Below are 55342 nucleotides of genomic sequence, written 5' to 3'. Positions count from 1 at the left end.
GACTCATGGCACGGTACGCCGGCCAACCGGTTATTGGAGCCCTGCCGTCCATGCATTATTGAGACATTTGCACAAGCAGGAGTTTAATGGTGCACCGCGGTTTCTCGGCATTGATGAATCCGGGCGTGAAATCTTGTCGTTCGTGGAAGGAGACGTTCCCGGAAACCGTTATCCCGAAATGGAGCCTTACATGTGGTCGGATGAATCGCTGACCGGCGTTGCCCGGCTGTTAAGACAGTATCACAATGCAGCCCAAGGATTCGTACCCGGTGCCGGACTCCGGTGGCAAATGAGCCTCTTCGATGCAAGCGATCATGAAGTCATCTGCCATAACGATGCCGCTTTGTATAATGTTGTCTTTCAAAACGGATCGCCGGCCGCCTGGATCGATTTCGACATGGCCGGTCCCGGCCCTCGTATCTGGGATCTGGCTTATTCCGCTTACACCTGCGTTCCTCTGGCCGGCTTTGCCCCGGACTATGCCCTGGGAAGCACGGATGCCTATCAGCCGGATAAACATGCGGCCGACCGCCGGCGGCGATTGCAGCTTTTCTTTCATGCCTATGGACTCCCCGTACCGCATGATCTAAAAGGGTGGATCCTCCGGCGGCTGACGGTCTTATGCGAAACGCTCCGGAACGGCGCCGCCGAAGGCAATTACGCTTATCAGAAAATGATCAACGAGGGCCACCTGGCGCATTATGAAGATGAAATCCAATTTATTCGCGATCATTTTGATGAGTGGGTATAAGCTGAGTGACACAAAAAACAAGACCATCCAATAACGGATGGCCTTTTTTTGTTTATACCGCCTTGATGGATTTGCTGTACCGGCATTTCGGGAAACTGCCGCAGCCGTAAAATTGGCCCATCGGTCCGGTACGGAGCACCAGCCCGCTGCCGCATTTCGGGCAGACAAACGCGTCTACCTGCACTTCCGGCTCCGCCTCTTGAACAGCCCCGGGATTCATCGCCAGAATCATCCGGATCAGCGTTTCGCGGTTGATTAACCGGACCCGGTTCGACTCCGCAAGCTCATAGGCAGCGACGGTATAATCGCTGTTGGTCACCACCCAGGCCTCGTTGGCCGCATAATGGGCAATCGAAGCTTGCGCTTCCTGCACGGCTTTGATCCCGACATTTTGGCTGTAGCGTTTGGCTTGCACCGCAATCTTTATGCCGTCCTTCCGCAAAAGAAGATCGGCACCGTAGTCGCCGGCGACTTTTGTAGCTTCCACCACATAACCTTGGGAACGGAACAAATGCCCCAGGTATTTTTCAAACTGGATGCCCTCCATCTTGTCGATCTCGGCGATGCCGGAACGCTTCAAGCGTTCGGTCCGTTGCTGGCACAAGACGATCATCAGCGCAAAAACGACTCCAAAGCCAAGGACGACCCCGACGATGGCACCTTCAAAGGAACGGGTAGCCCCATAACCGCCCAGCCCCAAGCCCAGCATCACCAATCCGCTTACCGCTTGAAAAAACGCTTCCTCCTGCCTGGCTCTGCTTTTTCTCCGCGCCATATCGAACCCTCCGGCTATGTATTGGTTAGAAACAAGATTCGGCACGGAGGCATATTTTTCCTCTCGTCCGGATTGCACTCATCCGTAAGTTTTTTGCGTCTACAGCCATTGGGAAGCATGAAATTATTCTTTTTCAAAAAAAATGTAGTGGGAATGAAAAATTTGCAGCCCCTCGATTGTATTTAAAGTGAAAGGGGGACCTGAGGTGTACAATTCATCTGAGCTCAATGAATCTGTGCGGCGGGCCTTGGATCTATATTCGCAAAGTCTGATCAAAGTCGCTTTCGCCTATCTGAAAAATATCGCCGACGCCGAAGAGGTGGCGCAGGACGTCTTCCTGACCTATTTGCAGAAGCGCCCGGTGTTCGAAAGCAGCGAGCATGAAAAAGCCTGGCTGATTCGGACGACGATCAACAAAAGCAAAAACATGCTGAAAGCCGGGTGGTTCAAGAGCCGCAACCCCGTGCCCGAAGATTTAAGCTATCTTCCCAGTGAAGAAAGCGAGGTATTGCAAGCCGTACTCTCTCTGGACAAAAAATACCGGATCCCGATCCATTTACATTATTACGAGGGGTATTCGATTCAGGAAATAGCCGAATTGCTAAACGCCAAACCCGCAACCGTGGGGACATGGCTCGCCCGGGGACGCCTGCTCTTAAAAGAGACGATTGGAGGCCTGGAGAATGAAGAAATCAGTATATAAATCCGCAATGTCCCATGTGAAGACCAGCGAGAACTTTGAACAAGCGACGATGGAGAAGCTGTTGCAGCACATGGAACAAGAAATACCCGAACCTACAAAATCAGCGAAGGAGCGATTTGAGATGAAAACAGCAATGACGAAAAAGAGCAAAGTAACGGCTTGGGCCGTAGGAGCCGCGGCATGCGCGGTATTGGCGGCTGGCATTCTGAGTCTAAATCCAAACAACGGAACCACGGAGCCGGTCGCTCAGCCGACGGCCTCCACTTCGCAGAAACCGCCGATCATGGGAAAAATGGCCGTCAATATCGATGGCATCATTTCCGAAGTCAGCGCCGACGGCAAAAGCTTTAAAGTGGGCGATCTCTGGGTGACCGTCACCGACCAAACGACCATGGGCAGCACAGAACCAGGCTCCACCCCGCCTTCCGAGGAATTTTTGCAAAAGGAATTTAAGGTCGGCAACGCGGTATCCGGATTTACCACGCAGGATGTCAGCACCGGCAAAGTAACGGCGGACGCCATCTACAACAATTTTGCGCCGCAAAGCGCGGAATCCACGGAACCGTCTCCGGCCATTAAAGGCAAAGCCATGGTCAACATCGACGGCGAAATTACGGAAGTCAGCGCGGACGGCAAAAGCTTCAAGGTCGGCGACCTGTGGGTAACGATCACCCCGGATACGCAAATGGGCATCGACGGTCCTACGGCCGCAGAACCTTCCGACGAACTGCTGCAGAAAGACTTCAAGGTCGGCAATATCGTCTCCGGGTATACAAGCGATGACGTAAGCACCGGCAAAGTAAACGCGACCCGCATCTACAACAACATGGCACCGCAGAAGTAATCGCCGCATGATGTCCTCACAAAAGCAAAGGCCGTCCCGCTCGCCAAGTAATGGCTTGCCGGGGCGGCCTTTTCGATTTGGAACGACGGATGAAAGCTAGCACGAATCCGGTTACAGGTTTAACAGCCGTGTTAATTCGGCAAGACTTTCCTCCACCGTGCGCCAAGCAGTGTCGATTACGATACGCTCCAGATCCCAGTCCTCGTAATGCCGGTTCACCACCTCGTCCCACGTGGGCTGAACATGGCCTGCAATGTCGGAGACGCGCGTTTCGACCCGCTGCCGGTGCTCGGCTTTATCGGAGCAGATCACTTCGATATCGACAAACGGGATATGAAGGGAATCCGCCACTTGATGCCAGGCTTGCCGTGTAACCGGGATGGGATTGACCGTATCGGCAATGACGTCCAGGCCCAGGCGGAGATGCTGCGCCGCCAGCGCGTAACAGACGATATAACCTTCGGGTCCGTCGACCCGGACCCCGGCGTCCCGCAGCGCCTGCTCCACGACGTCGACGCGAAGGTACGCGGCGCGCAGCTTTTGGGCCAAAGCGGATGACAAGGTTGTTTTTCCGCTGCCCGGCAAACCGCTGAAGATATAGAGCATGGATAATGCCTCCTCCATTTCGGATACCTATTGAATTCGCTGGCAGGCAAAAATCCCCTGCCGGCATCAAGCTGACAGGGGATTTCACACTCCGCTATTCGCTGCGGCCGCGGAACACGCTGATGAACGCTACGAGCAGAGACAAACCCGCGACAATTAATGCGATATAGCTGACCGCCGACGATGAGGACTTGCCGTTGCTGCTGCCGGACATGTCATGATCGCTCAGATCCGTACCCATATCCATGCTTGTGCCCATATCCATGGAGCCGTGCCCGTGATCGCCGCCGGACGCCGTCTCCATGATTTCGGTCACGGAATGCGGCGTTTCGCTGCCTTCGTCGCCGGACCATTGCACGAGCGTTCCGTCGGCGTAGTGCTGGTAAGCATCCCAGGCAAGCGTTGCCGCCGACGCCGGATTCTGCACCGTGAAATAGAAGCGCTGGAACTGGCCGGCCAGGATGCCTTCCCCGGTCGCCTTCCAGCTTACCTTATTCCCCTCCACCGTAACCTCCCAGCCCGGCGTCGCCTCGTATTGCTTAAAGGATGCGCCTTCCGGAATGCGCAGATCCACCTGCACCGTAGGCGAATCCTTCTCCGAAGGTACCTTTAATGTATAAGTCTCCCATGCGCCGGTGCCGGACATCGCCGGAGATACCGTCACATGCGCGCTCGCGACTGCCGCGAACAACAGTAAGCCGGCTGCCGCCGGTACCGCGAGCGCCATCATTTTACGAATGAATGTAATCACGCCGTTCCCCTTCTCTCTTCTCATCATTATGTACGCAAATCCTGATACTCAAAATTGAACAGTTCAAACATAAACTATTATACGCGAAATTTGTAGCCCAACGCCAGTTATCCACTCTGAATAGCAAATGCTTGACTTGGAGCATACTCCAGGCATTATTGTTAGTCATGCAAGATAACAACAGGATTAAGTGTTGGGAGGAAGAAGATGCGCGATTCCAGTACATCCGAAGTCAGGTACACGATCTCAGAAGCAGCCGAGCAGACCGGTTTGACGCCGGACACGCTGCGTTATTATGAAAAAATCGGCTTGATCCTTTCGCCGGGCCGTGACGTCCACGGGCAGCGTGCTTACAGCGAGGAAGATCTCGGGAAGATCCGTTTTCTGAACCAGCTGAAACGGACGAATATGCCGCTGCGCAAAATTCGCGAATACGTGCAGCGGTATGCCGAGCAGGATGAATCCGGCTGCTACGAATTGCTGGACGAGCACGGCCGGGGGATTGAAGCACAGCTTGCCGAACTAACGGAAACCCTCGAGTTGATCCATTATAAGCTGAAGCATTTTCAACAAATCAAAGACGGGAAATTCAAGGAGGAGAATGCGGAATGAGTACAGAACAAATGATGTTTTTAACCCCGCAGCGGCCGTTGCCCAGCGGATTTGGACCACGCACCACTGCCGAAGAAGTGATCGCCGGTATGGATCTTACTGGAAAAACCGCCATCGTCACCGGCGGCTATTCCGGTCTCGGACTGGAGGTTTCACGGACGCTCGCCGAAGCCGGCGCCCATGTCGTGATCCCTGCGCGGACGATGGAAAAAGCGCAAGCCGCCATCGCTTCGATTCCGGACGCAGAACTGGCGGAGCTGGATTTGGCCGATCCGGCCTCCATTGACCGGTTTGCCCGCAGCTTTCTGGACAGCGGCCGCCCGCTGCATCTGCTGATCCTAAACGCAGGAATCATGGCGATTCCGGAGCAGCGCGATGCCAGGGGCTATGAACTTCAGTTCGTCACGAACCACCTTGGGCATTTTCAGCTTACGGCGCGGCTGTGGCCCGCTTTGGCACTGGCTCGGGGCGCCCGCGTCATAGCTGTTTCGTCCGGCGGCCACAAGCTCGGGGATATCCAGTGGGACGATCCGAACTTTATCCGCCAGCCTTATGAGAAGTGGAAGGCATACGGTCAATCGAAAACAGCCGGCGCGCTGTTTGCCGTAGAACTGGACCGGCGGGGTCAAGCGCAGCAGGTGCGCGCCTTTTCGGTCCATCCCGGCTCGATTGTGACCAACCTGTCGCGTTTTCTCAGCGATGACGAAATGGATGCGATGGGAGCCTTGGATCACGAAGGCAAACGCGGATACACGGAACTAAATGACGAACGCAAAACGATCCCGGAAGGCGCGGCGACGATTGTCTGGTGCGCCGTCAGCCCGCAGCTTGACGGCAAAGGCGGCGTCTACTGCCAGAACGCGGACATTGCTTCGCCCATTTCGCCGGAACAGCTGCCGCTTCCCGGCGCGGCCGGCGTCTGTCCGTGGGCCATGGACCCGGAAGCAGCCCGCCGGCTCTGGCGCTTAAGCGAAGAACTGACCGGCGTCTCCTTCGACGTATAAACAGCAGCAGCGCGCTCCTTGATGGAAGCGCGCTGCGTTCAATTCATATAACAAGGCTCCTGCTATGGTTAAAAGATTCCCATGCTGAGGTAACGTTCACCCGTGTCGGGCGCGATGCACAGCACGCGCCCACCGCTGCCGATCCGGCGCGCTTCCTGCAGCGCCGTCCACACGGCCGCGCCGCCGGACGGTCCGATCAGCAAACCTTCGGTCTTCGCCAGCATCCGGACCGTGTCCAGCGCGGCCTCGTCCGCGACCTGAACAATGGCATCGTAGATGCCCGTGTTCAGGATATCCGGCACAAAGCCGGGGCTTGTGCCGACCAGCTTATGCGGTCCGGGGCTGCCGCCGGACAGCACCGGAGACCCCTGCGGCTCGACCACCACGATCCGCAGGTCCGGCAGGTGCTCCCGCAGCTCCTCCCCGGTGCCGGTGATCGTGCCGCCCGTGCCGGAAGTGGCAACGAACACGTCCAGCTTGCCCTCCATCTGCCCGAGAATTTCCGGCGCGGTGGTGATCCGGTGAATATCCGGATTGGCCCGGTTCTCGAACTGCTGCGGAATAAAGCTGCCAGGGATGGCTGCGCCCAGCTCCACCGCCTTGGCGATGGCGCCTGGCATCCGCTCCGCCGCCGGCGTCAGCACGACCTCGGCGCCGTATGCCTTCAGAATATTGATCCGCTCCTTGGTCATGTTGTCCGGCATGACCAATATGGCGCGATAGCCTTTAGCTGCGGCATTCATCGCCAGCCCGATGCCGGTATTGCCGCTTGTCGGCTCGATGATCGTCCCGCCGGGCCGCAGGTTCCCGGACAACTCGGCCTGCAAAATCAGGTTATATGCGGCGCGGTCCTTGACGCTGCCGCTCGGATTGAACATCTCCAGCTTCACGTATACTTCCGCATCCAGCGGCCCGGTCATCCGGTTCAGCCGCAGGACGGGAGTTTGTCCAATCAGTTCGGTAATATTGCTTGCTACGAATGTCATTTCGCATCCGCCTCCTCTGCCCGCGTGTTTATTCGTATAAGTTGCCGTTTGCCAACTGCGCGAGCTTCGCCTCGTCCAATACGGCCAGCCGCCCTTTTTTCCGTTCAATGATTCCGTCGTCGATCAGCCGCCGGACGACCCGGTTCAAATGGCGGTAACTCGTGCCCAGCAGATCCGCCGTCTCTGTCAGGCTTTCGGTCCAGATCTCTTCTTTGCGCTTATCGCCGCCGCTGTCGCGGATGAGCGACATCAGATAGCTGGCAAACCGGTTCTCCACCGGATAAAGCAGGTTTAATGCCGATGCTTGTCCCAGCGTATACAGCTTGTAGCTCAGCTCTCCAACGAGAAACCGCAGCAGCTCCGTGTTATGCTCCAGCTCCCCCAGCAGCATTTTCCGGCCGGCGATGAGCAGCAGGCTGTCGCCGACGGACTGTACCTCATTTTTCACCGGTTCCTGGCGCAGCAGCTCCACATCCCCGATGACGGACATCGGCCGGGCGAAGCGGACCAGCATCGATTTGCCGTTCGGGAGCAGCGTATGAATTTTCAGCTTGCCATGCACAAGAATGAACATGCTCTCCAGCTTGTCTCCGACCGAGCAGACCGCTTCGCCGTCTTCGTACCGCCGCAGCTCCATTTTGGCGATATGCTCGCCGCTGAACATCCGAGTCAGACCATTCGTCTCGGCAAGACGTATTAGCCCCTCTGCATCTACAATCGTCTGCATCTGTAGTTCTCCCCTGGCTAATGCGAGCTTAAATGCTTGCGGAAGCCTTGCACCTTCTCATCTTTATAGCCCATTTGCTCGTAAAAAATATGCGCTTCCTTCCGCTTCTCCCCCGACACCAGCATAATATAAAAGCAATCCAGCCCGCGGGCGATATCCTCCAGCGCATGGATCAGCTGCCGGCCAAGGCCTAGACGGCGGGCGCGGGAAGAAACGACCACATTTTCCACCACCATAAACGGACGGCAGTCCATCACGAGATCCATGCAGATAATCCCCATCATCGAGCCCAGCAGTTCGCCGTCGACGTAAGCACCGAGCAAGTGATAGTCGGGGTTATGCAAAATCGCCCGGAATACCTTCTCCGTTTTCCCGGGATCGGTCGGCCCGGCGCCGCTCAGTTCAGCATAGAGTTCATTAAGCGCTGTAAACGAAGATTCCTCGATCGGTTTAATGGTAATCATGTTTTTTCTCCTCCAGTGTTAGTCAGCTTTTGCCAAGGATAAATTTTATTGCGGCTTCGACCTCTTCCTCGACGGTCAGATCTCCTTCCAGCCGTAAAACCGGGCAGGTAAGCCCGGCGATCCATGCTTCATGCAGCGCCCGGCTGCGGATTTCCGGACCTGCGGTATCGTACGCGGCCGCCCAGTCCAAAAAGGTCTGCAAAGCGGCATACCGTTCATCATCCGGAGCAACGTCTCCGCCGTAACGGATGGATTCCCGGGCTTTCAGGCGTTCCATCCGGACGGACGGCGGCAACCTCAGAAAGATCACCAGGTCAAACTTCGGAATAAGCGCATCGCCCCAGCCGCACAAGGAACCCGACAGCACCCAGCCCGAATGCCGGTCCAACTCGGAGGTCAACCGCTCAAGCCGGGGTTCGACTGCCGTCGGACGCGTATATTTTTCGGCCCAGTAAAAATCGTCCGTATCCAGATGGGAATATTGAAGCCTGCAGGATAAAGCTTCGCCCAGCGTCGAAGTTCCGGCGCCGGAGGCGCCCAAAATATGTATCCTCCAGTACATAGGACCTCCCAAAATTTTCTTATTACAAAATTGCAACCTTTCGGCGCTTTACGGCGTCAAATCATCAGAAGCCAATCAATCTTCCGGAGTGGAAGAAAGGAGCCGTATCGATGATCGCCTTACGCCATAAACCCAAACCGTTATTTCTCCAGATGTTCCTGCTGCTGGCATTGCTGTTGACCAGCTTCACACACGGCGGGACGGCGGCTGATGATGCCGCAGACCTTTGTCCAGGCATTCCGGTATCGACGATTTTCTTCGACGGCAAGGCCTACATCGGACATCAAAGCTACGGCGACCTGCCGCCCGCCCAAATTGTCAGCACGCACCGCTTCACGGGACCAGGAGATTACATTCAGGACGGGCTGGAGATCTTCCAACGTGCCAACGACCCTTGCGCCCTTTTCGTCAAATTTGCCGGCGTGGAGCCCGGCACCTACGAATGGTTTGAATACCGTGAGCAGAATACGCTGTAAGCTTCCCGGCTTCATGGACGATATTGTTCATTCATGGCTGCAACCTGCTCCCCAAGGCTCCAGACGTGAAACAGCCGGTCAACCGCGTCATCGGCTGCGGCGATGAAGGACTGCGTATCCGCAAGCTTCGATTTCACATCGTCGAGTACATAAATTTGGGCATCCTGCGCCAGTGTCAGCGTTACGGGCGTTTCGTCCGCATTACGGATATAGTAGCCGTTAGGGGTTGCATCTTCGCCGTTCAAACCGTCTTCTTGAGCCGCCTGCTTCGCTTCATCCCCGGAAAACCATTCCACCATATCCAGCTTTATTACCGTTTCCCCGTTCGTATTGTTTATACTTTTTACAAAAGCGAGCTGCTCCCTGGCTTCCGGTAGGCTTAAAGCCGCTTCCTTTAAACGGGTTACGGCAGCGGTGCTAACTTCATCCCCGTTATTGCTGTCCACCACGATGGCTTGCGCCGCACGCAGCAGCATTTGCGAAGCCGCATCCGGTGTAGCACCCGCCGTCTCCGTATCGCTCGCCGGCTGCTGTAGCCGGTACAACAAAATGCCGTTCAAAACCACCGATGCCGCCAATAGCACCGTAAGGATCGTTGTCGTTCGTTTGGTCAACACGAATCATCCTCTCCCCTTAACTTCCCACCTCCATAAGTTAACAGATTTTACCGGACGTTGCCATGCAATTAGCCTTCGTTTATTTCGATTGGGGAACTACCCAGTTCTGCCCCAGCTGTAACAGTTCGTCTTCTGCCGTTTGTTCGTCGCCGGTAACCCTTGCTTCCAGGTAATAGGTATTCATCCCTTCTTCCGGATCTATGGCCGGGCGCTGCATACACAGCCAATACACGGTTGTATCCGGCGCCGGCAGCGCCGCGCTGCCGCCCTGCCGCATCTTGATCAGTTTGGCCGGGCCTGCCGGCAGCCGGACATCCTTGCGCCACAATTCCTCGGAATGATTCAATGTGCTGATATAACCCGGCGGATCGATCTGCCAGCCGAGATACAGCTCCATATGATCAAAGGTTTCGCTGTCTCCCGAATGAAGTTCACGATCATCGGCTAACCGCAGCCGTACTGCATCCTCCTCAGATGCTGCCGTTTTGGAGGTGTGATCGACAAAGATCAGTCCAGCCAGGATCAAACCGACGGCCAGAATCAAGGGGATCGTAAGTTTTAAGCTTCGCCGCATTTGTTTAATCGCCTCTCGCCGTTGATTTGCTTAACACGTTCAAAACCGCGGAATAACAGGATTCCTTATAAAAAGCATGCAGCTCGTCGTTATCGCTCATCAGCCATTGCAGCAGGCAACCGTCGATGACTGCACGGATGACCGGGGCGGCAGCTTCAGAAGTTAATTCCGGCTTGAAAAGGCCTTCCCGCTGTCCGAGCATCAGCACCTCTGCGCTGATCCCCGCGCAGCCGTCATAAAACCGCTGATTGATCTCCCGGTACACTGGATTGCGGCTAGCCCGGGCCAAAAAATCGAGATATACCCGGTAAAACGCCCGGTTCTGTTCCGGCCCGGGGAACGCTGAATCAATGTATGCCCGCAGCTTGCCCTCCGCCGTAGATTGCGCCCGGACCGCGGCTTCCTCTTTGGCCGAGATTCGGCCCGTCAACCATTCCAGCAGTGCGGACAACACCGCTTCCTTATTGTCAAAATAATAGTGGACGACGCCCTTGCTGACGCCGGCATGATCGGCGATCGTCTGCAGCGTAACCGCATCGTAGCCTTCGGCGGATAATGCCCGAAAGGCTGCAGACAATAGCTGGGCGCGTTTTTCTTCGGATTTCTTGTAGCGTGCCATAGCTCCTTCACTCCATCGAAATGAGATAATGAGATTGTGTCCATTATAGCACAGCTCCTATAAAAAGTTGACCGGTCAGTATAAATATTATATAACTGACTTACAGCTTTTACCGATCCAACCAAAGGAGCGAAATTAACATGCCCGAAACATTTCAAGCGCTGGTCGTGGACCGGCAGGATACGCCGGAATCCCAGACCGTCTCGGTTCGGCAGCTGCCGTGGGAGCAGCTGCCCGACGGCGAGGTTCTGATCAAGGTCGCCTATTCCAGCGTAAACTATAAGGACGGATTGGCCAGCATTCCCACCGGCAACATCGTGCGCAGCTATCCGATGATTCCGGGCATTGATCTGTCCGGCACAGTGGTCTCTTCGGCCGACCCCCGTTTCCGGGAAGGCCAGGAAGTCATCGCCACCAGCTATGCCATCGGCGTCTCCCACTTCGGCGGTTACAGCGAATACGCACGCGTCTCAGCCGACTGGGTCGTGCCGCTGCCCGAAGGGCTCACCCTGCGGGAGGCCATGATCTATGGCACAGCCGGTCTGACGGCGGCTTTGTCGATCGAGGCGCTGGAGCGGCACGGTGCCGCCCCGGATAAAGGCAGCGTGCTCGTCACCGGCGCAACCGGCGGCGTCGGCGGCGCGGCCATCGCAATGCTGGCCGCCAAGGGTTACCGCGTCGTCGCCGGAACCGGCCGGCCGGAAGAGTCCGGCTACCTGACCGGGCTCGGCGCGGCCGAGATCATCTCCCGTGAGGAGGTCGGTACCGGCGAGGGTAAACCGCTCGACAAGCAGCTTTGGCAGGCTGCGGTCGATTCGGTCGGCGGTGGCCCGCTTGCCGCCGTCCTGAGCAAAATCGCGTACGGCGGTGCGGTAGCCGCCAGCGGCCTGACCGCCGGAACGGCCGTGCCGACGACGGTCATGCCGTTCATCCTGCGCGGCGTGAGCCTGCTCGGCATTGACTCCGTCAATTGCCCGATGGAACTCCGCGAGCGCGTCTGGAAGCGGATGGCCGGCGATTTGAAGCCGGCCCGGCTGGATTTGCTCGTCGACCGAGAGATTACGCTGAACGATCTGCCTGCCGCGCTGCAGGATATTCTGAAATCCAATACGCGCGGCCGGGTGCTCGTCCGCCTGGGATAAGCGGTATACAAAAAGAAGCTGTTCCGCCAGCCAGAAAGGGTTGGAGGGAACAGCTTTTTTGATCCATGCACGTTCTAGTTCCGGCGGAACTCCCGTCCCGCGCCTATTTTCGGCCCGGGTGTTCTCCGCACGGGCGTTCTCGCTCGGATAATCTCGAGACCGCTATTTGCTGTAAATCGATGTTGTCAGCTGAATTTGTGGGGAATTTCCCACTAACCGTAAGCGCATGTATTTTTGTTGCGTAACAGCGGATAATCACTTCTCCGTCCCGGCTATTGACCTGTTACCGTTTCGGACGCGGCGATTCCCGGATAAACCTGCGTCCCTGCGTACGGGCCCTGCGGAATCGAATAGGGTTGAGCACTGCCGGTGTTCACGTAATAAGGAGAATAACCGAAAGACTGCATCGGAGCCATGTAGCTGTGCGGACTGACGGCACCCTGCGCGGTGTTGGGCATTACATGGCCAGGCATCATAGTATTCGGCATTAAACTAGAAGGCATCACATTATTGGGCATAACGTTCGGCATTACGTTATTCGGCATCATGTTATTCGGCATCCCATTAGGCGTCATTTGAGCCGGCATTAGGCTAGTAGGCATTGCGTTGTAGGGCATCGCCTGGGGAGCCATTGTATTCTCCATCTTCCCCATGGACGGCTCGCAGCAGTCGGCAGGCGGACCGATGAAGGTCTGCGGCTTGACAGGAGCGAGCGCTTCCTTGACCAGCGCTTCATTCAAGCAATAGGTATGAGCCAGGACATTGGCTGGCGTTTTGCTGAGAATATCCGAACCGAGAATCACTTCCGGAATCGGCGCATCGAATATGGCCAGCAGATGAGTGCAGTCCACGGTCGCCACTTCATAGTGCCACCAGCCTTGGGGCACATTGGCGACCTGGCCCGGCATAATCGGAAAATGCAACAGTTCGTTCGTAAACGGATTAATCAGCGAGACTACGGCGGCGCCGGCGATACAGTAGACCAGTTCGGCAGCATTTTGATGGTAATGCGGTTCAACGACATTCGATTTGCTCAGAAAAATATCAAGCAGCGACGTATTCTCCAGCGTGTTCAGCTGTTTAATCGACAGCACGTTGATGTAGTTGCGGTCGTCTTTTTTAAATAAAAGGCTCTTGTTTACGTCAGCAGTAAATTCGGTATTCGGCGAAGTATAATCCATATAGGAAGTCATCCGTCCGTTCATCCTCTCTTGTCTCAGATCTGCGCGCGTCAGCGCTTCCCGATCAGGATATGCGTTCGCCCAGGCCCAGGTGACAGGCGGAAGTGAATTAATGCCATGTTCAGCGATCAGCCGTTAAAAAAAGGTGCCCCAAGCAGCCGTTCCGTGGCTCCTGGGACACCTCACTCCATACATTAGATTCCTCTGTAAATCTGGCCCATTCCGATATTTTCTAAGCTCAGCTCAAGTTTCCGGCGACAACCGTTTTATTGCGCCCGCTGCGTTTTGCAATGTATAGCGCTTCGTCCGCCTGGCCAAGCAGTTCCTCCCAGGTTTCGCCCTGGGTCGGATAATGGGCAATGCCAAGCGAGGAAGTAACCCGCATTGCCAGCGGTGCATCGTTACTCTCAAGCGCCAGCCGGATCCGCTCCGCCACCGTAAAGGCATCCTCCAGCTTGGTGCGCGGCAGCAGGATAACAAATTCCTCCCCTCCTAAGCGGCAGCATACATCGCCAGGCCGGACATTGGCGGTAAGAATCTGCGCAACCCGCCGCAGCACTTCATCGCCGGCCAGATGGCCGTAAGTATCGTTGACAAACTTAAAGCGGTCGACGTCCATGACAACCAGGGAAAAGGGTTGGCCGGCCGCGATCCACTGGGCCGACGTGATCTCCAGAAACCTCCGGTTGGATAAGCCGGTCAGCCGGTCCGTGCTGGCCTCGCGTGTCAGCTCGTCGGCATGCTTCTGCACATTGGTCCAGGCAATCGCCACTGCCCGAGTCAACAGGTCCGCTTCGCGGTTCCAGTGCGGCCGCAGCTCCGGCAGCTCCATGGTGTCCTTTCCCGCCCGGCTCATCAGATTAGCCAGCGTCACGAAGGGCTTGGCCAGCTGCTGCGCCAGCAGGATTACGCATAAGAGCAGGACGACGAACGGAGTGACGGTATAAGCAATGATTTTTCGGAAATTATCGCTCAGCTGAGATTGCACCGCGCTTTTCGGAGACGCGACGACGACACCCCACCCGCTAGACTGTGCAGTGGAATAACCGGCCAGCATCGTGGGCTGGCTGTCATACGTTTCCTGCATATGGCCGGTCTCGCCGTTCATCAGCCGCTGCACGACCGGCTCGCCGCTGACATCCTCGTTGATCCGGTATGGATCGGGATGAAACAGCATATGTCCGCCGGAGCTTACGATGTAATAGAAGGATCCTGAGGAATCATGCGAATTATTTTCAAAAATCGTATTCAGCATGTTGTACTCCTGCAAGTAGACCGTACCGCCGAGCTGGCCCAAATATTTGCCCTCTTCGGTGTACAGCGGTTCGCTCATAAAAATAATCAGTTTTCCGCTGGTATAGGAAATATAAGGTTCGGACACATAGGTATCCCGCAATTCCAACGCGGTACGCGCATGCGGCGAGGTGAGCAGTTTGCCTTCCATGCCCAGCGTTTTAGGCGAATTGCCGATGACCTTGCCGTCCGCGCCGACCAGCAGGATGGAGTTAAAGAAATGGCTGCTGTTGCGCAGCAGCTCCAGAAATTCGTTCACTTGAGCCTGCTTGGTGCGGTCCATTTTGGAAAGCCTGTCCGCGCTGTAGCGCAGGCTTCCCCGCATGGTCAGAAACAGCGAATCCACCGTTTTGCTCATCCGCTCGGCGTTGGAGAGATTCAGGTTGAGCGTCGTGTCGATCAGCGATTTTTTCTGGGATTCGTAAGAAGCGACGAGCAGAATCGTCGAGGTCAACAAAGAGACGAGCGTCACGAGGACGATCAAAAGCGAGGTAAGACTGAGCTTTCTTCTGAGCTTGTTTCCCGCGCTTCTCCCCATTGTCATTGCCTAACCCCCTATGTAACAAATAACGCTTTTGCCCCCATTATAACGATTCTTTTGCAGAATATAAAACACAGTTTCTGCGCCATGCCCCGAGTGCCAAATATTCCCTGAGAGGACGCCCCACACTATGGAATTAATGTATTTGTTTACCTGCGGAGCTAGGCGGAGGGCCGCGGCAAAACAATCGGCTCCGGAGGTGATCCGGAGCCGATTGCTTTGACATTACTGCGTGTCAGCGTTAAGGCCGCTGCGGTGAAGGTAGGCGGCGATGTGGGCAGTATGATGGCGGTTATGCCAGAGATACCGCTGCAGCGCCGTGTCCAGCGACATCGGGCCAAGCCCGGCGCTGTTAAACATTCGATTGAACTCGCCGTCTTCCAGCGATTCCAGCAGCCTGGCAAAGCGGCCGTTCAGGCTTTCCAGCAGGAGCAGCGAGGATTCGATGCCTTCCTCGGTGTAATCGCTCTGTTCCGCCCAAAGGTCCTCCCGGTAGGTAGGAATATCGGGATTCTCCTCGGTCAATCCTCGTTTGAAACGCAAATACGCATACATGCCGGTATCCGCAAGATGATGCACGACCTGCCGGAGGCTCCACCCGCCCGGGCGGTAAGGCTGATCCAAATGGCGCTCCTCAAGCGGAAGCATCATGTCCCGGAGCGGCTTGGCCAGCCCGCGCAGCTCGCCGATGGCCTCAGCGCGCCACTCCGGCGTGCTGTGCGCGGCAGGCGCGAAGCGCCCGACCGGGTAACGCAACCGTTCCAGGTCCCCGGCTTCCGGCCGATCCGCCTGCTTGGATTCCAGCCGCTTGATTTCCTCAGCTTCCAGCTGCTCTATTTGCTCCAGAATCGGGTATAGCTCCTCCAGGTGGCGCACGGTATAGTCAGGTTGAATTTCATGCCGCCATGGCTCCTGGTCCCGGTTGATCCAGCACGTCCGCAGCCCGGCGCGGGCCGCGCCGAGCACATCGGCGGCGCTGTCGCCGATGTGGATGATTTGCTCCGGCCTTACGCCGTATTCGCCGGCCAGTCCGGCGAACATGCGGTTGCGGCTGTCGTTTTTGTAGGACTCGAATCGTTCCGAGGTAAACAGCCGCAACGGATAGCCGGCATGGAAATCCGGCAGCATGTCGGCATCGGAATCGCTGACGATACATACTTCATAATCCGCAGCCACCCGCCGCAAAAAGCGGTCCGTCTCTTCATACAACGCGGACCGGCGATGCTCGCCGAACAGGATGTTCACCGCTTCTGCGGGCTCGAATGATATCCCTTCCTCCGGCAGGAGCTTCGCAAAGCCGCGCGTAAACAGTTCCCTGGATGAGCGGAAGATTCCGGCATCGCAGGCGATGCCGGCTTGGGCATGATATTGGGCAAGCAGCCGCGGGCCTAATTCTAGCGTCCTCGCTTCGCTGTAATCCGCGCCCAGAATCGGTTGCCAGACCTCAAACGTCCGGCTCTGTACGTCGACAAGCGTCTGGAACATGTCCAAGCTGATGACTTTAATGGCTGCCATCTATCGGTTAAACCTTGCCGTGACGAACACGGCCGGCGAATTCCAGTAAATCGTAACCTCATTCGTCGAATAGCTGAGGTCATGATCGGCGAAGCATAACGCCGCCGCTTTGTTCTGCAGGTGTTCGGCGACATAATCGTCATGCAGGCCGCGGTCAGGCCCGCCGGATACCATGCCGGGAACCGGTTCTTCCACCGCATCCCCGACGGAAGGACGGTGATGCGGATGGCGGACCGGACGGTCGCCGAACCCGGTCACATAGCTGATATCCAGCGCATTTCGGCCCAGCAAATAATGCAGGTGGTCCAGCGCGCAGTCGGCAAACGCCGGATCGCCGCCCAGCGCCTCTGCCGCAAGCAGCAGCATCGCGTTGTTCAGCACCAGCATATTGGAACCCCAAATATAATCTTCCTCGCGCAAAGATAGCGGATAACCGTTCGCCTCGGTTCGCGCAAGCAGCAATCGCGCCTCCGCGAACAATCCTTCGCGAAGCTCCGCATAGAGTTTGGCGTCGCTCCGCGCTTCTCCGCCCAGCAGATAGGACAGCGTACCGTAGCCGCCCATGTCAGCCCAGCCCAGGCCGTATTTCGGGAAATCCTGACCGGCCAGCCGCTGGAATGCGGCATGATACGCTGCCGCACCCGTAGTACGGTACAGCTCCGCCGCGGCCCAGAACCGTTCATCGGCGTCGGTATCATCCCCGTATTCGCCGGTCGTAATCTCCGGCGGATTCTTGAAGCCCGGTGTTTCCGGATGGGCTTCCAGCCAGCCCCAGGCCGCTTCGGCAGCTCTCAGGCAGCGCTCCGCATATTCGGCATCCAGTGGAGCGTAAATCCGCGAGGCCAACGCCATCACGGCGGCGAAATCGCCGGTCGCCGTAGCTGATACCGGCGAGAAGAACAGGTCCGCCGCATCCTCTTCCGGCATGACGTCCAGTCCCGGGAAGTTCAGCGTTGTCAGCTTGTGGTAGACGCCGCCGCTCTCCACATCCTGCATCTTGAACAGCCAGTCCAGCTCGACTTTGCATTCGAGAAGCACATCCGGCGTCTTGCCGTCGCTCTCCGGCAGCGGAACCGGTGCCGCGAATGCCGACGGATACAGCTCGTAAGCGAGCAGCAGGTCGGCTACCGCTTTTGCGCCGGGCCCGGCGTATTTGCCGTAGTCTCCCGCATCGTGCCAGCCGCCGCAGCTGTCCAGCTTTTTGTCCGGCTGGCCGTACACCGTGCCTTCGGCCAGATGGCAGGCCCGATGCTCCCATGGGCCGGCGAATTCCGCGGTCAGATCCTGGCCGCAGCGGAAGAAATAAAAGGCTTTCAACAATCCCTGCTGCAGTGCGCCGTATGGCTTGTCCGCGATGATGAAATCTGCGGATTGCGCTCCTTTTCCATCCATGATCCGATATGTACCTGTCTTCACCCCGGAGAAATCGCCGCTGCGGACCGCGCTCCCGCTTGGCCGGTCTTCCATAACTCCTCCTGTCCTGCCTGTAAACACCGTCTGCCCCGTCCGGGCGTCCACCACAGAAAATTCCGTGATCTCGGCGGCAAAAACCGCTGTATTCCGGCTGTCCGCCGGATATCCCGCCTGGTTCACCGCGATGCCGCGAGGTTGCTGCTCTTCCATCCCTGCTCTCCCCTTCAGCTGATGATATAGGTTACGGCCTCCCCGATCCGCCAAGCGTTATTCGCTGAGCAGGCGGATAAAGTTGGCCGGCAACTCAAACTCCTTATTGCTGATGATGATCCGGCTCAGCGCCGTTTCCGGTTCGTCCGACTGCGTTTCCTTGATCTCGTTGATTTCATTGCGCAGCCGTTCCATTTGCAAATCCAGCTCATAGGCTTTGTCGGCTGCATTTTTCAGCTCCCGCGTCAGATGGGCGGGAATCGATTTGTCGTATTTATAAAAAATCTTATGCTCCAGGCTGACCCAAAAATCCATGGCGATCGTGCGGATCTGTACCTCGACGCAGACATGTTCCGTGCAGTCCGACAGGAACACGGGTACCTCCAGCAGAAGATGCAGGCTCTGGTAGCCATTCGGCTTCGGATTCCGGATGTAATCTTTTACGCCGAGAATCTTCAGGTCATCCTGCTTCTGCAGCATCTCGCTGACTTTGTAGATATCGGATAAAAACGAGCAGGTAATGCGCAGGCCGGCGATATCCTTGATCGTGGACCGGATGGAATGCAGCGACGGCTCGCAGTTTTTACGCATGATTTTATTCATCAGGCTCTCCGGCGATTTGATGCGCGACTTGGTATGTTCGATCGGGCTGTAATCATGCAGCGTTTGAAATTCCTGCTTCAGGATTTCGATCTTCGTCTCCATTTCCTCAAGTGCGAATTTATAGATCATCATAAAGCGGGTAAGCTCATATTTCAGCGTCTTGAATTTCTCGAGTTGTTCAGCGGGATTCATGGGCAAGCTCCTTTTTCATACTTATGCCGGCAAAATTCTAGCATCTACCATTCATCATAGCCAATCTATTTCCCGAATTCAAATGCCAGAGCCGCGCCAAAAAGGCCGGTCCGTCCACGGGAATTCCGCGTTCGTCCAGCCTTCCGAGATAAAAGGCCTAAACGGCCTAATGCATACCCTAAATATATACTTCCTCTACCGTCAAGCTGCGCTCCCGCGACAAATCCAGGAACAGATCGTTCACCTGAACGAGAGGCTTAAAGGGATCCAGTGCGTTGTTCATGACGATCACCCCATGCTCCCCGCTGCTCAGCTGTACTTTTCTCCCTACGAAGCCCGGCAGCAGGCGGCTGGTCAAAGCCTGCACCACATTGCCGCTCAGCTTGCCGAATCCCATTTCATGCACCATGCGCAGCACGGTATGCAGGCCCTGCTTGGGGCGTGTCAGACGAGAGGTGATCAACCCCATATAAATGTTGGCCACGGTGACAATTTCGGTGTACGGATGCAGCTCGGTGCTGCGCAACTTGTGCGGATAACCGGTGCCATCGGCCCATTCATGATGCTGCAGTGCTACCAGCGCCGCGCTTTCATCCTCCATGGAGCTGTAAATGATCTCGTAGCCGTAGGAGGTATGGCGCTTCAGTTCGCGCTCTTCCGCATCGTCTAATGGTCCCAGTTTGTTCAGAATGGAAAGGGGAACCTGGCTTTTTCCGATATCATGCAAATATCCCGCCCGGCTGATCCGGAACCGCTCTTCCGGCGGATACCCCAGCCAAAGGGCCAGGTAATAAGACAGTAGCCCTACCTGCAGCGAATGGTGGTACGTATCGATATCGTCACGGTCCAGCAGCAGAAGCAGCGATACGATATCCTTCTGGGTCTCCAGCTTCGCCATCAGCGGCCGCAGCGTATCGTCAACCAATGAAATCGTGAAATGCCCCGTGCGAAGCGCCTCCATAAAGATCGACTCGTAATTCAGTATCGCGGCGTCGAAATCGTCATGCAAACCGTGATCCTCTATATCACCGTTCAAGGCTTGAGTCATATCGCGCAGTTCAATGTTGACATGCTCCACCTTGATACGGATCAGATTCTGGATATCCTCGCGTCTCAGAACCGTGCCTCTGGAAAGGGCATGCAGGCCTGTAGGATTAAACGTGTCCGACTGGAGACGGTCTCCGGGTTTCAAATCTGTGACATGGACCTTCAAGCTTTAGCACTCCTTTACCTTGAATTTAAAATAGTTGTCTTGATCATATTCAATATCGGAGCATTAAGCAATGCGGTGAAAGTCGCATCATGTCGCATTCCTAGGCCAAAAGCATCCCCGACCTCGGGCTCTCCGCTAGAACAAATCGTTCACATCGACCAAAACCTTGCCGATCAGTTTATCCTTGGCCACGAACGGCGTCGCCCATAGATGGGCATCGTAGCTTACGTTTCGGTTATCCCCAAGGAAAAAATAATGGTCTGCCGGCACCGTTACCGGTCCGAAGGCGTACGCCATCGTCACATGCAGGTAGGGCTCGTCCACTTTAACGCCATTACGGAAAAAGGCGCCGTCTTTTATCTCCACGGTATCGCCCGGCAGTCCCATCAGGCGTTTAACATACCGTTTATGTTCTTCGCCGGGAACCGGCGGATAAAAGACTACGATATCGCCATGCTTCAGACTGGTTGTCCAAAGCATCTTGTCCACCAGAAGACGATCATTCACCTCGATGGTAGGCACCATGGAATCGGTCGGCACCTTCATTGCTTCCGCCACGTAGGTACGGATCAGCAATGACAGGGCCACGCCGATAACAATCGAAGGCACCCAGTGTTTTACGAATCGTTTCAGCTTGTCCATGAAAAGAGTTCCTCCAATAGTATGATGAAAAAAGTAGGATGAAAAAGTGTGGTGTATTAGGTTAATTTTCGTTGCTGCCCCGAGCCAATGCCGAGGCGATAATCCGCTCCAGCCATTTCCATGGCACAAGCAGTTTGGCTGCCGGCAGCAGCCTGGCGCCCCGCCCGACCGGATAACGCAGCTTTGGCGACCGGCTGGCGGCGATCTTCGCGATCAGCTCCGCTACCTTGCGCGGATGCGGAGCGCCCGCAGCGCTGCGCCGGGAATAGGCCAGCACCTGCTCCAGCTTCTCCGCATAGGCCGAGTTCTCGCCGCGCTCGATTCCGGCGAAGCCCTTGTCCCAGATCGGCGTGCGGAACGACGCCGGCTCCACCAGCACGACATGCACACCGAACGGGAGCATTTCATGGCGCAGGCTTTCGCTGAAGCCCTCGACGGCGAACTTGGATGCCGCATAGGGCGCATAGCCGGGAAAGCCGCTCAGCCCGCTGACGCTGCTGACATTGATAACGGTGCCGGAACGCCGGCTTCTCATGCCCGGCAGCACCTCGCGGGTAACGGCCACGAGGCCGAAGAAATTCGTCTCCATCTGGCGGCGCCAGGCCTCCATGGAGACGTCCTCCGCATAGCCGCCGACGGCAATTCCGGCATTGTTGACGAGAATGTCGATGCCGCCATATCGGGCTAGTGCCCCGGCAACGGCGGACCGGATCGAATCGCCGTCCGTAACATCCATCTGCAGGATTTCGATCTGTTCGCTTACGCCTTCACGGGCCGCTTGCTCCAGCAGCTCGCCGCCGCGCTGCACATCGCGCATGGTGGCAATCACCTTGCTGCCCCGCGCGGCCAGCGCGAGCGCCGTCAGCAGGCCGAAGCCGCTGGACGCGCCGGTGATCAGCGCGACTTGATGGGTTAGACGCTTGTTGGTCATCTTAAGTTGCACCTCTTACCATTAATTGTTAAATGAGTTGAACCAGCCAACTGATCAGAACCGCCGCCGGGACCAGCACAAGCTGGCCGAGCAGCGTGCCGAGAAACCGTGATCCCATCAGCAGCACATAGATTTTGCCGAGCTGATCGCGGTACAGCGGATTTTCCGTAGCTTTGTGGGTAATGATGCCGAGCTGCGGATCAATGAAGATCGTCAGCATAATGGTTGCCATACCGTTGATTAATCCAGACGCCTGCGACGCCGTGGTACTAAAGTCCGGCTGCAGACGCGCCGCATACAGCGATGACAGCACGCCTACGGTATAAAAAGCGGTCACGAAAATGTTCATCACGATAAACCGTTTCGGTATCCCCAGATAACGCAAGCTTTCCAGACGGATACGCGGTTTGCGGAAATATTTGCGCGTATTCTTCAGTTGGCTGATTGTCACGCTTGTCAGCACTTTGGGCAGCGAGCCTTCGATCTCCAGCCGGGAGATGATGCGCCCGAACAGCGCGACGAAAGTCGGAAAGACGCCGATCGCAATCAGCGTGCCCAGCGAGGACGCCAGCATCACAATCCGCAGATAGTTGAGCAGCGGAAAATCTGCGTTCACCTTGGCATAATCCACGAATTTGGCCGTCAGCGGCGCCTGGACCATATTGGCCGTTCTGGATACCAAAACAATGATGCCGGTCAGGGATAACGCGATGGCGATTTTGTTTAATTTGACGCCGGCGAAACGGATGGAATAAGACAAGGTCTCTGCGGTATGTATAATCAAAGTCAACAGGCAGACGGCAATCAGCCTTTCCGTCATATCCAAGTGCATGCACTTCCCTTCGGGCTATTCGAAAAGGACGCGGCGATCGGTGGACTCCCTGCTAAACAGCTCCGGCGGATAAGGCAGTGTCAGCTGCGGCAGCTCATCCTCGGGAAAAAAGCGCAGTTCTTCCACTTCCCCGTCCAGACTGCGCGGCATTCCTTTGACAATGCGGCATTCAAACACGGTAACCGCATATTCCACGGCATCACCGTTCGGATACCGGAACGCATACTTCGGGCCGCCGAATACCCCGATGACGCGCTCGGGCGTCACCATCAGCGCCGTTTCCTCAAACACTTCCCGGCGCAGCGCCCGCGAAGGCGTCTCTCCGGGCTCCACCGCCCCTGCAGGAAGACCCCAGCGTTCCTCGCCGCTTTTTCGCAGCAGCAGAATCTCATGATTCTCATTGCGGATCACACCCGCAACCGATGGCACCATCAGCAGCTCTTGTCCCACTTTGCCGCGGAGGCTGCGGTAATATTCAGACATCGGCATCGATATCCCCCCCCTTTCCTCTCAGCATATGCCGCTAACCGCTAAATATTTGACATTTGTTACCGTTTTTCCTTGTTTGAACGAAAAAAAAGAAGCTACCTGCCTGCAGCAGAGCAGCCTCTCTTCCTTCTTCCAGCGTATTTGCTCAATTTCCTTCCAGCTCCAGCCGCTCCGGCGCGCGCCGCCGGGTCCGCCATGTCCAGAGCAGGTCGCCCGCGAATAACACCGCTGCCGCCGGCATCGATAGCGTCCACCAGGCTTCCGTACTTATATAGGCAAGCTTCAGCACCGGATGAACCAGGTAAAGACAGGCCGTTGCCAGCGGCCACCAATACAGCGAAAATTTCAGGCAAATATGCCCCTTAAGCTGATAAGGCATGCCGGAATAATCCCACCAGCGCCGATGGAACAACGTCTCCAGCAGCCAGCCGCTGGCGTACTCCACAACCGTGGGAACCACCAAAGTCAGCACCAGCAGCACCGGCAGCGGAACCGGGAGGTTTTTTGCCGCCAAAAGGAGCAGCGGAGCAACCCCATACATCGGTTTAAACGGCCCTTTCAAAAATCCTTCCTTACGGAACGTTCCCTGACTATAACGATTATACGCGCCTTCCAGCGCCCAGCCCAAAAAGGAATAGATCGTGAAGTAGAAAAAATATTCGTCCGCCATCGCGGCAATCCCGCCATCAAGCCCCGGCCTTGGCATACCCATTCCTTCCATCCTCCCGTATGTATAGTTGCGGGTAGTATGCCCGGACGGCTTAAGCTTATACGGTGATTTGGAGACGCAAAAAAGGCTGCCTGAAGCGGGTGATTCCGCCTCAGGCAGCCTAAGTAACCGCGCAAGCTGTGATACGTACTTATTCTTTCGCCTGCTGTTCTTTGGTTTTGGATAAATACTGCCCTTCGTATTGCTTACGCAGCGTATCCAGCTTGATCTCGCTGTTTACGCCGAAATCCGATCCATACCGTTTTTCCTGGCTGCCTGCCGTCTGATCACCGCGTTTATGCCGGTGCCGGCTGTTCTCTCCCCGACTGCGCATGGTCATTCCTCCCCGGAATTATCAAATAGACATGTGCGGCATTGGCAACGGTGCTGCTTGCCCTCAGTATACCGTAATCCGTCCCGCCGTCTCAAGCCGGAGATGGACAAAATATGGAAAAAACGATGCGCAGTAACGCAAAAATTCCGCTAAAACAACAAAGCTGTCCTCTCCGCCGGGAAGCGGAGAGGACAGCTTTATATTTTTCGGCGATTGCCGAATGCGGCGTCAGTTTTTAGGCAGCGGGTCCGGATGGGCTGTTTCCGCCGGTTTGGCGACCCAATCATCGGCTTCCGGCTCAATGTCTACGCCATTCTCCAGCTTTTTGCGCTCCATCAAGGAATCGCCCTCTTTGTTCTCCTGATTGCGGATAGCCGCTTCGTCCTGAATGTGATCCGACATGAGTAATTCCTCCTTTGTAAGCCATGCGAGTGTGGGATACCTAGTTATAGTTACCCGATCGACGCATTTGCAAACATGCTTCTCGGAGAATTCCCGCATTTACGGATACATGATCCAGGCGATGAGCGGAGCAATGATGGACCCGACAATTGCGCATACGGTCATGGCGACCGAGCTCATGGACACCGCTTCCTCCCCGTACTCCAGTGCCTTGGCGGTTCCTAGCGCATGGGAAGCCGTGCCGAGTCCAATGCCGATATCCGGAGCGCTATGGATGCGAAACAGCTTGATAATATAAGGTCCGCCGATCGCCCCGGTAAAACCGGCCAGCATGACGAACACCGAGGTCAAGGAGGAATCTCCTCCGAGACTGTCCGAAATCTGGATCGCTACCGCAGTAGTGATGGATTTGGGCAGAATCGAAAGCACATACAGCTTCGTGAACCCGAAGCCAGCCGCCAGCAGGATCCCGCTGAACATCCCGACAAGGAGACCGATCACCGTCCCACCCAGGATGGCCGGAAGATTCTCCCATAGCACCTGCCGCTGCTTGTACAGCGGGTAAGCCAGAGACACCACAGCCGGGCCGAGCAGGCGGTTAATCCACTCCCCGCCGATCATATACGTATCATAGGAGATATGAAACCCGAGCAGAATGACGACGACCGTCGCCGTCGCGGTCAGGGCCGGCAGCAGAAACGGGAACCGGAAGCGGCGGTATACGAGCGCCATAAACACATATATCGCGACATTCATCAGTACAATGCCTACAGCGAGCAGAATGTTCATGCTTCCTTCCCCTTCTCCCTGAAGACAGCCACTCTGGTCTTCCGCTCGGCGCGGCCGGCCAGCCAGCGGCTGGACTGGGCAGTAACGCCCATGGTCAGTACGCTGCTGACGATCAAGATGCCGATGATCAGAAGCCCCTGGCCGCTGAACATATCAAGATGGTTGACGATCCCGGACGTCGCCGGGATGAAAAACATCGGCAACCAGGCAAGAATAAAGCTTGAACCGTATTCGATCAGGCTGACGGGCACGATTTTACATAAGAGAAGGATAAACAAAAGTAAAAGGCCGACAATGCTGCCCGGCACCGGCAAATGCAGAAGCTGCTGCAAAAAATCGCCGGCCAGGTAAAACAGATACAACACGCCGATCTGGACAATGATGCGCACAATCTTCATCCTGCAGGAATCCTTTCGTTGTTAAACTACGGTCTTGAAAAACCGACCCTACTAGACTACGCCCCTTTCAGCAAATTTTCAATCGTTTTTCTTACAACATATCCATTCCTTTTCGGGTATTCCGGAATACACTGTTAGCAACATTCCATGATAAAGGGGAGAGGTCACGAAGATGAGATTTACTTTCCCGATTCTCACCTTGTCCCACGGCGGAGCACAGCGAATGCTGGCTGAACTTACCAACGGGCTGACCATCCGGGGACATCAGGTGTCTATTGTGATGCCGTCTGAAGGCGCGGTGTCCTATAATGTGAACTCAGCGATTCTTCGCTCCAGCCATACAGTGCTGCGGGAATCGGATTTTCCGCAGAGCGACGTCATCGTCTCGAATTTCTATACCACCGTGCCGGTCTCCGAGGCGGCAAGCCGCAACGGCAAAGGTCTGCATATCCGGCTATCGCTGTGCTACGAGCCGCTGTTTCTGCCGCATAACGAACTCTCTTTCCCCACCTATCATGCCACCAAAAATCTGGTTGTGCTGTCCAAGTGGCAGCAGGATATCATTAAACTGAATCACGGCATCCAGGGAACAATTGTTCCGATCGGCGTCAGTTCCGCATTCCGCAATCTGCATATCCGGCCCAAGCTGGGCGAACCGCTGAATATCACGGCGATTCTGCGCCGCGAAGAAGAAGGCTTCTCCTGGCACCGCGACCAGGATTACCTCCTTGCCCAGCTCGAGCTTGTCAAGCAGCGGCATCCGGAGGTCAACATCAATTTCATCAGTCCGCCGGAGGAATTCTACCAGTCCGAGAAGCTGCAGGCGCTTAAAGCCAGCGGACGCTTTCGTTTCTTTACGCCCAAAGATGATTATGAGCTGTGTTACCATTACAATTGCGCCGACATTTTTGTCAGCTCCAGCATTTTTGACACCGGCTCTTTGCCAGGGCTGGAAGCGATGCGCTGCGGGGCCGCGCTTGTCGCGGTGTATTCCGGCGGAAATATGGAGTATGCGAGGCATGAGGCCAATTGCCTGCTCTCATACCGCCACGAGAACCGGCTGGCCGCCGATGTGATCCGCCTGATCGAAGACCGCCCGTTCAGCATCCGGATGGCCTCGCGCGGCGAAAGCGAAACGATGAACTGGAGCTGGGATCACAGCGTGCGCAAGTTTGAACAGGCGGCCGCCCAGTTTCTGTCGTCCCCGCATTAAACGGCAAAAAGCAGCAGCCTGGTGGGGAACATACCTGGCTGCTGCTTCTTCTTAATTTCCGAAAATGACATCCTGCTTGCCGAGCCGCGCATCGTTCCAGACTGCTGCAAGCGTATCCGGAAACTGGGTTGCTGCCGTGATGTAATCTCCGATGAGATCCACCGGAGTCGGCGAATTGCCGTTCGGATTCGTCGATACCGTCGACAGCCGGCGATTGGTGAACGACAGCCCGCTGTTGCCGGACTCGGCCACAAAGACATCCAGATTAAAGCCGTCCAGCCGGTTCGTATAATAAATGACCCGCACCGTGCCGTTGGATGGAGATACCGTAATCGATGGCGAAAAATTTTGCGAGCCGGCCGGTGCCCCAGTAATCGGGATCGGCTGCGACCATAAGAGGCCGTCGGGGGATCGGGAGAAGAAAATATCGGAATACCCGAGTCGGAAATCATTCCAGACCGCATAAACATACCCACCGAACGACCCGGCGGAAATGTCTGCGCCGAGCGAGAGATTCGTCTGTACCCGGAATGCGTATCCGGGAACCGGCAGCGGGCTGGGCACGGGTACGGTGCTTGCCAGGAAAGTCGCGCCGCGCGTGACCGGCGGACTAAACGTTACGCCGCCGTCCGGCGATACGCGGATATATGCATTTTTCGGTCCGCTTCCGAGCTGAATATATCCAATATATACTTCCCCCGCAAGCCCGACAATGAGCGCAGCGCGGTCCAAATCGCCCCGCGGATCGGAAATCCGCTGCGGCGGCTCCCAGGTTAACCCCTGATCCAGCGAACGCTGAAAGAAGATTGCCGCATTGGTTGCCAGATCATAAAGCGGCGTGTAGCCAACGTAGACATGCCCCTTATATGGACTCGATGGCGAGCGGTCAACGGCCAGATACGGCTCATCGTTATGGACGTACAAGCCGTACCCTCGCTGGACGATCACCGGCGGATTAAAGGTCTGGCCGTTATCGAAGGACGTATAGGTCGCGATCGTCCCGTCCTGGAAATCGTTAAAGAAATGGACGGCGACGATAAAGGTTTGGGGAAAGGTGTAATCGATCGTCGGCGCCTCCGCGCTCGCGAATCCGGGAGCTTGCGGCAAAATCGTGGTGGACCACGTCAAGCCGCCGTCGATGGAGCGATAGTATCCGGTCAGCGTAGCGCCGGTGCTCGTATCGACCGCTACCGCGCACATGACATTCGGTTCCAGAACATTCACCGCGATGGAAGGCTCGAAATGACTGCCCGGCAGAGCGGCGGTAATGTTGACATTCACCATGTTTCCTCACCTCTTCTTATGTAGAAATTACGGAGATCCGGTCAAAATACGTCAGCTCCGGCTGGAGAATCCGGTCCAGAATATTGCCGGCGGCATCCAGCGCAAAAATATTGACGATCGTGTTCACCGCACTGTAAAAGTTGATCTGTGCTTCATAATAATCGGCCAAATTGACCGTATACGTCTGGACAATCAATTGCTGCGGATTGATCTGGAACAGCGCCTGTCCTACGGCAACCCGGCTCAGTGCGGCTCCGCGAAAATGAAAGACTTGCAGGGTAATGTTGATAGGTATCGTGATGGAATCGTTCAGACAGGCAATCTGGATCCGGTCCACGTGGTTCAAACCGCTCGCAGGGTTCAATACCGCTCCTGTCGTGTAGGGCATCGTTCACGGCTCCTTTCCGTTCAAAAAAGTAGAAAAATATACTGTACATCTGTATGCCGTTCACGAGATGTCCTATGAAACAAAAAAAGAGACGCCGGAGGCGCCTCTTGCAGTAAATCTGTTATAAAACCATGGATACCCCCGAGAATATCAAGGGTCCGACGACAACGGGGCGGTTATTCGCAGAGACGGCCCAAGCGGTTAAGCCATAAGCGTAATAAGCGGCCGGTAAATTGGAATCCATAAAAGAGAAACTCACACTATCCAGGCTGTTCGAGGTGTTTGAAGACGAACGGATGCTGAAGATTTCCACGGCATTGCGTACAAATGAAAATATTACTTCTGAAGAGGCTGCGGCGCCGTTCTGCAAACCGAAGGTCGCTTCCAGCAGAACCGAACCGCCGGCCGCGACGTTTAATCCGAATTGGCCCAGCACCGTCCCTGAGGCATTCAGAAGGGGCTGGGAGATCGACTGGCTGAAGCTGGACGGAACATTTTTGCCGAAATCAATGATTTGTCCCATGGCGCTCACCCGAGCGAAAGTCCCGACAATACGACGGGACCGATCAGATTGGCTGTGCTCGTTGTTGGCGCATTCATCAGGGACACCTGCATGCGGTAAGCGTAATATCCTGTGGCCACATTGGAATCGACATGCGAAAAACTGATGGCCGCCAGCTCATTTGTTGCCTCCAGCTGCTTCTGGATGGTAAAGATCGGCGTGGTGTCACGGAGAATCGTGAACAACAGCACGGGGGTCAGGTTCGTTGACTGCGCTCCGATCGAAGCATTCAGCAGCACATTGCCGCCCTGCATGACACTGAGCCCAAATTCCGTCAGCAGATTACTGGAGGGCGATGCAGCAACGGGCAGCGCGATCGACTGGCTGATGCTCGCCTGATAACTTTTGTTGAAATCAATCACTTGGGGCATACCAGAGCCTCCTTCTGTCAGTTTGACCTTCTGGTACACCATATGTCGATGCGCGAAAATAGATTGGACAGCGGAGGCCCTTTTCTTCCTTACCCGAACCCAAAATTTCGGCCGAACCTACGAACGTCTGCGGTATGCTCCGGGCGACACGCCATATCGCTCGCGAAACACACGGTGAAAATAGGTATAGCTACCGAACCCCGTCTCCTCCGCAATCCGCTCCAGCGTGTAGTTGCTGTTGTCCATCATCCGCAGTGCCATGGCCAGGCGGAGCTGGCCGACATACTGCAGAATGGAATAGCCGAATTGCTCTTTGAACAGATGCACGGCCCGGGTCACGCTGATTCCGGCATGACGCGCCACCTCCTCCAGCCGGACCTGTGAAGCCGCATGTTCTTCCACGTAATTTTTCATTTTAAGGGCAAGCAGCAGCGAAGCCGACGAAGTCGCCGGCGCTTCTGCGATGGCCCGGTCAAGCAGGAGGCACAGCGCTTTCAGCAGCGCCGCCACAATTTCCGGACTGCCGCCGTCCAGCCGCCTTTTCTCGAGGATCAGCTGCTGCCAGACACTGAGCAGCCGGCCGTCTTCGGCGATCCGCGTTTTTCTCGGGCGCTCCCGTTCGTTCCACCACTGATCCAGCCAGGTGCCGGTGCACATGACATAATAGTCGGCGCTGAAGCCGAGCGGGCTTTCTTTTTCCCCGACCCGCAGCTCGTACACTTCTCCCGGCGGAAACAGCAGCAGATCACCGGGCATGATCACGGTCATCCGCCCCTCGATCAACGCTTCGCATTCCCCTTCCACCTGAAGACGCAGGATATAGGTGTCCAGACCTTCGCGGAACGGCTGCAGGAACGGCTGGACATGCCGGGAGAAAGAGGTTAATTGAATATCGATCTCTTGATTATCCATTGCGAACCCTCATTTCTTGAGTGAACCATGACCAGATTGTTGATGTTCTCTACCATATTGTTTCTTCAAAGCAGCATTGAATACCTTCTATAATGAAAGGGACAATTTCCACTACTCATTTATGCAGGAGGGTATCATCGACTATGAATACTACCAAAGTGCGCGTCATTCAGACCGCCAAGGACACCGGTGACCGTTTAAGCGAACAACAGGCTCTGAGCTTCCATCCCGATTCGGATGGCCGCGAAAATGAGCTCATCAATATTTATGAAGACGTGGAATACCAGACCATCGACGGATTCGGCGGCGCACTGACCGAAGCTTCCGCGGTAACGCTGGCCAAACTCAGCCCGGAGAAGCAGCAGGAAATCATCGACGCTTATTTTCATCCGGAACATGGCATCGGCTACACGCTGTGCAGATCGCACATCCAAAGCTGCGACTTCTCGACCGGCAACTACGCCTATGTAGAAGGCGAGGATCCGGAGCTGACGACGTTCAACATCACGCGCGACCAAGAAAATCTGCTTCCGATGATTAAACGGGCGGCAAGCAGCGTGGGCGAAAGCTTCAAACTGTTCTCCTCGCCATGGAGTCCACCGGCCTTTATGAAAACGAACGGGGAAATGAACAACGGCGGCCAGCTCAAACCGGAATACCGCGAAGCCTGGGCGAACCTGTTCGTAAAATACATCCAGGCGTATGCCGCTGAAGGCATAGACATCTGGGCGGTTAGCGTGCAGAACGAAGCCAAAGCGAAGCAAATCTGGGATTCCTGCATTTACACCGCCGAAGAAGAAAAAGATTTCGTCCGCGATTACCTTGGCCCTGCGCTGGAAGCAGCCGGCTTATCCCACATCAAGATCATGGTCTGGGATCACAATAAAGAGCGCGTTTACGAACATGCTAAAGCTGCATTTGAAGATCAGGAAGCTTCGAAATACATTTGGGGCATCTGCTTCCACTGGTATTCCGGCGACCATTTCGAAGCGCTGAGCGCCGTGCATGACCGCTTCCCGGACAAAAAGCTGTTCTTCAGCGAAGGCTGCCAGGAAGGCGGCGTCCATCTCGGGTCATGGGCAACCGGCGAACGTTACGGCCACGACATTATGGGTAACCTGAACCACTGGACATCAAGCTGGACCGACTGGAATATCGTGCTGGATGAGCAAGGCGGACCGAACCATGTCGGCAATTTCTGCGACGCTCCGATTATCGGCGACACCGTCAAAGACGAAGTGATCTATGAAAGCTCGTACTATTACATCGGGCATTTCAGCAAATACATCCGTCCAGGTGCGGTGCGCATCGCCAGCTCCAAATACTCCGACAAACTGGAAACGACCGCTTTCCGCAACACCGACGGTACGTATGCCGTGGTCGTCATGAACCGCACGGATGCGGCGCTGCCATACACCCTCCGCATGCAAGGGCAACTCGCGGAAAGCGAAATTCCGGCTCATGCCATTCAGACGCTGTTGTTCGGTTAACCGCGATTAACGGATTTCTGCTGCGCTCCAAAGCGCGAGTCTCCCCTCCTGTAGCAACGATTATGACCCGTCGTTCATCCGGCAGCCTGCCGTTTGAAAGGACGGGTTTTTGTATGGCAAGTTATTTGCTATAATAAACTTCATCTTTTACATAAAGGAGACGTTTGCCTTGTCGAGAATTTACAAAACCTTAACCATCGCCGGCAGCGATTCCAGCGGCGGCGCGGGAATCCAGGCGGATTTGAAAACTTTTCAAGAATATGGAACCTACGGTTTCAGCGCGCTCACAACCATCGTAACGATGGACCCCGACAACGGCTGGCATCATGCCGTGTACCCGGTGGACGCCGCACTCGTTGCAGAGCAGCTTAAAACGGTATTTGCCGGCGGTCCGGTGGACGCCATGAAGACCGGCATGCTCGGCAGCGTCGACATCGTTCGCGTTGCGGAACAGGCCATCAAAGCCAACCTGCAGACCAATGTCGTCATCGATCCGGTTATGGTCTGCAAAGGCGAAGACGAAGTGCTGAATCCTGAGAGCGCCGAAGCGATCCGCGATCTGCTGCTTCCGCTGGCTACGGTTGCAACGCCGAATCTGTTCGAAGCCGGCGTCTTATCCGGTCTGGGCAAGCTGACTACGCTCGAAGACATGAAGGAAGCCGCGCGGCTGATCCACAAGCTCGGCACGAAAAATGTCGTCGTCAAAGGCGGCAAAGCGCTGGGCGGCGACCGTGCCATCGACGTATTCTTCGACGGCAACGACTTCACTGTGCTGGAAACCGCGAAAATCGAGCCGGCCCATAACCACGGCGCAGGCTGCACCTTCGCAGCCGCCATTACCGGCGGTCTGGCAACCGGCCTGACCGTGCATGAAGCGGTAGCGAAGGCGAAGGACTTCGTGTCCGCGGCGATCCGGAACGGATTTGAGTTCAACCAATACGTCGGACCGGTCTTCCACGGCGGGTATCGGCTGGAGAAATAAGCTTGGAGTCGTTTTGGTGAATGAAGGCCGATCACGGGGTTGGAGCAGCCCTTTCCAGGGCATGACACCAGGTCTCTTCTCCAGCGTCCGTTTATTCGTGACTTGCGATTCGGTCTCCGGCTATTCATCATCCCTCACAACAAATAAGTCGCCATACTCGGTTATTCGAGAATGGCGGCTTGTTTCGTGAAGAGAGTGATGGATGGTTGCTGTAGGATGGCACCACAGAAATCTGAATAGGGAATCCGGCGAGCGCACTATACCCGGCTTCTCGCCGCTATCCGGCCGGCGCGGATGAACCGCGCGGCTTCCGCCATCTGCGGTTCGGTGACAGCCTCCAGCGTCACGAAGCCATACGGCTTATGCTGCTCCAGCAGCTCGAAGAACAATGGATAATTCAGCTCGCCGAGGCCGGCGGCAGTCTCCAGCAGCCTGCCGTCCGGACCGCGCCGCAAATCCTTCGCATGCGCGCTGACAATCCGCGGACCCAGCAGGCGAAACGCTTCGCGGATCGAGTGCTCCTGATTCTCGAACCGTAAGCCGTTCATCATATTGCACGGGTCCATCACGACGCCGGTGCAGGAGGACGGGAAACGCTCGACCGTCTCGGCGAGCGACTCCGCCGAATCGATCATGTGCCCCTGCGCCGCTTCCAAACCAAGCGTAACGCCCCAGCGTTCCGCTTCTTCGACCAATTCTTCCAGCGCCCGCTTCAGACGTTCCTCATGTCTGCCGCGGTATTCCGCGCCCAGCATCCCGCCGACCTCCGTCGCAACCGTCGGTGCGCCGAAATGGCGGGCATGCCGGATATGCTCCTTAAAGCGCTCGACATTGTAACGGTACACTTCATCGTCCAGATCGATCAGGCTGGCGTAACAACCCAGCACCGCAATCCGTACCCCTTGATCCGCGAACGCGCCGCCGATCTCCTGCGCGAGTCCGGGACTTAATTTGCCGAGGCTAAAATCAATGCCGCTTATCGCTTTGGACAAGGCCAATTGAACATAATCAAACCCGTTCGCCGCGACTTTCGCCGCCAGCTCCTTCTGCGGCAAGTGTCCCAACAGATGCGCCAATATGCCTGCCGACAACCCACTCATCCTCTCCGGAACGCGATTATTTCATTATTTCAAATCTGCCAAATGTTTGACAAAGTCCAGCATTTTCGCTTCGCCATCCCCGCCGCTCAGCACGCCGATCATGACCGGCTCGGTTGCCGATTTCAAAGGCAATGCCTGGTATACCGCGGAATCATTAATCTCGATGGCGTTGATTTCTTCCTTGCCGGTTTCTTCATTGGTGATCTTCCGCAGCCGCGGATCGTCTTTCGTAATCGCCCCTTCCGCCACAAGCGGCTCAAGACTGTCAAAGCCAGGCTGGCTGCCGATCCACTGATACGTCGCTTCGTCGAGAATCAGCATGTCCGGGTGGTTCGCGGCAATTTCAACCATCGCTTTTTGCATAAAATTCGGGTCCAGCGTATCTCTGGTTCCGTCGGTGCTTGGGAGGTAAGACAGGAGGATGTCGATCCGCTTCCACTGCGGATACTGGTCGATCATTGCCTGCGCCAGGTCCTTGGTCTCCCCGTCCTTATCCTCCACGCCGAAGTTGCCTACGATCATAATTTTCGCGTCCCGCGGAGGCAGGCTGGCAAGATATTTGCGGTGCTGCCAGTTGTTGTACAGCAGATTGCCGGCAACGATGAGCACAATTAGCACAATGACGGATATAAGAACATGGGTTTTGTGCAGCCGCATAAACTTTTCCCATTTACCTGCAGTACCCGCGAAACTGCCGTATTTCGCCAACCTCTCCTGCTCGGCGGCTTCGACCTCACGTTTGTCCCGCGTATCCAGGATCAACTTGATCGCCTGAAACTCGCTTTCGTAGGCGGCAATCTCCTGCTCGCCCGTCAAGGAACGGCGCCGCTTCAGCACGCGGTCCAGTCTGGCGTTTAATTCTTCATTGGTGACGGTTTCATCGACCCCCAAACGTTCATACGATTCTTTCAGCTTCTCGTCCACAATCATTTCTCCTTATGTTTCACATTGCTTCTATTTTACCAGAATTCGCCCATGAATCTCCACTTTCGCTCTCCACCGATGCCGTCTACACACTTTATCCATACTTTTGCGCTATGCTGGCGGGAAGACCTATATCCGGAGATGAACCTCAGCATGAAATTCCTGAGACTAAAAAAAGGGGACGCCATCCTGATCCTCTGCGTCCTTCTGCTATTTGCCGCCTTCACCGGCTTTGAAAAAATCCGCGGGAGCAAGGACAGCGGCGACAATATCGCCGTCATTCAAGTGGATGGCAAACCGTATCAGAGGGTGGACCTCGGCGGCAATCCGCGTACCCTCAAAATCCAGACCGAACGCGGCTACGACATTCTTAGCATCCACGACAACGGCATTGAAGTCATCGAATCCGACTGCCCGCAAAAAATCTGCTTCACCTTCGGTCTGATCAAAAGGCCGAGACAATCGATCATCTGCCTGCCGCTGCGCATGGTGATCGAGGTGCAGGCAAAGGCAGGGAATCCGGGCGGCGACGAGGAGATCGACGGCGTGATTTAGTATAGGCTACCCGTAAAAAAGAAGCTTTCCCGATGGCGCGAGCCGTTCGGGAAAGCTTTTTGATTTGCCTTTTTATTTGATTACGCCCTTCTTCAAAATCACATTGCCGTACAGCGCCTCTTCGCCGGTCACGACAACGGCATAAGCGCGTTTAGCCCGTTCATAGAACGCAAAACGCTCCTCTTCCGCGATCACGGCCCGCGGCTCGGCGTCCGCAATCAGCGTACGGTAGGTATCCCAGATGACCGGCACCACCGGATCACCGGGTACGACCGCCATCAGCGCGGCCTGATGCTCCGCATAGGAATCGAGCGGCATCAGCTCCAAAATCGCGGCAAGCAAATCGGGAATGCCGATCCCGTCATAGCGGATCACGCGGGAGTGCAGGGCATGGCCGGGAAAATTGGCGTCGGCCAGCACGATTTCATCGCCGTGGCCCATCTCCATCATCGTCCGCACGAGTTCGGGCGAGAGCAGCTTGGGAATCTTTTTCAGCATCGGCTCCGGCCCCCTACATTCCGTAGAAGGAGCGCAGGGCAACCAGCTCTTCGATCCGGTCCGCCGGCAGCTCACGTTCGCCTTGCAGCATGCGGGTCAGGAAGGTCAGCTTGGCCGTGTATTCCAGCCGCTCCATGTTCATATAGGCGGCCATGACATCTTTCCCCCAGGACAGGGCGCCATGGCTTTCCAGCAGGACGGCCGTCTTCTTGCCGAGGAACGGCATAATCGAATCGGGCACCTCCTCCGTCGACGGCGTACCGTAGACGGCCAACGGAATGTCGCCCATCGCGATGACCGATTCCGGCATCATCATTTTATCGAGCGTCTCCCCTTTGATTGCAAATGCGGTCGCATAAGGCGGATGGGCATGCACGACGCCGCCCATATGCGGCAGCTCGCGGTAGATGCGCAGATGCATCTTCACTTCGGTCGAAGGCCGGTAGTCTCCATGGGCCTCGATGATTTCGCCCTGAAGATTCACTTTTACGAGAATCTCAGGCTCCAGGTAACCTTTGCTGACGCCGGTCGGCGTCGTAATAATCTCGTTGTCGTTCAGTCTGGCGGAAATGTTGCCGTCATTCGCGGCAATGAAATCTTTATTGAACAAATTGCGGCCGATATCGCAAATTTGCAGCCGCAGCTTGCGCTCCTTGTCATCCATGGTTTCTCTCTCCTTTATTGAGTGAAGATTCGCTGCCGGCGGGCCGGTACACCTCCAGGCGTTCCGACGCCCGGATAATCTCCCGCGCCCCGGCGGCGGACAGCTTGCCGAGCGCGGTTAACTGCACGAGCGCATTGCCGAGCGCGCTCGCTTCCACCGGACCGGCAATGATCGTTTTGCCGGTGGCATCCGCCGTCAGTTGGCACAGCAGCCGGTTCTGGATGCCGCCGCCGACCATATGGATGCGGCGGATCTCCCGGCCCGTGACGGCTTCGAGCTCCTGGACCGCCCGCCGGTAAGCGTCGGCGAGGCTGTCCAGGATGATGCGGACGACGGCGCCCTTGCGCTCCGGCGGACGCTGCCCGGCGGCGCGGTAGCGCTCCGCGATCCGCGCCGGCATGTCGCCCGGCACGACGAACGCCGGGTCGTCCGGGTCGATCAGGAGCGGCGCCGGGCCTTCCCGCCCGGCGAGCTCGGTCATTTCGGCGAAGCTGAGCGCGTCACCGGCCTCGGTCCATACCCGCTGCGTCTCCTGCAGCAGCCAGAGGCCGGTGATGTTCTTCAGCAGCCGGTTGCCCCCGCCGCAGCAGCCTTCGTTGGTGAAGCCGCAAGCATAGGCTTCATCCGACAACACCGGCTGCGGCGTCTCTACGCCTACGAGCGACCAGGTCCCGCAGCTGATGAACGCTGCGGGCTCCCCGTCCTCGTAGGGAACCGCCGCCACCGCGGCGGCGGTGTCATGCGAGGCGCCGGCGATGACCCGCAGGGCTGCGGCGCCGAGCGCCTGCCCCAGCTCGGGACGCAGGCGCCCGAGCACGGTCCCGGCGGCGACGCGCGGCGCGAACAGCCGCCGGGGGATGCCGAGCCGGCCGAGAATGGCCGGCGAGAGATCGCCCGTACCGGCGTCCATCAGGCCGCCGGTACTTAATATCGTGCGCTCCGCGGCGGCCTCGCCGGACAATAAATAATGAAACAAGTCCGGCATCAGGAGGATGCGCTCCGCCTGTTCAAACCGCTCCGGGTATGCCCGGAGATCGGCGAACAGCTGGTACACCGTATTGATCAGGCTCGGCTGGTTCCCGCTGAGCCGGAATTGCTCCTCCGGCGGCAGCAGGTCTTCCAGCTCCGCTTGATAGTCAAGCATCCGCTGGTCCCGGTAATGATGCGGCGGGTACATCAGCAGCCCGTATTTGTCGATGACGCCGTAATCGACACCCCAAGTGTCGACGCTGAGACTGGCGATATCGGGATGTTGGTCCAGCCCCTTGCGAATGCCGGCCTTAATCTCTTCCAGCAGCGCCTCGGCATTCCAGTGAAGCCCTTCGCCGATCGCAAGCGGCTTATTGGCAAACCGGTGCAGTTCCTCCAGCCGGATCGCAGCGCCGTCATAGCTTGCCAGCATCACCCGGCCCGACGAGGCGCCCAGGTCGACGGCAAGCACTTTTGTACATGTATCCATTCACGCCACCTGCCTGCGTCAGTGATATTAATAAAGCGGGCCGAAATTGCGGCAAGCACGGTAATCGGCGGACTCCAGGTTCTCCGTGCCGAACAGCGACCAGGCGCGCGGCCGGAAAATTTCGCTTTCCTCCACATTGTGCATGCTTACCGGAATCCGCAGCATCGACGCCAGCGTCAGCAGATCGGCCCCGATGTGGCCGTAGCTGATCGCCCCGTGGTTGGCTCCCCAATTATCCATTACTTCATAAACGGAATGGAAGGCGCCGCTGCCGCTCAGACGCGGTGCGAACCAGGTCGTCGGCCAAGTCGGGTCGGTGCGTTCATCCAAGGTACGATGCACTTCTTCCGGAAGCTCCACCGTGTACCCTTCGACGAGCTGCAGCACCGGCCCGAGGCCCTTGACCATATTGAGGCGGGCCATCGTCACCGGCATGCCGCCTTTGGTCAGGTAGTCGGTGGAGAAGCCGCCCCCGCGGAAATACTCCTGCGACGCCGGGCGGAACAACGTCGACTCCAGCGTCTCCTGAACCTCCTGCTCCGTAATCTCCCAGAATGGCTTCAAGACTGGCTTGCCGTCACGGGTTTGCGTGCCGGTGCCGTCCAGCGCAGCCGATCCGGAGTTGATCAGATGCAGAAGACCGTGCTGCGCTTCGCCCTGCAGCTCGTACCCCGTCACTCTTTTCACCGCGGAAGGACTCCAGTAGGTGCGCACATCGGCAAAGATTTGCGCCGTGTTCGTCAGCAGATAATTAAACAGCATCGTTACGCCGTTCAGCGCGTCGTTCTCTGTTGCGAGAAGATAAGGTGCGCGGATACCGTTCCAATCGAAGGAGGAGTTCAGCAACGTCTCCATAAAGTCGCCGTTCGGGAAATGGTCCGTCCACTGGCGTTGTCCCTGGAAGCCGGCCAGGATCGCATTGTGGCCCTGTGCTTCCTCTTCAAAACCAAGCTCCGCCAGCACCGGATTGCCGACCATCAGGTCGCGGCCGATCAATGCCATTTTTACGACGGTCTCCCATTGCTTGGCTTTGTCTTCGTCACTCACCTGTAAATGCGGCGGGTTATTATCCGCGCCGACCCGGCAGTTCGCATGGGTCCACTCCAGCGCCCGGGCAAATTCCTCTTTATCGTAAATCTCCTCTTCCATCCGGCGCACGAACTCGGACATGTCGATGTATTCGTTGCGCATGCCGAGATAATCCTGGAAGAATTGATCGTTCACGATCGAGCCCGCGATTCCCATCGATACCGAGCCCATCGACAGGTACGAGCGGCCTTTCATCAAAGCGACCGCCAGTGCGGACTTGGCGAAGCGCAGCAGCTTCTTCTGCACGTCGGCCGGAATCTCCTCGTTTCCTGCATCCTGTACGTCTTCGCCGTAGATGCCGAAAGCCGGAATGCCCTTTTGCGCGTACGCCGACAGCACGGCTGCCAAATATACCGCACCCGGCCGTTCCGTCCCGTTAAAGCCCCACACCGCATGCGGGATCGACGCATCCATGTCCATCGTTTCCGAACCGTAACACCAGCAAGGCGTTACCGTCAGGGAGACGCCGACATTCGCCGCCGCGAATTTGTCGCGGGCCGCCGCCGCTTCTTTTACGCCGCCGATGGTCGTATCGGCAATGACGCATTCCACCGGACTGCCGTCCGGATACCGCAGATTTCCTTGCAGGAATGCCGCCACCCGCTGCGCCATCCCCATCGTTTGCGCTTCCAGCGATTCGCGTACCCCCCGTCTTCTGCCGTCAATGGTAGGACGAATGCCGATTTTGGGAAAACCCGTTGCCATGCAGCTAACCTCCTCGAAATTAGGTATAAATAAAAACGCTTCCATCTCTTTCATCATAAAAGCGTAGTTTGCATCTGTCAACAACAAACCACATTTATTTGTGTGTTATTGTGGTTTTATTAAATTATATCCACACCATTGTGTGGTTTTTCTTTATTTTTAACAAATCCGCGGTATAATGGAGGAAGATAACCGTTTTCAGGAGGCAAGTCATGAAAGCATTTGAACGGCGTGAACAGATTATCCAAAGGCTGCACCGTTACAAGAAGGTTCATGTCGCCGATTTGGCGCTGGAATTCGAAGTATCGGAAGAGACGATCCGGCGGGATCTGGAGAAGCTCGATAAGGAAGGCATCGCCAAAAAAAGCTACGGGGGCGCGATTCTCAATCTCCATACCAACGAAGATCCATCCTACTCCCTGCGCCATTCGCTCCACCTGGAGGAGAAGCAGCGGATTGCAGAACATGCGCTGGAGGTGATCAACGACGGCGACAGCATCATGACCGACACGAGTTCCACCGCATTCGAAGCACTTAAGCGCATAACCGAAGTGAAAAAGAATCTGACCATCATCACGAACTCGCTTGTCGTTCTGTCGGAATTCCAGCATTCCGGGCATACGCTCATCTCGACCGGCGGCGTGCTCGGAGCGCAGACGAACTCTTTTGTCGGTCCAAACGCGTCCTACACCATCCAGAAGTACAATGTGGACGTCGCTCTGTTTAGCTGCAAGGCGCTCTCCATGACCGGCGGTCTGAGCGATTCCAACGAGGCAGAAAGCGAACTGAAGATTCTGATGCAGCAGCAGGCCAGCAAAGTCCTTCTGCTCGCCGACCATTCGAAGTTCGACCGCATCGCATTCATCAAGCTTTTACCGTTCGACAAGGTGGACTACGTCATTACCGACCGTAAGCCTTCCGCGGAATGGATGGAATTTCTGAACCAGCATCAGGTATCCGTAATTCATGAACCCGCAAATGGACATGTAAGCTGACGGGCAAACCAAGGGAGAGGAGGTGAACGGTCCGATGGGAACGCTTTTTCCAAACGAATACTCCGCTCCCTTCTGGTTTCCGTTTCTGCTGGCGGCTCTGGGCGTAATTATGATAGCGCTTTTATGTTTGGTGTTCAAAAAATCGCGTTAACGACCGAAAACTTGAATGCGCTTACTTATATAAAGGCTATTGTTAAACCGTGTTATTGATATTTGATAATTACGAACGTTCGTTCTATAATTAGGGTACGATGCACGACCTTCCCTTCGTAAGTGTACTGAAATACCGTTTCCAGTCCGACGGAAATCAGCGTGTGAAAGGCGTGTACCACATCCAAAACGTAAACAGCTACCATAGCCGCTTGAATAAATGGATGGATCGCTTCAGTGGTGTTACAACGATAGCAATGAATATGTGAATACAGCGTCGAATAAGAAAAATATGTTGGTCAATTCTTGCCTGTTTACTGTGACGGACACAAACACTAAACTTGAAATTACTGCTTTTTCAGGCTGAACGGGCAGGTTAGCTCAATAATTGGATGCCCCTCACTGAACGTCATAAGATGCAGGTCAAGAAAAAGGAGTTGTGATATTTAGATGGAACAGATTACTCTTCACCAATCTCAAAATTCCGATGTTGAGATAATTGCTAATTTACGGGCAATTGTACTACATGATGATTTAACTAGATTAGGAAGATTTAATGAAGAGAAGGTTCGCCAACGCTTTCGTGACGCATTTGACCCAGTTCATACATGGATCATTAAAGAGGATTCTTCCTTTATTGGTTGCATAGCTTTTAAACCGATATTAGATGGGTATCTGTTGGAACATTTTTACATTCATCCCGATCACCAAGGTAAAGGCATTGGTAGTCAGGTATTAGAAAATCTCCTTAAACAAGATTATGTAATAGGAAAACGGGTGACATTAAATGTTCTGCAAGGAAGTCAGGCTCAACGTCTATATGAACGGTTTGGTTTTAAAGTGGATAGTGAGGATCTTATAGACATTTACATGTCTATGGTAGTTGAGTTAAATACCAATAATGAAATTGAGTAGCATTTCGCTTTTTACGAGACTTCTCAAAACAAATAAAAAACGGCGCCTCCCGCTGCCTGCGGAAACGCCGTTTTTTTATGGGCCGCCCCGGCCTAGCTGGCCGCAGTCTCCTCGTTTTGCTTTTGCCTTGCCGCTATGCCCAGTGCCAACGCCCCGCATAATCCCGCATGGATCCCCAGACCAGGCGGAACGATGTATTCATCAATCCCCTCAACGATGGAGTCCGAGCCGACATAACCGTTCAGATTCTCCAGCACGGCTGAACGGATCAGCGGAAACAGCTGCGGCTGCTGCATCACGCCGCCGCCGAGAATGACCTTGTGCGGCGAAAGCAATAGGATCACCGCGGCGATGGATTGAGCAATATAATACGCTTCGATAGCCCAAGCTTCATGATCCGACTTCAGCTTATGGCCCTTCACGCCCCATCTCGCCTCAATCGCCGGTCCCGCGGCCAGCCCCTCCAGGCAGTCCCCGTGATACGGGCAGATACCGGCAAAAGCATCCTGAGGATGGCGTCTCGGCAGCAGATGCCCTCCTTCCGGATGTACCAATCCATGAACCATCCGCCCTTCGGCATATACGCCGATGCCGATTCCAGTGCCAATCGTATAATACACGCAGCTGGACAAGCCTTGCGCCGCCCCCCACAACGCCTCGCCATATGCGGCAGCGTTCACGTCGGTATCAAAGCCTAAGGGCAGATCCAAATGCTGACGCAAAGCTCCGAGCAGATTGAAATTGTTCCACCCGGGTTTGGGCGTTGTTGTGATATAGCCGTACGTCGGACTCTCCAGATGGACGTCGATCGGACCAAACGATCCGACGCCGATTGCCTCCACTTGTTGATCCCGGAAGTAACGCAGCACCTTGGGCAGCGTCTCTTCGGGATGCGCCGTCGGAAAGCTGATACGGTCGCTGATCCTGCCGTGTTCATCGCCGATGCCGCATACGAATTTCGTTCCGCCGGCTTCAATTGCACCAATTTTCATGCCTGACCTTCCCTCCGATTCGCTCTCTCTTATTCATGAAGCCGGTAAATGTCCAAGGACAGGAATACTGCATCTTCGTTGTCTGCACAAGCGGACAGCCCGCCAGAATCATGCCCAGGAAAGATCAGATCCGTTATGACCGCCTGGCCGCCGTTGCCGAACAGTTCGACCGAATTGCGGTCCACCAGCAGTTGGAGATCCAGCGCTTTCGCCGGGACGCCCTTCAATTTGACCGCATGACGGCCGGAAAACCGGGCATGAAAGCTAGTATCGCCTGAGGAACAGCGATCCACATAAAGCTCATCCGCCGCGGCATCCACTCCGGCTTCCGTCCAGCATTCTGCGCCTGAGCGCAGGAGGAATCCCGCTGAGACGCCTAGAACGATTGTCGCGTTTATTTCATACGCTTCAAGCCACAGCGAAGCAAGCGCCGCATTGATCTCACGAACCGCTGCGTTCCGCAGCGACAGCACAGGAACGCGCAGCGCTTGCAGCTCCCGGACCGGCTGCTGAATCAGCAGCGTCTCCTCTCCCCTTGTCTCGAGGCTCAATTCACGCGGAACGGTCATCGCTCCTCGGAAGCCTTCAGACGGAGTACATTGGGCATACATCCAATTGCTCATCCAGCCGATAAAGAGGCGCCTTCCGTCGGCTTCGGGGATATTCGCCCAGCTTACACCCGCATAGTTGTCCCTGCCGTAATCGATCCAGCGGACGGTACGGGAAGCTTCGTCGGGCGTAAATGCGACGCCGTCGAACCCGCCCGTGAAATATTGCGTCCGCGAGCCCTCCGCATGCAGCGGATCGGCACCGATGCTGACCAGCATCACCCATTTCTTCGCTTCCGTGCTGCCGTCGATGGCAAGCGGAAACAGATCCGGACATTCCCACACGCCGTCATGGGAACCGATGCCCGCACCGAAAGTGCTGGCAAAACTCCAGTGGATCAGATCCAGGGAACGGTATAAGTTCACGGTCTGACCGCATGCGACGATCATTACCCACTGCGCTGTGTCCTTGTGCCAAAACACTTTCGGATCACGGAAATCGATGGCCGCCTCATTCTCCAGAACCGGATTACCCGCATATTTGATCCACGTTCTGCCGTTGTCGCGGCTGTACGCCAGGCTCTGCCGCTCCAGCGCCGGCTGTCCCGGCCGGTCCAGATGATGGGTGAAGATCGCGACCAGTCCCGGTTTATCTTCAAAGAATCCCGTCGTGTTGTGCAGATCGACCACAGCACTTCCCGAGAAGATCATCCCCAACTCATCCGGCGCAAGGGCAACCGGCAGCTCTTCCCAGGCGATCAGATCCTTGCTGACGGCATGCCCCCAGTGCATTTGCCCCATTGTCATTCCACCCGGATGATGTTGAAAAAACAAATGATATTCCCCTTCAAAATAAACAAGCCCGTTCGGATCATTCATCCAGTTGCCTTGCGGCGAAAAATGATAAGCTCCCCGGTAATTCGGTTTTATGATTGCAGACATAATTTTCTCTCCTTTGCTCCCAAGAAAGCAGGGCCGCAAGACGCGAATTCCGCCTGCGGCGGCCCTCTCCGCTTTATTTATTTTGCGTAGCCCGGTCGTAGCCATCCTGCTTGATCTTCATCCAATCCTGTAAGCCGAGACGGTTCAGCTCTTTGAGGTAAGCGTCCCATTCTTTATCTATTTTGCCGTTCTGATACCATTCCGTGCGCATTCTGAGCACATAGGCAAACAAATCCGTTTCAATCGTCGTCAGGCGGTCCAGTTCATCGATGGAATTAAAGACGCTTGGCATAACATTCTCCGCTTTCATATGCGGCGCCATAATATTCTTGATAATATCCATCCGTTCCTTGGCGTCGTCCGGCAGCGTAGTATATTTTCCGTAATAGGAATCGAGTACCGCCAGCGGGCCACCGATACTGGTTTTCTCGCGCAGTTCCACCGGAGCCGCGCCGTCAAGCGGCAGATGCTTCAGCATACCTTTGGCTTCGTCATATTCAAAAATATTTTGCTGGGTATCATCGCCGTATGTGCCCCAGTTGTCCTGTACGGATTGCACCGGATCATACAGTTGATCCACCCATTTCGCCGTGGCCTCCAGATGTTTGTTCGAACTGGTCACGACCATTTTACCGCGGGCCAGACCAAGTCCGTTCGTCCGCGTGACATTGATTTCACCGTCCGGTCCGGCAAGCGGAGGCATGACTTCGTAACTGTCGTTTGCGCCGGAAATATTTGCTTTATCCCAGGAGAAATAGAGCCCGTATTTCTGATCCTTGCCTTTGGCGAGATAGGTGCTCCAATCCTGCGTATACGCTTCGATATCGATAAGTCCTTCCTGGTTCAACTCGTGGATAAAAGAGACTGCGTTTTTGTAGCCTTCTTCCGCTGCGGTGAAGATGACTTTGCCGTCGTCGCTGACCACTGCGTGGTCCGGATTTTCACCTAATCCGAAGGAAGCAAAGAGGAAAGCCAAATCTTCCGCTCCCGGTTTATTGATGAAGGACAGCGGGATTTCGTCTGCTTGGCCGTTGCCGTTCGGGTCCTGGGTTTTGAAGGCGATCAGTACCTTTTTCAGCTCGTCCGTCGTTTTCGGCATTTCCAGCCCCAGCTTCTTTAGCCATTCGACATTGATCCATGGCATGCTATCCACGGCCTGAATTCTTTCCTTGCCCTGGCCCAGCTCTTCAATCCAAGGGAAAGCGTAAATGTTGCCGTCCGGTGCGGTAATCATGCTTTTGTACTGCGGAGCCTCTTCCAGCACTTTTTTGAAGTTGGGCATGTCCTTTTCGATCAGATCGTTCAGTGGGATGATCACGCCATCTTTGGCGAGCTTGAGCAGTTCATAGTCGCTGTAATCCGCGTTAAAGATACCGTCAGGAAGATCCCCGCTGGCTACGGCAAGATTGCGTTTCTCCACGAACACGTCCCTGGTGAAGTTTTTCCAGTTGATATGGACATTCGTTTTTTCTTCCAGCCGTTTGTTGATCAGTTTGTCGTTCGGGTCGGCCGGCGCAAGCGGAGAGCTTTGGGTAATCAGATTCAACGTCACTTTGCCGTCCGCATTTTGCTGCGCATTCTCTGCTTTTTCCTTACCCCCTCCGCAGGCTGACAGGAACATCAGGGATGCGAGGACCGAAGCAGATGCTACTTTGGCGGAAATCTTAAAGCTTTTGTTTGTGGACATGGATATGACCTCCAATGTACGAATAATGAAAACTAATCTATGTGCAACCGGCCCTCTATTTCAGCGAACCGAGCATGACACCTTTTTCAAAATACTTCTGGAAGAACGGGTACATGATGATCAGCGGCAGGCTGGAGACCACAATCGCCGCGTATTTGATAATTTCCGACAGCCGTTTCATTTCCGCCATGGCCAACTGGTCCCCGATCATGCTTGGATCGACCTGATTCTGAATCAGAATCGAGCGAAGCACGAGCTGAAGCGGGTGCAGCGCCGGATTGTCTAGATAGATCATTGCGTCGAAATAAGAATTCCATTGGCCGACAAAGGCATACAGCGCCAGCACAAAAATGATGGGCTTCGAAAGCGGAAGCACGATCCGGAAAAAGGTCATCATCTCCGACGCCCCGTCCACGTTGGCCGCTTCCTTCAACTCACTGGGCACTCCCTTGAAGAAGGTCCTAGACAAAATGATATTCCAGACATTGACCGCGCTCGGCAAAATAATCGCCCATACCGTGTTCAGCATGCCAAGATTTTTAACCAGCAGATAAGTCGGGACCAGCCCGCCGCCAAAAAACATGGTGATCAGGAACAGCGTCATGACAACGCCCTTTCCCTTCAGTCGATCTTCGGACAACGCGTAGCCCGCACAGATGGACACCGCCACGGTCAGGAAGGCAAAGGAGACCGAATACATAACCGCATTGGCGAACCCGCGCAGCATGGCCGGATTGGTCAGAATCATTTCATAGCCGTCGACGGACCAGTCAGAGATATGGAAGGACAGGCCGGAGCTGAGAAGCACGGAAGGGTCCATAAACGATGCTATGACCACATAAATCAGCGGGACGACGACAATCAGCACGGCCAGCCCCAGCAGCGCCGCGTTCAGCGCCAGCATCAGCCGGTCCAGCCGGGAGTGTTGAACGAACATGTAACAATGCCCCTTTCTTTAATAAAGGCCTTCGCCTTCGTTAAGCTTCTTGACGATGAAGTTGACAGTAACCAGCAGGATGACGTTGATCAAGGAATTAAACAACCCCACTGCTGCGGAATAGGCGTAGTCGCCGGATTGCAGACCGATCTTGTACACATAGGTCGGGATGATCTCCGAGGTCGGCAGATTCGTCGCCGTTTGCATCAAATACGCTTTTTCAAAACCGATAGACATGATGCCGCCGGCGGCGAGAATGAACACAATGGCCATAATTGGCCGGAGCGCAGGAAAATCAATATGACGTATGCGCTGCAGCAGATTGGCGCCATCCAGGTTGGCTGCATTGTGCAGTTCGGGATCGACATTCGCAAGCGCAGCGACATAAATAATGGAAGCCCAGCCCGCGCCGGTCCAAATATCCGAGAGAATGTATATCCAGCGGAAATATTCGGGACGGGACATAAACATCAGCGGTTCGCCGGAAAAATGACTGTAAAGCTGATTAATCGGCCCAGTAGGTGACAGAAAGATAAACAACATGCCGACGACCACAACGACAGAGATAAAGTTCGGGGCGTACAGAAACAGCTGGATGTTCTTCTTGATCCTCGACCGCTGCACCTGATTGAGCATCAATGCCAGCAGAATCGGCACGGGAAAGCCCAGTACAAGCGCGAACAAGCTGAGTTTAAGCGTATTCATAAAGATGGTTTCAAAATTGGGAGAGGACAAAAACTTGTTGAAATTATAAAAGCCGACCCAGTCGCTGCCCAAAATCCCTTTGATCGGACTGAAATCCTTAAAGGCGATTACCGCCCCATACATCGGCCCGTATTTGAAGATGAGCGTGAGAAGAAGTGCCGGCGCCAGCAATAAATAATGAAAAAAATGTCTCTTCATATATCCCAAAAAAGCGCTTCCGGATTTGGCAGTCGTTCTCTCCATGTTGGCCCCGATTAAATTTTGCACATTTGACCTCCGTTCTTTTTGTATTATGCAAAGCATATTTCGACGTCCGCATTGGGCATTTTCCCTTTCGATACACACCCTTTTGCATTTACAATTTATCAAACCGCGAGTGTCATGTCAATAATTTTTGTAAATTTTAATTTGTTCATTTGACAATTTGAGTCAACGTTATTTTTTACATTAGCACAAATATAACCATTAAATAACGATTTTCTTTAAGAATTATGCATAAAAGCAAAAACCGATCAATGAATTCATGTAAAAATGCACATTTTAGTGGTTGTCATTTATTGGCAATGCGAGTGGATTTCTCTCCAATTATGCATAACCCTATGTAAAAGAAGCATTTTAATTGTGCATTTGTAAAATTGAGATTGCTATTCCGGCGCGGTTCATATACATTTAAGTAAAGTGTTCAACAAATGTGCTGCGCGAAAAACGGATTAATTACTGAGGTGAAATGTACAAGTGGCCAAAGAAAAAGTTACGATTCAAGATATCGCGAACGCGCTGGGCATCTCCCGTAACACGGCTTCGAAAGCGCTGAACGGAACGCCGGGCATTCCAGAAGAAACAAGAAATAAAGTCGTGAAGAAAGCCATCGAATTGAAATACAAGCAGTTCTCTTTTATGGAATCCGAGAGCCTCTTATCCAAACATTCCGGCAATATTGCCCTGCTTACGGAAAACTTGCCCAACACCTCCCATTTCGGCTCCATTCTGATCAGCGGCCTGGAGAAACGGATTAGCGAGGAAGGCTACAACCTGTCCATCCATATTATCCGCGAAATCGACCAGAAGTCCCTGTCGCTGCCGAACAATTTCGACGCTTCCAATGTGGACGGGATCATCTGTATCGAATTGTTCAACTTGGAGTACAGCAAGCTGATAACGGGGCTGGGCATTCCGACGATCTTTATTGACTGTTCTGCCCATGTCCGCTATCCGGAATTTCAGGCGGATGTGTTGTTGATGGAGAATGAACACAGCTCTTACCTGCTAACCCGCAAGCTGATTGAGAACGGCTACACGGATTTTGGCTTCATCGGAGACTACAATCATTGCCGCAGCTTCAATGAACGCTGGGCAGGTTTTAACCGGGCCATTACGGAAGCAGGCTTAACGGTGGATCGCTCGAAATGCATTTTGGATGACGACGATCTGTTTTTCACAAGCAGCGATTGGGCCAATCAACGGATAAAGGCCATGACTTCGCTCCCTTCTGCGTTTATCTGTGCGAACGATTACATTGCCGTCAGCTTTATGAAGGCGCTAAAAAGCATGAATTACGCCATTCCGAAGGATATCGCTTTCTGCGGTTTCGATAACAGCCCGGAGGCTAGTATCATCGAGCCGCATTTAACGACGGTGCATATTTACAGCAATGAAATGGGTGTTTGCGCCGCGGAAATGCTGCTTTCACGGATCAGCAATCCCGAACAACCGCATCAGGTTTCCCACATTTTCACCCAACTTATCTTTAGGGATTCTACTCCGGCGTTATCCTGAATGGAGATGTGCATAGGCTAATCAAGTACTTTGCATAGACCCTGGAAATTTATATATTCTTATGGGCAAAAAAAAGGTGGCGTCCGTGTTTGGACACCACCTTTTTTTGCATGAAACCTCTGATCAACCCTTGTTTTCTTCTCCCGTTTTAGGCGGCAGGAGCAGCCCCATGCCCACCAGATCAACGTACTCGCCGTTTTCCAGCTTGATCTGTTTCTCCATTAGACTGTCCTGCACAAAACCCTGGCTTTCGTACAGCGAAATTGCCGGTTGATTGGTAGCGAACACCTGAAGCCAAATTTTTTCGAGTTCCGGCCGCGCCGTTGCCCAGGTTATCAACTCCTGCAGCATCCGCGTGCCCAGCCCGCCCCCGCGCAGATCCCTGCGGATATTGATCGAAAAAGAACCCGTATGCGCGATCCTCCGCCGGTGCCCGCGTTGAAAATCAAGGAAGCCGGCGACTTCGCCCTCGTAAATAGCAATCAGGATAAGGCTATCCGGGTCCTGCTGGATATCCTCAATCCATCGCCGTTCATCTTCGGCCGTGATGGTGAATTCCTCTAATGTCGTCAACAAATACGGCGCTTCCTGAAAAATGCTCCGGTTATAGGCGAGCACCTGCTCCGCATCTGCGCTTGTAGCGGCACGCAGAACGATGTCCCTGCCTCTTTTATCCGTAAAGTGAATTTTATTATAGTGTCCCATCCCAAAGCACCTCCCAGATTACCCGAACAATTTTAGTCCCAACGCCAAACCTAGCAAGGTTATAACCAGCGTGGGAATCGTCAGCACGATCCCGGTTTTGAAATATTGCCCCCATGTGATTTTGACGCCTTTGCCCGCCAGTACATGCAGCCATAGCAGCGTTGCCAGCGAACCGATCGGCGTCATCTTCGGTCCCAAATCCGATCCGATGACGTTCGCATACACCAGCGCTTTTTGCATCAGCCCCGTAGCATGGGCCCCATCGATCGCCAGGGCTCCAATCATTACAGTCGGCAGATTGTTCATTACCGAAGATAACAGTGCTGCAAGGAAACCCATGCCCAGCGAAGCCGCCAGCAGCCCGTGTTTTACCGTCTCGATAATCACGTCGGACAGCATATCGGTCAAACCGACGTTGCGCAGCCCATACACTACCACGTACATCCCGATCGAGAAAAAGACGATAGCCCACGGCGCTCCCTTTATTACCTCGCGTGTCGAGACCTGCGGACTGCGTCTGGCCATCAGCAGGAATACCAGGGCAATGCCCATGGCCACGGCCGATACCGGAATGCCCGCCAACTCGCAGACAAAATATCCGGCGAGCAGCACCGCCAGCACCCACCAGGACAGCCGGAACATCCGCAGGTCCTTGATGGCTTCCGCCGGCGCTTTCAGCTCCTCCGGATCAAAAGCGGCCGGAATGCTCTTGCGGAAATACAAATACAGCACGAGCAGACTCGCAAGCAGCGAGAAGATTGTCGGTATAATCATATGAAGTGCGTATTCGCCAAACGTGACCCCGAAATAATCGGCGGAGACGATATTGACGAGATTGCTGACGACAAGCGGCAGCGATGTGGTATCGGCGATAAACCCGCCGGCGATAATAAATGGAAATACCTGCCGTTCGTCCAGCTTCAGCGCGCGTACCATGGCCAGCACGATCGGCGTTAGGATAAGCGCCGCCCCGTCATTCGCGAACAGTGCGGACACGACCGCACCGAGCAAAATCACGTATACAAACATCCGCTTCCCGTTGCCCCTGGCCGCCGCAGCCATATGCAGTGCCGCCCATTCAAAAAAGCCGATCCGGTCCAGCACCAGAGAAATCAATATAATTCCGATAAAAGCCAGCGTGGCGTTCCACACAATCTGCGTGACGTCCAGAACATCCTGAAAATTCACGACGCCGGCAAGCAGTGCAAGCGCCGCACCGCCGCAGGCCGACCAGCCGATGGACAGCTTCCGCGGCTGCCAGATTACAAAAACCAAAGTAAAGATAAAGATCAAACCTGCCAGCATTTTTCTGTTCCGCTCCTGTTCTTCTCCATGGTAACCGCTGCACGGACCTCATTGCCTGCCGCCGTCCTATTCGCAGCTTGTTTAGATGCTGGCTGACGGCCGATAGAGACATCATGGAGAGCCTGGTTTTATCCCCAAGCAGCTTCAGATCGTCTGCCATCCGGTTGAGCTCGTCCAACATGGATTCCTCCACTCATATAAGCACATGCTAATATGTTAAGAGGGAAGCGGAAAAATAACAAGGTTTTTTTACTTGCATTCAGCAAGTATTACGGTGCGACTTTGCGGATATATCTATCTGGTTAGCGTCCACGCCAAACTTCTCGCTCATCATATATTATCTACCGAGGGGGTGATATATGATGCCGATTGTTTTCCTTGATGAACGAATCTCTGTCTTTTCGAATATAAGCACGGGAACGACACTCATAGAAACCACCCCTGTACTGATCGGAGATATCGGGCTGCAGACCTTTGCCGTAGCCAACACGCCTGACGCCTCGAATGCTAGGGTGGCGCTTAACGGATCGGTTCAACTGGATGGCGATGTCGAGCTGTTCGCGACGGTTACTTTAACCATTGAAAGAAACAGCACAGGCACAGCCGGAACAGGCACCTTAATTTACACAGAGGTATTCGATACGGACGGGATTACCTCCTTGGCGCCTTTGAGCATCACGACAGGCGACTTTCCTCCTGCAGCGGCGGTCAACGCAGGACAAATCCGGTACAGTCTGTTTATTTCGTCCACCATCGAAATCATCTTGACCGGACCCGTCGGGTTCAACGGCTCTGCCGTTGCCGGCACGACTGACGGAATAATATAAACGTATGCAAAGAGGGCCGTCCCGAGCCATGAAACGTCTGCTTGGGACGGCCCTTTTATCGCTAAAGCGACGCTGCAGCCGTTATTTACCGCATAATCGATTTCACCTGCAAAAATTCTTCCACGCCGTACACGCCATTCTCCCGGCCGATGCCGGAGTGCTTGTAGCCGCCGAACGGGGCCGTCATTTCAAAGCCGGCATCGTTGATCACGACAACGCCGGCCGCGATTTGGGATGCAACCTTCATCGCCCGCTCCGGATCCCCCGATTGAATATAGGCGCCAAGCCCAAAATCCGTATCGTTGGCCATGGCCACTGCTTCCTCTTCGCTACCGTAAGTCAGAATCGACAACACCGGTCCGAATATTTCCTCACGGGCAATGGTCATCTCCGGCTTCACCCCGGCAAATACCGTCGGTTTGACATAATAACCGCCCTCCAGCCCTTCCGGATGCCCTTCGCCGCCGCCGATCAGCTCCGCACCTTCCTCCAAGCCGAGCCGGATATAGCGCTGAACCTGTTCATATTGTTTGGCGCCGGCCAGCGGGCCGATTACGGTGTCTTCATCCCATGGATTTCCCGTTTTAAGCCCTTCAAGCGTTCGCCGGACGATCGCCTTCACTTCACCGATTCGCGTCTCCGGTACGAATAACCGCGTACCCGCAATGCAGGCTTGGCCGTTATTCATGAAGCACCCCATGATTGCCCGCGGAATCGCCTGCTCCAGATCGGCATCGTCCAGCACGAGATTCGGCGATTTCCCGCCCAGTTCCAGCACTACCTTCTTCATCGTAACCGCAGCTTCCCGGTAGATCATTTGACCGACCTTGGTCGAGCCGGTAAATGATATCATCGCCACATCCGGATGCCGGAGCAGCGCGCTCCCCACCGTAGACCCAAGGCCGTTGACGAAATTCACGACGCCGGCCGGAATGCCCGCTTCATGGATGCACTGTGCCAGCAAATCCGTCTGGATGGCACTGATCTCGCTCGGCTTGATCACCATCGTACAGCCAGCAGCTATGGCGCTGGAGATTTTGGCCGTAATTTGCGAGGTGTTGGCGTTCCAGGGGGTAATGACCGCAACAACGCCAAGCGGTTCTTTGACGACTTCGGCCCGGCCGATCGTTTCGCGAAATGCGAAGTTTTGCAGCAAATCATAAGCCATCCCGAAAAAATCCGCCGTCAGTTTGCTTCGCGCCTGCGCCACCCGGAGCGTAGCCCCGTACTCCTCGATACAGTTGCTTGTGAACTGATCCGCTTTCGCTTCGATCCCCTCGCGCAAACGCAGCAGCATGTCCATCCGCTCTTCTACCGTTGTTTGGGAGAATGCCGTAAACGCCGTCTTCGCTGCGGCGACCGCCGCAAGGGCATCCGCTTCATTGCCGAGCGTTACCTTGCCGATCACCTTGCGGTTCGCGGGATTTATAAGCTCCATCTCCTCCGTTCCCTGTGGACGGACAAACTCTCCGTTCACATACATCCGGTTAATCACACGCAATTCCTGTTCGTTCATTTTCGTTCCCTCCATCTTGTGATCTCGCATGCTTCATGCTACGATCACTTTAACCCCTTCAAGTAACTTGAAGTCAACAGCAAAGGAGAAAAAATTTGTGGACATTTTCAAATACGGCGCAGAGCCGCGTTACACGATTCAGGAAGCCGCAGCAATCTTGGGCCTCTCCAAACCCACCATTCGGTACTATGAAGAAATCGGCCTCTTGAACGAGGTCCAGCGGGATAAAAACAATATCCGCCTGTTCTCCGACGACAACCTCATGCGCCTGCGCATGATCCAGTGTATCCGGAATTCCGGGATGGGCATTGAAAAGGTGCGCGAGTACATCGGTCTGTCGACCGAGGAGCTTGAGGGGGTAACGGCGAGGTATGACGTTATTCGGGAACAGGAGCGGCTGCTGCTGGAGCGCAAAGCGGAGCTGGATGCGCAGCTCGCTTTTATCGAACATAAGAAGCAGGTCTACGAAGAGAAACTGGACGCGTTGCATCACATGAACTAATCCAATCCCCTATCCGAAGGAGCTGGAGCATCCATGAAAGCCGTGATTTTTGATTTTGACGGTACGGTAGCGGATACGCTGCCCCTGTGCATTGCCGCTTTCCGTAAAGCGATAGAGCCGCACGCCGGACGGCCGATTTCTGACGAGGAGATTATTGCCACGTTCGGACCAAGCGAGGAAGGCACGATCAAAGCGCTGATTCCCGATTTTTACGAGGAAGGCTTAAGCGGATACCTGCGGAACTATGAAGATCTGCATGGGATGTGCGCCGTGCCTTTTGAGGGGATGACGGACATTCTGCAAAGTTTGAAGGAAAAAGGGAAGATCGTCGCGCTGGTCACCGGCAAAGGCGAAAAAAGCTGCCGCCTCTCCCTGGCTTACTACGGGATGGACGACAGCTTTGACTGGATCGAAACCGGCTCGCCGCAGGGGCAGATCAAAATCGAGGGTATCCGCGAGGTGTTGCGGCGCTTTGACCTGAAGCCCGAAGAAGCCGTATATGTCGGCGATGCCGTCACTGACATCCGCTGCGCCAAAGCAGTCGGCATGCCGATGTGGTCCGCAGCCTGGGGAAGTTATGTCGATACCGCTGAGCTGCTGCGCCAAGAGCCGGACCGGTTATTCAAGACCGTCACCGAGTTCAGAACCTATTTGGAGGAAACGATCTGAATCGGATTTCCGTCCGGATCCTGCACCCAGCCTGAGCGCAGCCGTCCCAGGAAATCATGGGCCTCGGAGAGCAGC

At 55.1% G+C, this 55342-nt stretch carries 61 protein-coding genes and 2 pseudogenes (2 of these 63 cut by a window edge); 18 read left to right on the top strand and 45 right to left on the bottom strand.

The genetic code is table 11. The features are described from left to right. On the top strand, nucleotides 1-751 hold the 3' portion of the coding sequence (locus tag BMW84_RS03250) for a phosphotransferase (RefSeq protein ID WP_091064414.1). It extends 56 nt beyond the left edge of the window; the window shows 751 of its 807 coding nt (coding positions 57-807); its start codon lies beyond the left edge, outside the window; its stop codon occupies nucleotides 749-751. 52 nt (nucleotides 752-803) lie between these two features. Here BMW84_RS03250 and BMW84_RS03245 read toward each other — a convergent pair whose 3' ends face one another. Then, nucleotides 804-1526, bottom strand: a complete 723-nt coding sequence (locus BMW84_RS03245) for a restriction endonuclease (RefSeq protein WP_091064411.1) — start codon at nucleotides 1524-1526, stop codon at nucleotides 804-806. Nucleotides 1527-1731: 205 nt separating this feature from the next. Here BMW84_RS03245 and BMW84_RS03240 point away from each other — a divergent pair, with 205 nt between their 5' ends. Next, complete coding sequence (locus BMW84_RS03240; RefSeq protein WP_091064409.1) at nucleotides 1732-2229, top strand: RNA polymerase sigma factor; 498 nt, start codon at nucleotides 1732-1734, stop codon at nucleotides 2227-2229. Then, on the top strand, nucleotides 2210-3073 hold the full coding sequence (locus tag BMW84_RS03235) for a DUF5666 domain-containing protein (protein ID WP_091064407.1): 864 nt from the start codon (nucleotides 2210-2212) through the stop codon (nucleotides 3071-3073). Before BMW84_RS03240 ends, BMW84_RS03235 begins: the two co-directional genes overlap by 20 nt. A gap of 111 nt (nucleotides 3074-3184) precedes the next feature. Here the strand turns inward: BMW84_RS03235 and BMW84_RS03230 are convergent, their stop codons facing one another. After that, on the bottom strand, nucleotides 3185-3679 hold the full coding sequence (locus BMW84_RS03230) for a P-loop nucleotide/nucleoside kinase family protein (RefSeq protein WP_091064404.1): 495 nt from the start codon (nucleotides 3677-3679) through the stop codon (nucleotides 3185-3187). Nucleotides 3680-3773: 94 nt separating this feature from the next. Beyond that, on the bottom strand, nucleotides 3774-4430 hold the full coding sequence (locus BMW84_RS03225) for a DUF1775 domain-containing protein (protein ID WP_254772849.1): 657 nt from the start codon (nucleotides 4428-4430) through the stop codon (nucleotides 3774-3776). A 207-nt stretch (nucleotides 4431-4637) separates the two neighbouring features. Between BMW84_RS03225 and BMW84_RS03220 the strand changes: the two genes are divergently transcribed. Beyond that, the gene (locus BMW84_RS03220; RefSeq protein ID WP_091064403.1) at nucleotides 4638-5042 is read left to right on the top strand and encodes a MerR family transcriptional regulator; all 405 of its coding nucleotides are present in this window, start codon (nucleotides 4638-4640) and stop codon (nucleotides 5040-5042) included. Further along, the gene (locus BMW84_RS03215) at nucleotides 5039-6046 is read left to right on the top strand and encodes an oxidoreductase (RefSeq protein WP_254772848.1); all 1008 of its coding nucleotides are present in this window, start codon (nucleotides 5039-5041) and stop codon (nucleotides 6044-6046) included. The genes BMW84_RS03220 and BMW84_RS03215 overlap by 4 nt, the downstream gene beginning before the upstream one ends. Before the next feature lie 68 nt (nucleotides 6047-6114). On the opposite strand, the gene cysK is transcribed toward BMW84_RS03215, so the two are convergent. The 4 genes from cysK to BMW84_RS03195 are packed head-to-tail and all read right to left on the bottom strand — an operon-like array spanning nucleotide 6115 to nucleotide 8785. Then, nucleotides 6115-7032, bottom strand: a complete 918-nt coding sequence (cysK, locus tag BMW84_RS03210; RefSeq protein ID WP_091064398.1) for a cysteine synthase A — start codon at nucleotides 7030-7032, stop codon at nucleotides 6115-6117. 28 nt (nucleotides 7033-7060) lie between these two features. Continuing rightward, entirely contained in the window at nucleotides 7061-7759 is a 699-nt protein-coding gene (locus BMW84_RS03205) for a Crp/Fnr family transcriptional regulator (protein WP_091064397.1), read from the bottom strand. 17 nt (nucleotides 7760-7776) lie between these two features. Then, nucleotides 7777-8223, bottom strand: coding sequence for a GNAT family N-acetyltransferase (locus BMW84_RS03200; RefSeq protein WP_091064394.1), 447 nt, complete (start codon nucleotides 8221-8223; stop codon nucleotides 7777-7779). A gap of 22 nt (nucleotides 8224-8245) precedes the next feature. Further along, the gene (locus BMW84_RS03195; protein WP_091064392.1) at nucleotides 8246-8785 is read right to left on the bottom strand and encodes an AAA family ATPase; all 540 of its coding nucleotides are present in this window, start codon (nucleotides 8783-8785) and stop codon (nucleotides 8246-8248) included. A gap of 110 nt (nucleotides 8786-8895) precedes the next feature. Here BMW84_RS03195 and BMW84_RS03190 point away from each other — a divergent pair, with 110 nt between their 5' ends. Then, nucleotides 8896-9261 carry a hypothetical protein gene (locus BMW84_RS03190; RefSeq protein ID WP_091064390.1) on the top strand — a complete coding sequence of 122 codons (366 nt, stop codon included), beginning with the start codon at nucleotides 8896-8898 and terminating at the stop codon, nucleotides 9259-9261. An 11-nt stretch (nucleotides 9262-9272) separates the two neighbouring features. Here BMW84_RS03190 and BMW84_RS03185 read toward each other — a convergent pair whose 3' ends face one another. The 3 genes from BMW84_RS03185 to BMW84_RS03175 all read right to left on the bottom strand — a co-directional run bounded on the left by BMW84_RS03185 (nucleotide 9273) and on the right by BMW84_RS03175 (nucleotide 11071). Beyond that, nucleotides 9273-9878 carry a hypothetical protein gene (locus BMW84_RS03185; RefSeq protein WP_139209582.1) on the bottom strand — a complete coding sequence of 202 codons (606 nt, stop codon included), beginning with the start codon at nucleotides 9876-9878 and terminating at the stop codon, nucleotides 9273-9275. 79 nt (nucleotides 9879-9957) lie between these two features. Continuing rightward, nucleotides 9958-10452, bottom strand: a complete 495-nt coding sequence (locus BMW84_RS03180) for a hypothetical protein (protein WP_091064385.1) — start codon at nucleotides 10450-10452, stop codon at nucleotides 9958-9960. 4 nt (nucleotides 10453-10456) lie between these two features. Beyond that, complete coding sequence (locus BMW84_RS03175) at nucleotides 10457-11071, bottom strand: TetR/AcrR family transcriptional regulator (protein WP_091064384.1); 615 nt, start codon at nucleotides 11069-11071, stop codon at nucleotides 10457-10459. Between the two features lie 140 nt (nucleotides 11072-11211). On the opposite strand from BMW84_RS03175, the gene BMW84_RS03170 reads away from it, so the two are divergent. Next, nucleotides 11212-12213 (top strand): acrylyl-CoA reductase family protein, encoded by a 1002-nt coding sequence (locus BMW84_RS03170; protein WP_091064382.1) that lies wholly within the window; start codon nucleotides 11212-11214, stop codon nucleotides 12211-12213. Nucleotides 12214-12878: 665 nt separating this feature from the next. Here BMW84_RS03170 and BMW84_RS03165 read toward each other — a convergent pair. From BMW84_RS03165 to BMW84_RS03100, 15 genes and pseudogenes are all read right to left on the bottom strand, one after another. Next, nucleotides 12879-13406: pseudogene (locus BMW84_RS03165) on the bottom strand (cupin domain-containing protein); the annotation flags it as partial. 226 nt (nucleotides 13407-13632) lie between these two features. Then, nucleotides 13633-15231, bottom strand: coding sequence for a sensor domain-containing diguanylate cyclase (locus BMW84_RS03160; RefSeq protein WP_091064381.1), 1599 nt, complete (start codon nucleotides 15229-15231; stop codon nucleotides 13633-13635). 222 nt (nucleotides 15232-15453) lie between these two features. After that, complete coding sequence (locus tag BMW84_RS03155) at nucleotides 15454-16743, bottom strand: YfiT family bacillithiol transferase (protein ID WP_091064379.1); 1290 nt, start codon at nucleotides 16741-16743, stop codon at nucleotides 15454-15456. Further along, nucleotides 16744-18366 carry a glycoside hydrolase family 9 protein gene (locus tag BMW84_RS03150; protein ID WP_091064378.1) on the bottom strand — a complete coding sequence of 541 codons (1623 nt, stop codon included), beginning with the start codon at nucleotides 18364-18366 and terminating at the stop codon, nucleotides 16744-16746. It abuts the gene before it with no gap. 57 nt (nucleotides 18367-18423) lie between these two features. After that, a complete protein-coding gene (locus tag BMW84_RS03145; protein ID WP_091064376.1) occupies nucleotides 18424-19161 on the bottom strand; it encodes a GTP pyrophosphokinase in 738 nt (245 codons plus the stop codon). 178 nt (nucleotides 19162-19339) lie between these two features. Then, a complete protein-coding gene (locus BMW84_RS03140) occupies nucleotides 19340-20374 on the bottom strand; it encodes an HD-GYP domain-containing protein (protein WP_091064375.1) in 1035 nt (344 codons plus the stop codon). A gap of 135 nt (nucleotides 20375-20509) precedes the next feature. Beyond that, nucleotides 20510-21016: a signal peptidase I gene (gene lepB / locus BMW84_RS03135; protein ID WP_091064373.1), complete on the bottom strand. Its 507-nt coding sequence runs from the start codon at nucleotides 21014-21016 to the stop codon at nucleotides 20510-20512. A gap of 61 nt (nucleotides 21017-21077) precedes the next feature. Then, nucleotides 21078-21947 carry an SDR family oxidoreductase gene (locus BMW84_RS03130; protein ID WP_091064371.1) on the bottom strand — a complete coding sequence of 290 codons (870 nt, stop codon included), beginning with the start codon at nucleotides 21945-21947 and terminating at the stop codon, nucleotides 21078-21080. Nucleotides 21948-21975: 28 nt separating this feature from the next. Continuing rightward, nucleotides 21976-22767: a lipid II flippase Amj family protein gene (locus tag BMW84_RS03125; RefSeq protein WP_091067998.1), complete on the bottom strand. Its 792-nt coding sequence runs from the start codon at nucleotides 22765-22767 to the stop codon at nucleotides 21976-21978. 27 nt (nucleotides 22768-22794) lie between these two features. Continuing rightward, the gene (locus tag BMW84_RS03120; RefSeq protein WP_091064369.1) at nucleotides 22795-23268 is read right to left on the bottom strand and encodes an NUDIX domain-containing protein; all 474 of its coding nucleotides are present in this window, start codon (nucleotides 23266-23268) and stop codon (nucleotides 22795-22797) included. Nucleotides 23269-23413: 145 nt separating this feature from the next. Beyond that, on the bottom strand, nucleotides 23414-23980 hold the full coding sequence (locus BMW84_RS03115; RefSeq protein ID WP_254772847.1) for a putative ABC transporter permease: 567 nt from the start codon (nucleotides 23978-23980) through the stop codon (nucleotides 23414-23416). 148 nt (nucleotides 23981-24128) lie between these two features. Further along, on the bottom strand, nucleotides 24129-24311 hold the full coding sequence (locus BMW84_RS03110; RefSeq protein ID WP_091064366.1) for a hypothetical protein: 183 nt from the start codon (nucleotides 24309-24311) through the stop codon (nucleotides 24129-24131). Between the two features lie 228 nt (nucleotides 24312-24539). Beyond that, nucleotides 24540-24713: a hypothetical protein gene (locus BMW84_RS24655; RefSeq protein ID WP_175498655.1), complete on the bottom strand. Its 174-nt coding sequence runs from the start codon at nucleotides 24711-24713 to the stop codon at nucleotides 24540-24542. Between the two features lie 99 nt (nucleotides 24714-24812). Next, the gene (locus BMW84_RS03105) at nucleotides 24813-25502 is read right to left on the bottom strand and encodes an LrgB family protein (protein WP_091064364.1); all 690 of its coding nucleotides are present in this window, start codon (nucleotides 25500-25502) and stop codon (nucleotides 24813-24815) included. Beyond that, nucleotides 25499-25900, bottom strand: coding sequence for a CidA/LrgA family protein (locus BMW84_RS03100; protein ID WP_091064362.1), 402 nt, complete (start codon nucleotides 25898-25900; stop codon nucleotides 25499-25501). Before BMW84_RS03100 ends, BMW84_RS03105 begins: the two co-directional genes overlap by 4 nt. A 172-nt stretch (nucleotides 25901-26072) precedes the next feature. Here BMW84_RS03100 and BMW84_RS03095 point away from each other — a divergent pair, with 172 nt between their 5' ends. Then, nucleotides 26073-27113 carry a glycosyltransferase family 4 protein gene (locus BMW84_RS03095; protein WP_091064359.1) on the top strand — a complete coding sequence of 347 codons (1041 nt, stop codon included), beginning with the start codon at nucleotides 26073-26075 and terminating at the stop codon, nucleotides 27111-27113. Nucleotides 27114-27164: 51 nt separating this feature from the next. Here the strand turns inward: BMW84_RS03095 and BMW84_RS03090 are convergent, their stop codons facing one another. The 5 genes from BMW84_RS03090 to BMW84_RS03070 form a co-directional block, all read right to left on the bottom strand. Then, nucleotides 27165-28397 (bottom strand): sialidase family protein, encoded by a 1233-nt coding sequence (locus BMW84_RS03090; protein WP_091064358.1) that lies wholly within the window; start codon nucleotides 28395-28397, stop codon nucleotides 27165-27167. Between the two features lie 16 nt (nucleotides 28398-28413). Then, on the bottom strand, nucleotides 28414-28785 hold the full coding sequence (locus tag BMW84_RS03085) for a hypothetical protein (RefSeq protein ID WP_091064356.1): 372 nt from the start codon (nucleotides 28783-28785) through the stop codon (nucleotides 28414-28416). A 121-nt stretch (nucleotides 28786-28906) separates the two neighbouring features. Further along, a complete protein-coding gene (locus BMW84_RS03080) occupies nucleotides 28907-29308 on the bottom strand; it encodes a hypothetical protein (RefSeq protein ID WP_091064354.1) in 402 nt (133 codons plus the stop codon). A gap of 5 nt (nucleotides 29309-29313) precedes the next feature. Next, entirely contained in the window at nucleotides 29314-29718 is a 405-nt protein-coding gene (locus tag BMW84_RS03075) for a hypothetical protein (protein WP_091064352.1), read from the bottom strand. Nucleotides 29719-29835: 117 nt separating this feature from the next. Next, entirely contained in the window at nucleotides 29836-30630 is a 795-nt protein-coding gene (locus BMW84_RS03070) for an AraC family transcriptional regulator (protein ID WP_091064351.1), read from the bottom strand. Nucleotides 30631-30773: 143 nt separating this feature from the next. On the opposite strand from BMW84_RS03070, the gene BMW84_RS03065 reads away from it, so the two are divergent. Then, entirely contained in the window at nucleotides 30774-32120 is a 1347-nt protein-coding gene (locus BMW84_RS03065) for a glycoside hydrolase family 30 protein (protein WP_091064349.1), read from the top strand. A 169-nt stretch (nucleotides 32121-32289) separates the two neighbouring features. Further along, entirely contained in the window at nucleotides 32290-33102 is an 813-nt protein-coding gene (gene thiD, locus BMW84_RS03060) for a bifunctional hydroxymethylpyrimidine kinase/phosphomethylpyrimidine kinase (protein WP_091064346.1), read from the top strand. A gap of 257 nt (nucleotides 33103-33359) precedes the next feature. On the opposite strand, the gene BMW84_RS03055 is transcribed toward thiD, so the two are convergent. Then, entirely contained in the window at nucleotides 33360-34202 is an 843-nt protein-coding gene (locus BMW84_RS03055; RefSeq protein ID WP_254772846.1) for a sugar phosphate isomerase/epimerase family protein, read from the bottom strand. Between the two features lie 24 nt (nucleotides 34203-34226). Further along, nucleotides 34227-35126 (bottom strand): hypothetical protein, encoded by a 900-nt coding sequence (locus tag BMW84_RS03050; RefSeq protein ID WP_139209581.1) that lies wholly within the window; start codon nucleotides 35124-35126, stop codon nucleotides 34227-34229. A gap of 153 nt (nucleotides 35127-35279) precedes the next feature. Here BMW84_RS03050 and BMW84_RS03045 point away from each other — a divergent pair, with 153 nt between their 5' ends. Continuing rightward, nucleotides 35280-35681 (top strand): NusG domain II-containing protein, encoded by a 402-nt coding sequence (locus BMW84_RS03045; protein WP_175498654.1) that lies wholly within the window; start codon nucleotides 35280-35282, stop codon nucleotides 35679-35681. A 72-nt stretch (nucleotides 35682-35753) separates the two neighbouring features. On the opposite strand, the gene fucU is transcribed toward BMW84_RS03045, so the two are convergent. Genes fucU through BMW84_RS03025 form a run of 4 tightly spaced genes read right to left on the bottom strand, consistent with a single transcriptional unit; the run spans nucleotide 35754 to nucleotide 40096 of the window. Beyond that, the gene (gene fucU, locus BMW84_RS03040; protein ID WP_091064336.1) at nucleotides 35754-36179 is read right to left on the bottom strand and encodes an L-fucose mutarotase; all 426 of its coding nucleotides are present in this window, start codon (nucleotides 36177-36179) and stop codon (nucleotides 35754-35756) included. Between the two features lie 13 nt (nucleotides 36180-36192). After that, a complete protein-coding gene (locus BMW84_RS03035) occupies nucleotides 36193-36843 on the bottom strand; it encodes a class II aldolase/adducin family protein (protein WP_091064333.1) in 651 nt (216 codons plus the stop codon). Continuing rightward, nucleotides 36836-38302, bottom strand: coding sequence for a rhamnulokinase (locus tag BMW84_RS03030; protein WP_091064332.1), 1467 nt, complete (start codon nucleotides 38300-38302; stop codon nucleotides 36836-36838). The genes BMW84_RS03035 and BMW84_RS03030 overlap by 8 nt, the downstream gene beginning before the upstream one ends. A gap of 27 nt (nucleotides 38303-38329) precedes the next feature. Beyond that, nucleotides 38330-40096, bottom strand: a complete 1767-nt coding sequence (locus BMW84_RS03025; RefSeq protein WP_091064329.1) for an L-fucose isomerase — start codon at nucleotides 40094-40096, stop codon at nucleotides 38330-38332. A gap of 212 nt (nucleotides 40097-40308) precedes the next feature. Here BMW84_RS03025 and BMW84_RS03020 point away from each other — a divergent pair, with 212 nt between their 5' ends. The 3 genes and pseudogenes from BMW84_RS03020 to BMW84_RS03015 all read left to right on the top strand — a co-directional run bounded on the left by BMW84_RS03020 (nucleotide 40309) and on the right by BMW84_RS03015 (nucleotide 42156). Next, complete coding sequence (locus BMW84_RS03020) at nucleotides 40309-41091, top strand: DeoR/GlpR family DNA-binding transcription regulator (protein WP_091064327.1); 783 nt, start codon at nucleotides 40309-40311, stop codon at nucleotides 41089-41091. Between the two features lie 284 nt (nucleotides 41092-41375). Then, nucleotides 41376-41504 (top strand): annotated as a pseudogene (locus tag BMW84_RS24425) (IS1595 family transposase); the annotation flags it as partial. Between the two features lie 187 nt (nucleotides 41505-41691). Further along, on the top strand, nucleotides 41692-42156 hold the full coding sequence (locus BMW84_RS03015; protein WP_091064325.1) for a GNAT family N-acetyltransferase: 465 nt from the start codon (nucleotides 41692-41694) through the stop codon (nucleotides 42154-42156). Nucleotides 42157-42248: 92 nt separating this feature from the next. Here the strand turns inward: BMW84_RS03015 and BMW84_RS03010 are convergent, their stop codons facing one another. The 5 genes from BMW84_RS03010 to BMW84_RS02990 form a co-directional block, all read right to left on the bottom strand. Next, complete coding sequence (locus BMW84_RS03010; RefSeq protein ID WP_091064322.1) at nucleotides 42249-43148, bottom strand: ROK family protein; 900 nt, start codon at nucleotides 43146-43148, stop codon at nucleotides 42249-42251. 29 nt (nucleotides 43149-43177) lie between these two features. After that, nucleotides 43178-44638 (bottom strand): glycoside hydrolase family 32 protein, encoded by a 1461-nt coding sequence (locus BMW84_RS03005; RefSeq protein WP_091064320.1) that lies wholly within the window; start codon nucleotides 44636-44638, stop codon nucleotides 43178-43180. Nucleotides 44639-44711: 73 nt separating this feature from the next. Next, nucleotides 44712-46325, bottom strand: a complete 1614-nt coding sequence (locus BMW84_RS03000) for an ABC transporter substrate-binding protein (protein WP_091064318.1) — start codon at nucleotides 46323-46325, stop codon at nucleotides 44712-44714. A gap of 55 nt (nucleotides 46326-46380) precedes the next feature. Next, nucleotides 46381-47262 (bottom strand): carbohydrate ABC transporter permease, encoded by an 882-nt coding sequence (locus BMW84_RS02995; RefSeq protein ID WP_091064316.1) that lies wholly within the window; start codon nucleotides 47260-47262, stop codon nucleotides 46381-46383. Nucleotides 47263-47280: 18 nt separating this feature from the next. After that, on the bottom strand, nucleotides 47281-48210 hold the full coding sequence (locus BMW84_RS02990; protein WP_091067993.1) for an ABC transporter permease: 930 nt from the start codon (nucleotides 48208-48210) through the stop codon (nucleotides 47281-47283). Between the two features lie 492 nt (nucleotides 48211-48702). Here BMW84_RS02990 and BMW84_RS02985 point away from each other — a divergent pair, with 492 nt between their 5' ends. Then, nucleotides 48703-49743 carry a LacI family DNA-binding transcriptional regulator gene (locus tag BMW84_RS02985; RefSeq protein WP_091064313.1) on the top strand — a complete coding sequence of 347 codons (1041 nt, stop codon included), beginning with the start codon at nucleotides 48703-48705 and terminating at the stop codon, nucleotides 49741-49743. Nucleotides 49744-49866: 123 nt separating this feature from the next. On the opposite strand, the gene BMW84_RS02980 is transcribed toward BMW84_RS02985, so the two are convergent. Both BMW84_RS02980 and BMW84_RS02975 read right to left on the bottom strand, forming a co-directional pair. Continuing rightward, nucleotides 49867-50448: a GNAT family N-acetyltransferase gene (locus BMW84_RS02980; protein ID WP_091064311.1), complete on the bottom strand. Its 582-nt coding sequence runs from the start codon at nucleotides 50446-50448 to the stop codon at nucleotides 49867-49869. A gap of 18 nt (nucleotides 50449-50466) precedes the next feature. After that, nucleotides 50467-51753: an arsenic transporter gene (locus tag BMW84_RS02975; RefSeq protein ID WP_091064308.1), complete on the bottom strand. Its 1287-nt coding sequence runs from the start codon at nucleotides 51751-51753 to the stop codon at nucleotides 50467-50469. 359 nt (nucleotides 51754-52112) lie between these two features. Between BMW84_RS02975 and BMW84_RS02970 the strand changes: the two genes are divergently transcribed. Continuing rightward, nucleotides 52113-52580: a hypothetical protein gene (locus BMW84_RS02970; RefSeq protein ID WP_091064305.1), complete on the top strand. Its 468-nt coding sequence runs from the start codon at nucleotides 52113-52115 to the stop codon at nucleotides 52578-52580. Between the two features lie 85 nt (nucleotides 52581-52665). Here the strand turns inward: BMW84_RS02970 and BMW84_RS02965 are convergent, their stop codons facing one another. Continuing rightward, entirely contained in the window at nucleotides 52666-54096 is a 1431-nt protein-coding gene (locus BMW84_RS02965) for an aldehyde dehydrogenase family protein (protein ID WP_091064303.1), read from the bottom strand. Between the two features lie 97 nt (nucleotides 54097-54193). On the opposite strand from BMW84_RS02965, the gene BMW84_RS02960 reads away from it, so the two are divergent. Both BMW84_RS02960 and BMW84_RS02955 read left to right on the top strand, forming a co-directional pair. Next, complete coding sequence (locus tag BMW84_RS02960) at nucleotides 54194-54598, top strand: MerR family transcriptional regulator (RefSeq protein WP_091064300.1); 405 nt, start codon at nucleotides 54194-54196, stop codon at nucleotides 54596-54598. Between the two features lie 33 nt (nucleotides 54599-54631). Further along, the gene (locus BMW84_RS02955; RefSeq protein ID WP_091064299.1) at nucleotides 54632-55267 is read left to right on the top strand and encodes an HAD family hydrolase; all 636 of its coding nucleotides are present in this window, start codon (nucleotides 54632-54634) and stop codon (nucleotides 55265-55267) included. Here the strand turns inward: BMW84_RS02955 and BMW84_RS02950 are convergent. Beyond that, nucleotides 55246-55342: the 3' portion of a VOC family protein gene (locus tag BMW84_RS02950; RefSeq protein ID WP_091064296.1), read on the bottom strand. The gene runs 284 nt beyond the window's last position; only the last 97 of its 381 coding nucleotides appear in the window; the start codon falls outside the window, past its right edge — the gene reads right to left on this strand; it ends in the stop codon at nucleotides 55246-55248. The genes BMW84_RS02955 and BMW84_RS02950 overlap by 22 nt on opposite strands.

It is taken from the genome of Paenibacillus sp. NFR01 (assembly GCF_900111565.1).
Lineage (GTDB): Bacteria > Bacillota > Bacilli > Paenibacillales > Paenibacillaceae > Paenibacillus_AQ.
Note: the sequence above shows the minus strand (reverse complement) of the source record. Positions and strands in the feature narration are given on the sequence as shown.

Bases quoted from the DNA above. Each gene is read 5' to 3' on its own strand.
- BMW84_RS02975 (WP_091064308.1), bottom strand. From the start codon at position 51,753: ATGCTGGCAGGTTTGATCTTTATCTTTACTTTGGTTTTTGTAATCTGG.
- BMW84_RS03200 (WP_091064394.1), bottom strand. From the start codon at position 8,223: ATGATTACCATTAAACCGATCGAGGAATCTTCGTTTACAGCGCTTAAT.
- BMW84_RS02995 (WP_091064316.1), bottom strand. From the start codon at position 47,262: ATGTTCGTTCAACACTCCCGGCTGGACCGGCTGATGCTGGCGCTGAAC.
- BMW84_RS03065 (WP_091064349.1), top strand. From the start codon at position 30,774: ATGAATACTACCAAAGTGCGCGTCATTCAGACCGCCAAGGACACCGGT.
- BMW84_RS03220 (WP_091064403.1), top strand. From the start codon at position 4,638: ATGCGCGATTCCAGTACATCCGAAGTCAGGTACACGATCTCAGAAGCA.
- BMW84_RS03160 (WP_091064381.1), bottom strand. From the start codon at position 15,231: ATGACAATGGGGAGAAGCGCGGGAAACAAGCTCAGAAGAAAGCTCAGT.
- BMW84_RS02955 (WP_091064299.1), top strand. From the start codon at position 54,632: ATGAAAGCCGTGATTTTTGATTTTGACGGTACGGTAGCGGATACGCTG.
- BMW84_RS03130 (WP_091064371.1), bottom strand. From the start codon at position 21,947: ATGACCAACAAGCGTCTAACCCATCAAGTCGCGCTGATCACCGGCGCG.
- BMW84_RS03070 (WP_091064351.1), bottom strand. From the start codon at position 30,630: ATGGATAATCAAGAGATCGATATTCAATTAACCTCTTTCTCCCGGCAT.
- BMW84_RS03175 (WP_091064384.1), bottom strand. From the start codon at position 11,071: ATGGCACGCTACAAGAAATCCGAAGAAAAACGCGCCCAGCTATTGTCT.
- BMW84_RS03000 (WP_091064318.1), bottom strand. From the start codon at position 46,325: ATGTCCACAAACAAAAGCTTTAAGATTTCCGCCAAAGTAGCATCTGCT.
- BMW84_RS03100 (WP_091064362.1), bottom strand. From the start codon at position 25,900: ATGAAGATTGTGCGCATCATTGTCCAGATCGGCGTGTTGTATCTGTTT.
- BMW84_RS03030 (WP_091064332.1), bottom strand. From the start codon at position 38,302: ATGGATACATGTACAAAAGTGCTTGCCGTCGACCTGGGCGCCTCGTCG.
- BMW84_RS03095 (WP_091064359.1), top strand. From the start codon at position 26,073: ATGAGATTTACTTTCCCGATTCTCACCTTGTCCCACGGCGGAGCACAG.
- BMW84_RS03090 (WP_091064358.1), bottom strand. From the start codon at position 28,397: ATGGTGAATGTCAACATTACCGCCGCTCTGCCGGGCAGTCATTTCGAG.
- BMW84_RS03235 (WP_091064407.1), top strand. From the start codon at position 2,210: ATGAAGAAATCAGTATATAAATCCGCAATGTCCCATGTGAAGACCAGC.
- BMW84_RS03125 (WP_091067998.1), bottom strand. From the start codon at position 22,767: ATGACGGAAAGGCTGATTGCCGTCTGCCTGTTGACTTTGATTATACAT.
- BMW84_RS03020 (WP_091064327.1), top strand. From the start codon at position 40,309: ATGAAAGCATTTGAACGGCGTGAACAGATTATCCAAAGGCTGCACCGT.
- BMW84_RS03205 (WP_091064397.1), bottom strand. From the start codon at position 7,759: ATGCAGACGATTGTAGATGCAGAGGGGCTAATACGTCTTGCCGAGACG.
- BMW84_RS02980 (WP_091064311.1), bottom strand. From the start codon at position 50,448: ATGGGACACTATAATAAAATTCACTTTACGGATAAAAGAGGCAGGGAC.
- BMW84_RS03245 (WP_091064411.1), bottom strand. From the start codon at position 1,526: ATGGCGCGGAGAAAAAGCAGAGCCAGGCAGGAGGAAGCGTTTTTTCAA.
- BMW84_RS03045 (WP_175498654.1), top strand. From the start codon at position 35,280: ATGAAATTCCTGAGACTAAAAAAAGGGGACGCCATCCTGATCCTCTGC.
- BMW84_RS03085 (WP_091064356.1), bottom strand. From the start codon at position 28,785: ATGCCCTACACGACAGGAGCGGTATTGAACCCTGCGAGCGGTTTGAAC.
- BMW84_RS03230 (WP_091064404.1), bottom strand. From the start codon at position 3,679: ATGCTCTATATCTTCAGCGGTTTGCCGGGCAGCGGAAAAACAACCTTG.
- BMW84_RS03010 (WP_091064322.1), bottom strand. From the start codon at position 43,148: ATGAAAATTGGTGCAATTGAAGCCGGCGGAACGAAATTCGTATGCGGC.
- BMW84_RS03190 (WP_091064390.1), top strand. From the start codon at position 8,896: ATGATCGCCTTACGCCATAAACCCAAACCGTTATTTCTCCAGATGTTC.
- lepB (WP_091064373.1), bottom strand. From the start codon at position 21,016: ATGGACAAGCTGAAACGATTCGTAAAACACTGGGTGCCTTCGATTGTT.
- BMW84_RS03170 (WP_091064382.1), top strand. From the start codon at position 11,212: ATGCCCGAAACATTTCAAGCGCTGGTCGTGGACCGGCAGGATACGCCG.
- BMW84_RS03035 (WP_091064333.1), bottom strand. From the start codon at position 36,843: ATGGATGACAAGGAGCGCAAGCTGCGGCTGCAAATTTGCGATATCGGC.
- BMW84_RS03005 (WP_091064320.1), bottom strand. From the start codon at position 44,638: ATGTCTGCAATCATAAAACCGAATTACCGGGGAGCTTATCATTTTTCG.
- BMW84_RS03015 (WP_091064325.1), top strand. From the start codon at position 41,692: ATGGAACAGATTACTCTTCACCAATCTCAAAATTCCGATGTTGAGATA.
- BMW84_RS03150 (WP_091064378.1), bottom strand. From the start codon at position 18,366: ATGGAAGAGCAGCAACCTCGCGGCATCGCGGTGAACCAGGCGGGATAT.
- BMW84_RS24655 (WP_175498655.1), bottom strand. From the start codon at position 24,713: ATGTCGGATCACATTCAGGACGAAGCGGCTATCCGCAATCAGGAGAAC.
- BMW84_RS03195 (WP_091064392.1), bottom strand. From the start codon at position 8,785: ATGTACTGGAGGATACATATTTTGGGCGCCTCCGGCGCCGGAACTTCG.
- BMW84_RS03115 (WP_254772847.1), bottom strand. From the start codon at position 23,980: ATGGGTATGCCAAGGCCGGGGCTTGATGGCGGGATTGCCGCGATGGCG.
- BMW84_RS03145 (WP_091064376.1), bottom strand. From the start codon at position 19,161: ATGAATCCCGCTGAACAACTCGAGAAATTCAAGACGCTGAAATATGAG.
- BMW84_RS02965 (WP_091064303.1), bottom strand. From the start codon at position 54,096: ATGAACGAACAGGAATTGCGTGTGATTAACCGGATGTATGTGAACGGA.
- cysK (WP_091064398.1), bottom strand. From the start codon at position 7,032: ATGACATTCGTAGCAAGCAATATTACCGAACTGATTGGACAAACTCCC.
- BMW84_RS03025 (WP_091064329.1), bottom strand. From the start codon at position 40,096: ATGGCAACGGGTTTTCCCAAAATCGGCATTCGTCCTACCATTGACGGC.
- BMW84_RS02990 (WP_091067993.1), bottom strand. From the start codon at position 48,210: ATGGAGAGAACGACTGCCAAATCCGGAAGCGCTTTTTTGGGATATATG.
- fucU (WP_091064336.1), bottom strand. From the start codon at position 36,179: ATGCTGAAAAAGATTCCCAAGCTGCTCTCGCCCGAACTCGTGCGGACG.
- BMW84_RS03180 (WP_091064385.1), bottom strand. From the start codon at position 10,452: ATGCGGCGAAGCTTAAAACTTACGATCCCCTTGATTCTGGCCGTCGGT.
- BMW84_RS03075 (WP_091064352.1), bottom strand. From the start codon at position 29,718: ATGCCCCAAGTGATTGATTTCAACAAAAGTTATCAGGCGAGCATCAGC.
- BMW84_RS03215 (WP_254772848.1), top strand. From the start codon at position 5,039: ATGAGTACAGAACAAATGATGTTTTTAACCCCGCAGCGGCCGTTGCCC.
- BMW84_RS03155 (WP_091064379.1), bottom strand. From the start codon at position 16,743: ATGGCAGCCATTAAAGTCATCAGCTTGGACATGTTCCAGACGCTTGTC.
- BMW84_RS03080 (WP_091064354.1), bottom strand. From the start codon at position 29,308: ATGGGACAAATCATTGATTTCGGCAAAAATGTTCCGTCCAGCTTCAGC.
- BMW84_RS03055 (WP_254772846.1), bottom strand. From the start codon at position 34,202: ATGAGTGGGTTGTCGGCAGGCATATTGGCGCATCTGTTGGGACACTTG.
- BMW84_RS02970 (WP_091064305.1), top strand. From the start codon at position 52,113: ATGATGCCGATTGTTTTCCTTGATGAACGAATCTCTGTCTTTTCGAAT.
- BMW84_RS03105 (WP_091064364.1), bottom strand. From the start codon at position 25,502: ATGAACATTCTGCTCGCTGTAGGCATTGTACTGATGAATGTCGCGATA.
- BMW84_RS03120 (WP_091064369.1), bottom strand. From the start codon at position 23,268: ATGCCGATGTCTGAATATTACCGCAGCCTCCGCGGCAAAGTGGGACAA.
- BMW84_RS03110 (WP_091064366.1), bottom strand. From the start codon at position 24,311: ATGCGCAGTCGGGGAGAGAACAGCCGGCACCGGCATAAACGCGGTGAT.